The organism is Corynebacterium tapiri (genome assembly GCF_006334925.1).
Taxonomy (GTDB): domain Bacteria; phylum Actinomycetota; class Actinomycetes; order Mycobacteriales; family Mycobacteriaceae; genus Corynebacterium; species Corynebacterium tapiri.
In genome coordinates, this window is record NZ_VDHJ01000011.1 from 1 (window position 1) to 57,101 (window position 57,101).

A 57,101-nucleotide genomic window follows, 5' to 3' on the forward strand; every position below is an offset into this window, starting at 1 on the left:
GCTGGGCCTGCTGAGCAGGTGGGTATCAATCTTGTGGGGGTGCAGTGACTCCAAACAGGTTGACATCCACCGTCGTGCAGAATTTTGCACTCGTAAGGGTGCGCGCGGGCACCCCGCGCCACCCAACAACCAGCGCGGAAAACTTACCCTCGGCGGCGGATAGAGCGCTCGGCGGGGGCGTCGTTACGCGAAGTCTCGCCGTACAGGCCCTCGCGGCGGGAGATGCGGCCGAGTCGCTGGGCGGTAATCGGGCTGGTCATCAGGGCGAAGATGACGAGGAGGGCGAGCATGCCCATGTCGCCACGCTCGGAGATCGAGAACTGTTCGGAGCCGGTAACGCGGATGACGGTTCCTAGGATCACCAGGATCAGGCCGGTGGTCTGGGGTTTGGTGATGGCGTGGACGCGGGACATCGTGTCGCGGAAGCGGACCACGCCGATGGCGGCCGAGAAGACGAAGAACGCGCCGATGGTGAGCAGGATTAGGGAGATGATGTCGGTAGCAAGACTCATTGGGCACCGTCCCTCTTGCGGAATCGTGCGACGGAAATGGAGGAGATGAAGCCGAGCAGGGCGACCACGAGCATGGCGTTGACCACGGTGGTGTCCAGGGTCCAGCAGATGAACACGCCCAGGGCGCATTGGAGCATGGCGACGAACCCGTCGAGGCCCACGATGCGGTCCATGGAGTCGGGGCCGACGACGATGCGCCAGACCACGATGATCATCGCCACGGCGATGAGCAGGGCGGGGATGAGCAGGAGCAGGTTGTAGAGGTCGGGATTCATGAGACCTTCTCAAAGATGTCGATCATGGCGCGCTCGAGGCGGGCTACGGAGGCGATCTCCCGCTCGAGGGCGGCGGGAGTGCCGGCGTCCAGGAAGTGGATGGTGAGCATGCGGTTGGCCACATCGATGTCGGTGATCGCGCCGCCGGGCTGCAGGTTGTAGGCGACGGTGGCGAGGTAAAGCACCAGCTCGTTGGACACACGCATGGGCACGCGGACGATGGCGGTGGTCGGGGGATCGGCTGGTCGCAACGCCAGCCACGCGACCTTCACCGAGGCCACCGCGAGCTCACCCAGCCAGCGGAAGATGAACACCACCAGCCGGCCCCAGCTAATGCTCAGCCCGCCGGTCGGCATGGCGGGCAGCGGCAGTCCCAGGACGATGAGCAGGCCGACGCCGATGCCGGCGAAGAGGTTGGCCCAGGTGATCTCGCCCATGAGCAGGCACCACATGATCACGATCCACAGGATGAAGCCTGGGCGCAGTCGGTTTCGGATGCGCGAGATCATTTCGTGGTACCTCCCGGGGTGTTGAGCTCGCCGCCCTCGTTGTTATCCAACGTGCCGGCGCGCTCGTCGATGGCGTCGGTGCCGTCGTCGAGACGCTCGGGGTCGAGCGTGCGGCCGGGTTCGCGGTAGTGCGTGCCCAGCACGGAGGTGCGGTAGATCTCCGGGTTTTGGGCGCTGGCGGCGGCGCGGTCGGTCACGGCGGCCAGCGGGCCGGCCACCAGGGTGATCGCGCAGGAGACTGCTACCAGGGTCAGGGTGGAGGCGAGCATGCCGAAGGGCATGCGGCCGACGTCGTCACGCTCGGTGAATTCGACCTCGTCGGTGACGTCCGCCAGCGGGGCCGGGCGCGCCATGGCCAGCGAGCCTTCCGGCGCATCCTTGCGGTCGCGCCAGAAGCCCTTGGACCAGACCAGCACCATGACGTAGAGGGTGAGCAGCGAGGTCGCTACGGCGCCGGCAACCAAGACCCAGGAGAGCCAGGTTCCGTGTTGAGCGGCGGCGTCGAGAAGCATGATCTTGCCCAGGAAGCCGGAGAACGGCGGGATGCCGCCGAGGTTGATGGCGGGGATCAGGTAGAGCGCGGCGATCAGCGGTGCGGTGTAGAGCAGGGAGCCGAGGCGGCGTAGCGACGACGTCCCGGCCTGCCGCTCGATAAGACCAACCACGAGGAACAGGGCCGTCTGCACGAGGATGTGGTGCACCGCGTAGAAGATGGCGCCGCCGAGGCCTTCCTCGTTGCCCAGGCCGATGCCGAAGATCATGTAGCCGATGTGGCTGACCAGGGTGAAGGAGAGCAGACGCTTGATGTCCGTCTGCGCCATCGCACCCAGGATGCCGATGACCATCGTGGCCAGCGCGACCCACAAGAAGAGGCCGTCGAAGAAGTCGGTGAGAAACACCGAGGAGCGCATGCGGATGATCGAGTAGACACCCACCTTGGTCAACAGGCCGGCGAAGATGGCGGTGACCAGTGAGGGGGCGGTGGGGTAGGAGTCGGGAAGCCAGGCATCCAGCGGGACCACGGCGGCCTTGATGCCAAAGGCCACCAGGAGGGTGCCAAAGATGGCGGCGCGGGTGCCGTCGGGCACGTCCTCCATGCGGATACCAATCTGCGCCATGTTCACCGTGCCCACCGCGGCGTAGACGCCTGCGATGGCCAGCAAGAAGATCATGGAGGAGACCATGGAGACGACCACGTAGCCAATACCGGCGCGCACACGACCCGGCGAGGCGCCCAGCGTGAGCAGCACATAAGAAGCCACCAGGAAGACCTCGAAGCCGACGTAGAGGTTGAACAGGTCGCCGGCGAGGAAGGAGAGGTTCACGCCCATGGTCAGCAGCAGGTAGGTCGGCTGGAACACGGCCACCGGCTCCTCGTTCTGGCCGTCGCGCACGCCCTGGGCGATGGCGAACCACATCACGCAGAACAACACGATCGAGCTGACGGCCAGCATGAGGGTGGCCAGGCGGTCGGCCACCAGCGTGATGCCCACGGGCGCATCCCAGCCACCCATCTGCAGGGTCTGAATGCCTTCCACGTCGGCCACCAGCACCAACGTGAGGTTGAGCACCAGCAGCAGGCCGAGCGTGAGCAGCGAGACGGCGCGCTGGACGTGCACCCAGTGCGCGGTCAGCAGCGCAATCGCGGCACCGACGGCGGGCAGCAGGATCGGCAGGGGAAGCAGCCAGGGCACCAGCGGCATGACCCAGGCGATGAAGTCGTACACGGCATTAGTCATCGTCGTTGGCCCCCTTCAGCGGTCCCTCGAAGGATTGCGGGCCGAAACTGTCGCCCGAGCGGGTGGGGCGGCCGGTCTCCGGGTCGTCGGAGGCGTCATGATCCGGCGCGGCCGAGGCCAGGCTGGAACGGGCGGCGATGGCGATGGCGGTGTCCTCTGCGTCGGTTTCCACGATGTCGGCGGTGCGGTAGCGGTACTGGCGGTAGATCAGCGCGAGAATGAACGCGGTCAGCGCCATGGAGATCACGATCGCCGTCAGGATCATCGCCTGCGCCAGCGGGTCGGCGATCTCGGGGCCGTAGTGCTCGTTGTCGCGGTTCATGATCGGCGGCGAGCCCGCCGCACCGCCGGACTGGAGGATGAGCAGGTTGGCGCCGTTGCCCAGGAGCAGCAGGCCCATGAGGATGCGGGTGAGCACCTTGTCCAGGATGAGGTACACACCGCACGCCACGAGTGCGCCCGCGGCGAGAAGGAGGACGAGGTTGGCTTCCATGGTCTAGTCGTCCCTTCGTTGGGTGCGGGTGGTCGAGTCGTGCGGGGAGGCGTCGTCCGGCTCGGTGGGATCCAGCGAGACGGTCTGCTTGCCGCGCGGGGTGGAGGGCAGGGGTCCCTGAGCGGGCGCTTCGGGCCCGGCCATGCGCTGCCCGGCGCGCAACGCTTCTCGACGCCTGTGGTGAGCAGCTCGTGCCAGCGAACGTGCCCGGTCGCGGGCGCGCTGCTTGCGCATCTCTTCCTCGTAGTCGAGCTGGCCGCCCATGGAATCCAGGATGTGCTTGATCAGGCCGACGACGATGATGTAGACGCCGGCGTCGAACACCAGCGCGGACGGCAGCGAGAAGTAGCCGATGAGCGGCAGCTCGGTGGAGTAGTAGTAGCTAGTCAGCGGGGGATCGCCCAGCAGCATGGGGCCGATGGCCGCTGCGGCCGAGATGATCAGGCCCACGCCCAGCATCTTGCCGGCGTCCACCGGCAGGGTTTCCTCCAGCTCGGCGCGGCCGCCGGCGAGGTAGCGCAGCGTGATCGCGAGTGCGGCGACCAGGCCACCGGCGAAGCCGCCGCCGGGCGCGTTGTGGCCGGCGAAGAAGAAGTAGAGCGAGAGCACCATCATGGAGGGGAACAGGATGCGGGTAGCAATGTCCACCATGATCGAGCGGTTCAGGGCGCGCTCCGGCTCGATGTCCGCGGCCAGCCAGCGGCGCCCCTCGGAGCGCAGCACCGGGCGGCGCGAGGGCCGGGCGAAGGAGCGGTTGCGGTAGATCAGGGAGGCCACGCCGGTGGCGGCGATGACCAGCACCGAGATTTCGCCAAAGGTATCCATGGCGCGCAGGTCCACCAGCAGCACGTTGACCGCGTTGGCGCCGTGGCCGATGTTCTCGGCCAGCTCGGGCATGTACACGCTCACCGGGGTGGCGGTGCGCGCGTTGATGGCAAACATGGTGACCACGGTGGCGCTTAAGCCCACGGCCACGGCCAGCCAGGCGCGCAGGCGGTTGGAGTCGCCGGAGGCCTTGAGGTTGGCGGTGGTGGGCAGCTTACGCAGGATGAGCATGAACACGGCGACGGAGATCGTCTCCACCAGCGCCTGGGTCAGAGCCAGGTCGGGTGCGCCGTGCAGCGCGAAGAGGGTGGCCATGCCGTAGCCGGTCACGCCGACCATCACCACAGCGGACAGGCGGTTGCCCAGGGTGGTGGCGGTCACCGCGGCCACGATGATGACAAAGGCCACGACCGCCTGCCAGGGGGTGTCCCAGAGGATCATGCGGACGTCGTTACGCTCCCCCAGCAGCAGCGAGATCACCGGCAGCAGAATGAGCACGATGAAGATCACGCCCAGGTTGGTGGTCAGCGAGCCGCGCTGGGTGGAGGCGGTCAGCTTCATGGAGATCACGCGCAGGAAGTGCAGGACGCGGTCGTAGGCGTGGTCGGCCGAGCCGAGCGCGGGGTATTCGAACTGCGCCTTGGCCACCACCGCGCGCTGCCAGTACATGACTGCGCCGGCGGCCAGGATGAAGGCGGTCAGCGCCAGCGGGATGGTGAAGCCGTGCCACAGCGCCAGGTGGGTGGCCTTTTCGCCTTCGGCAAGCGGGGCGACGGCATCCAGGTGCTGGGTCACCGCGTGATCCAGCGGGGCGGGCCACAGGCCCAGCAGCACGGTGGTCAGGGTGAGCACCAGGGGAGCCAGCCACAGGGTAGGCCCGACAGAATGCATCTTCTCCACGGCCTCGGAGGTCTGGCCATCCTTGGTGGCCAGCGCGCCGAAGAGCAGGTAGAGCGTGTAGGCCATCGTGAGTACCGAGCCGATCACCAGGCCCACCAGCAGGAGGTTGCCGGGCATGCCCACCAGCAGTTCCTCGTGCAGCACGGTGGTCAGCGCGGACTCCTTGGCTATGAATCCCAAGAACGGTGGCACGCCCGCCATGGACAGGCCGGAGACGATGGCCAGCCCGGCCAGGAGCGGCTGCTTGCGGCCCAGGCCGGAGAGCTTGCGGATGTCACGGGTGCCGGTGCAGTGGTCGATCACGCCGACGATCATGAACAGCGCGGCCTTGAACAGGGAGTGCGCAAAGGTCAGCGCCAGGCCAGCCTGCAGGGCATCGCGCGAGCCAATGGAGATCACCGAGACGATAAAGCCCAGCTGGGAGACGGTGCCGTAGGCCAGGATGAGCTTGAGGTCCTTTTGCTTCAGCGCCATCCAGCCGCCGAGCAGCATGGTGAACACGCCCAGCGAGATGACCACCAGGTGCCAGCCGGCCACGGTGTTAAAGCTGGGGCTGAGGCGCGCGACCAGGTAGATGCCGGCCTTGACCATCGCTGCGGAGTGCAGGTAGGCCGAGACCGGGGTCGGGGCGGCCATCGCGCCGGGTAGCCAGAAGTGCGCCGGGGCGATCGCGGACTTGGACAGCGCGCCAGCCAGGATGAGCACCACGGCCGGGAAGATGTAGGGGGTATCGCGCCAAGTGTCTATCGCCGCGATGTCGCTAAGCGTCCATGCCCCTGAGGTGGTGCCCAGCAGGATGATGCCCACCAGCATGGCCAGGCCACCCAGGGTGGTCACCATCAGGGCCTGGCCGGCGGAACGTCTGGAGGAAGCGCGCTCGCCGTAGTAGCCGACGAGCATGAAGGAGAGCACCGAGGTGATCTCCCAGAACACGTACATCAGCAGCAGGTTGTTGGAGATGACCAGGCCGTACATGACGCCGGCGAACCCGATGAGCTCGGTGCCAAACTTGGCCAGGCGCATGGGGTTGGAGTCGAAGTAACCCCAGCAGTAGAACAGCACGAGGGCGCCGACTCCCAGGATGATCAGCCCGAACAGTCCGGAGAGGGAGTCGAGGCGGAAGTCCAGGTTGAGGTGGGCCGAGGGCATCCACTCCACGGAGGTACTTAAGGCACCCCCATCGGCGAAGGTGCCCGCAGAAAACTGCAGCAGCAACCACACAAAGCCCGCTGCGGGGACGAGCGCGAGCAGCGCGAAGGCTGCGCGGCCCATCACCCGGATCAGCGGGGCGGCGAGGATGGTTGCGCCACACAGGGCGAAAAGGAGGAAGATCACGGCGCTAAGGCTCACCCCTTGGGAGATCGGCGTCTTTGACATGGCGGCGCGTTATCCCAGGCCAAGCGGGCGCGATCTTCTCACACGCCACGCACAGGCGTGGCTAACATGTGTCCCACTCTAGTCATAAGCCACGGTGGTGTAAAAGTTACTCCGTATTATATGGGGCGCGTGCGCGCCTCGCTCGCTTCTCGACGCCCCGGCTTACCTACTTGCCAAAGCGCAGCAGGAACAGCGCCTCGGCCGCAGCGATGGAGACGATCTCCTCGGGATCCACCGACTCGTTGGGGGAGTGGATGGTGGCCAGCGGCTCCTCGACGCCGTAGAGCGCGATCGCGGCATTCGGGTGAGCGGACTGCAGCACGGCGGTCAGCGGGATGGAGGCACCGCTGCCGATGAAGCCGACCTTCTCGGCGCCCTCCAGACCGTAGGCCTCAGCCAGGCACTGGGTGAGCAACTGGGTGGACTCGCCCTCGGTGTCGGTGGAGAAATGCGGGTTGACGTCAAACACATTGGTTTCCACCTGCGCGTTGAACGGCACGTGTGCCTTGAGGTGGGCAGCCAGCTTGTCCGCGGTGTCCTGCGGATCCAGGCCCACGGGCACACGCAGGTTGATGCGCGCACTGGCGGTAGCAGGCACGGCGTTGAGGGATTCGGCCACCGGGGTGGAGGTAAAGCCGGTCACGGTCACGGCCGGACGTGCCCAGACGAGGTCGGCGATCTTGTCGTCCTCGGTTCCTACGAGCTCCACGCCGTCGAGCACGCTGGCGTCGGTGCGGAAGGTGTCCACGTCGTAAGCCTCGCCAGACCAAACGCCGGTGGTGTCCACGCCGTCGATAACGGTGCGACCGGCGTCGTCGCGAAGCGAATCGAGCGCGCGGATGAGTGCGGCCACGGCGTCCGGGGCGCCGCCACCGAAGCTGCCGGAGTGCACCGGGGTTTTCAGCGTGTTCACGGTGATGTCCACCTGGGCACCGCCGCGCAGGCTGGTGGTCAGGGTGGGCTCGCCGACGGCGGCGTTACCGGTATCGGCGATAAGGATGACGTCGGCGGCAAAGAGTTCGGGGCGCTCGGAGATGAGGTTGTCTAGGCCGGCGCCGCCGCGCTCCTCGGAACCCTCGATGAGCACGGTGAGGTTCACACTCGGGCCACCGGCGGCCTCGACGGCACGCAGGGCGGCCAGGTGCATCACCAGGTTGCCCTTGCAGTCGGCGGCGCCGCGGGCGTACCAGCGGCCCTCGCGCTCGGTGAGGGTGAGCGGGTCGGAGATCCAGGCGTCGCGGTCGCCGACGGGAACGACGTCGTAATGCGAGTAGAGCAGCACGGTCGGGGCGTTCTCGGAGACGTCGCGGGTGCCGATCACCGTCGTCGAGCCGTCCGACGTCGGGTACTGCTCCACCTCGAGGCCGGCGCTTTCCAGGGCGCTGACTACCCAGTCGCGGGCCTGCGCGCAGTCCTGCTCCAGGCCGGGCTCGTTATGCACGGAGTTGAAGGAGCAGACCTCGGAGAGATCCTGGAAGATGCGCTCGCGGTCGCCGGCGACGTGGGAGCGAATGGAATCAGTAGTTGCGTCAGTCATAGACGCCAAGGGTACGCCCCTTCGTTCTTGCACTCACTAGTCTCGACTGCTAAAAATGGCCCTAGCACTTAGACCCCTACAGTGCCAGATGCTTCCGAGGGTGAGGCTGGACAAAGTCACACTCGCCAGCCGTGCCGTCGCGGGCGCCTCGCGGGAGCGGACGTTTGCACCGAGTGTCGTCCTTTAATCACGTCACAGACAAACAAGGAGCTACACAGAACTTATGTCCAAGATCATTGCTTTTGACGAGGAAGCACGCCGCGGCCTCGAAAAGGGTCTGAACACCCTGGCAGATGCCGTTAAGGTCACCCTGGGCCCGAAGGGTCGCAACGTCGTTCTGGAGAAGTCCTGGGGCGCGCCGACCATTACTAACGACGGCGTTTCCATCGCCAAGGAGATCGAGCTCGAGGATCCCTACGAGAAGATCGGCGCCGAGCTGGTCAAGGAAGTAGCCAAGAAGACCGACGACGTCGCCGGTGACGGCACCACCACCGCTACCGTTCTGGCTCAGGCACTGGTGTCCGAGGGCCTGCGCAACGTGGCCGCCGGCTCCAACCCGATGGGCATCAAGCGCGGCATCGAGGCCGCCACCGAGAAGGTGCGCGACTCCCTGCTGTCCGGCGCCAAGGAGGTCGAGACCGAGGAGCAGATCGCGCAGACCGCTGGCATCTCGGCTGCTGACCCGGAGATCGGCAAGCAGATCGCTCGCGCCATGTACGCCGTGGGCAACGGCTCCGTGAACAAGGACTCCGTAATCACCGTCGAGGAGTCCAACACCTTCGGCGTGGACCTCGAGGTCACCGAGGGCATGCGCTTTGACAAGGGCTACATCTCCGGTTACTTCGCCACCGACGTGGAGCGCCAGGAGGCCGTCCTGGAGGACCCGTACGTGCTGCTGGTCTCCTCCAAGATCTCCAACATCAAGGACCTGCTGCCCCTGCTGGAGCAGGTCATGCAGTCCGGCAAGCCGCTGCTGATCATCGCCGAGGACGTCGAGGGCGAGGCCCTGTCCACCCTCGTGGTCAACAAGATTCGCGGCACCTTCAAGTCCGTCGCCGTGAAGGCCCCGGGCTTCGGTGACCGCCGCAAGGCTCAGCTGCAGGACATGGCCATCCTTACCGGCGGCCAGGTCATCTCCGAGGAGGTGGGCCTCAACCTCGAGACCGCCGACCTCTCCCTGCTGGGTTCCGCCCGCAAGGTCGTGGTGACCAAGGACGAGACCACCATCGTGCAGGGTGGCGGCTCCGCCGAGCAGATCGAGGGTCGCGTGAAGCAGATCCGCGCCGAGATCGAGAACTCCGACTCCGAGTACGACCGCGAGAAGCTGCAGGAGCGCTTGGCCAAGCTGGCCGGCGGCGTGGCTGTGCTCAAGGTCGGCGCTGCCACCGAGGTGGAGCTCAAGGAGCGCAAGCACCGCATCGAGGACGCCGTGCGTAACGCCAAGGCTGCCGTTGAGGAGGGCATCGTCCCCGGTGGTGGAGTTGCTCTGCTGCAGGCCGCCAAGGTCCTGGAGGACAACCTGGGCCTGTCCGGCGACGAGGCTACCGGCGTGAAGATCGTCCGCGAGGCTCTGTCCGCTCCGCTGAAGCAGATCGCCTTCAACGCTGGCCTGGAGCCGGGTGTGGTGGCCGACAAGGTGGCTAACCTCCCGGCTGGCGAGGGCCTGAACGCCGCTACCGGCGAGTACGTGGACATGATGTCCAACGGCATCCTGGATCCGGCTAAGGTGACCCGCTCTGCTCTGCAGAACGCCGCCTCCATCGCCGCCCTCTTCCTCACCACCGAGGCTGTGGTGGCCGACAAGCCGCAGCCGGCTGGCGCTGCTCCGTCCCCGGAGGACATGGCCGGTATGGGCATGTAAATAGGTGGCTGGGGCATCGCTTATCGACGCCCCTCCGCTCACCGTTTAGCTCCCCGCACACCGCGTAGGTGGCGGGGAGTTTTTGTTTTTGAAACTAAAACGACATTGGCGTGGGGTATAGAGGGGTAAGTAGTTAAGGCTCATAAGGCGCATCTAGAAGAGCATGCGGACAGGTGTCCAAATATGTGTACTACCTGTGAGGATAGGTCTGTCCTATGCTCTGGCCTGCGCGAATATATGCGTTATGTAAGCGTTATTCACGTAGAGTTCACAGATAAAGCCCGATTTATAGCTTGACGTAGGTGGACACAATCGTGTTTAGTATCCAACTGAGACGCCACCCGGTGTCGCATCTACACGTTGTCCGGCATCTTGCTGGCTAATATGCAAGGAGATCTCATGGATCTGAAGCTCATCTCTGACCTGCTCGGTGACTTCGACAAGTTCGCTAACGCATTCGCAGACCTGCTGAAGGCTCCGGCTGCTGTTGCTGGCCTGATCGAGAACACCGCTGAGCTGTCCTACAACGGCTCCGTCGCCGCTGACAGCTTCTCCTCCTTCCTGTCCTCCTAAAAGCACCCAGCTTTCAGGTTAAGCCTCTCTAACATCTAAGGAATTAACATGCTGCTTTCTTCCCTCTCCTCCGCTGTTGAGCCGACCGACCCGTCCCTGCCGCTGAGCCTCTCCTCCGTTGCTGCTCTGGCTTCCTCCGAGGACTCCATCTTCGGCCGCATCGCTGAGAACTTCGGCAACCTGGGCGACTTCGTTGGCGCCATCGGCGACCTGGCTGGCCTGGCTGCCAAGCTCTAAGCTTTCTGCGCTCTAGCGCAAAGCTGAAATCAAAGACCTCCGCCCTTTGGGCGGAGGTCTTTTGTGCATCTGTCTGGGGTTTTACTTGCAAGTGACTTTGCAGGTAATCGCCGTGCTAGCGAGCCGAATTCCTGACTGATGACTACACTTGAACGCATGGCTGACACGACGCACGACGAGCTACCCCTGATCGACTTGGCGGCCACCGAGGGGTACGTGGTTGACGACTCCGACGAGGACGATCCCGTCCTCCTGCGTCCCGATGGCACCCCGGTAGATACCTGGCGCGAGAACTACCCGTATGAGGAGCGCATGACGCGCGAGGAGTACGACGTGCTCAAGCGTAAGCTCCAAATCGAGCTGCTGAAGTTCCAGAACTGGACCAAGGAAACCGGCCAGCGCCACATCATCCTCTTCGAGGGTCGCGACGCCGCCGGCAAGGGCGGCACGATTAAGCGTTTTAACGAGCATCTCAACCCCCGTGGTGCACGCACCGTCGCTTTGGCCAAGCCCAGCCCGCGCGAGTCCACCTCGTGGTACTTCCAGCGCTACATTAAGCACTTCCCGTCGGCAGGCGAGATCGTCTTCTTCGACCGCTCTTGGTACAACCGTTCAGGTGTGGAGCGCGTCATGGGCTTCTGCACCGAGACCCAGCACGCCGAGTTCCTGCGTGAGGTCCCCATGCTGGAGAACATGCTCTTAGGCTCCGGCATCTCGCTGACCAAGTTCTGGTTCTCCGTCACGCGTCGCGAGCAGCGCACCCGCTTTGCCATCCGCCAAGTCGATCCCGTGCGTCAGTGGAAGCTCTCGCCAATGGACCTGGCCTCCCTGGATAAGTGGGACGACTACACCTGGGCCAAGGAGGAGCAGTTCCGCTACACGGATACGGAAGAGTCCCCCTGGATCACTATCAAGTCGAATGACAAGAAGCGCGCCCGCATCAACGCCATGCGCTACATCCTGAGCAAGTTCGAGTACACCAACAAGGACCACGAGGTCGTTGGTGAGCCCGACCCGCTGCTGGTCAAGCGAGGCCGCGACCAGATCGGAGACTAGATTCCGGCCCTGGTCGACCCGAAGTAATCAGCCTGGCTTCCGGTCGACCAGGGACGGTCGCCGCCAACACGCGACCTGGGCTTTTAGCTACCAAAACTCCAGCTCTGGTCGACCCGAAGTAATCTGCGTGGCTTCCGGTCGACCACGCATGCTTCCGGTCGACACCTAGAGCACGTTCGTTGCCCGCGACCTGGGCTTTTGATTCACCAAAACCCGCTTAGTGTCGACCGGAAGCGCACTTGCCTCGGAAGAGAAACCAATATGTCAAGGCAGAAAGCCCGCGCGGGCCTTCAACTCAATGCTGGGCAAGGGAAGCGTCGATAAGCGAGAATCCCCTAGATCCTCCGCGGCTCGATGGGGTTGCCTTGCCAGGAGGAGCCGGCGGGGACCTGGTCGCCACGCATGACCAAGGAGCCGGGGCCGACCACCGCGCCTTCGCCCACGTGGGAGGCGGGCAGCATCACCGAGTGTGCGCCGAGGGTGGCGCCGGGGGCGAGGGTGACGGTGTCCAGGCTCATCACGCGATCCTGGAACAGGTGAGTCTGCACCACCGTGCCCGGGCCGACCGTGGCTCCGCGGCCGATGTGGCACAGGTCGGTTTCAGGAAGCCAGTACGTCTCCACCCACGCGCCGCGGCCGATCTTGGCACCCAGCAGGCGCAGCGCGATGTTGTGCTCACCGGTGCCCACCGCGTGGACAAAGAACCACGGCGCGGCCACGGCCTCGATGAAGGCATCCTGCAGCTCGTTGAGCCACACAAAGCTGCTAAAGAGCGCGTGGTCTCCCGGGCGATGCGCGCCCACGCACACCCACTTGGCCACCACGGCGATGGCCACGGCGAGCGCGCCGCCGAGCATCCAGATCACCCCGCCGAGCGCGAACATCGCGCCCAAGCCGAGGCGAGCGTGCACGTAGTGGGCCGCACCCAGGCACAGTGCCAGGATCATGGCGCTGGCCATGGGGGCTAGTAGGCGCAGCGTCTCGATGCATCCGCGCATGATCTTCACCGAGCGGGTCGGGGAGTAGGTGCGGGTCTCGCCATCCTCGGCGCTGTTGGCCACCCGGCGCATGCGCTCCGGCGGAGAACCCCACCAGTTGGAGCCGGCCTTGGCCTTCTTGGGCGTGGAGGACTGCACCGCCACCAGGGAGTTCTTGGGCAGCTTGCGGCCCGGGTGGGTGATCGAGGAGTTGCCCAGGAAGGAGCGTTTACCGATCACCGTCTCACCGGTAAAGGTCCAACCACCGCCGAGCTCGTAGCCGCCGACCATGGTGTCGTCGGCCAGGAAGGCGCCGTCGCGGACCTCGGTGAGCGCGGGCACCATGACGGCGGTGGAGATTTCCACGTCCTGGCCCACGCGGGCACCCAGAGCACGCATCCACTTCGGGGTGAGCTGGCCGGCATACAGCGGGAAGAGGACGGTGCGAGCCTCGTCCATGAGCCGCTCGGTGGTCCACAGCTTCCAGCCTTGGGCCGAGCGCACCGGGGCCACGCCAGGGCGCAGGCCGCGACCGCACAGGCGCACACCGATGAGTGTCATGAGCGCGTAGGCGGCCATGAACACCAGCGCGCCGATGGGGGCGAAGAGTACCGCTCCCACATATGGGTTGCCGCCGGTGGCCGCGACCAGGCCGAGCGTGGCAGCGATGCCCAGGCCGGCGGCAATCACCGGCTGAGCAGACAGCGCCACCGAGGTCGCGCCGAACACCCAGACCCAGCGGCTGCGACGCGGCGGGTGATAACCCGGGAAGCGATGCTTGGAGCGGCCCACCTTCACCGCCGGCGAGCCCGCCCAGCGCGAGCCCGCCTTGACCCGGCTGCCCGGCATGAGCGTCGAGCCTGCTTCGAGGTGAGCGCCGGCCGCCACCGAGGTGCCCGGCAGCAGGGTGGAGCGGGTGCCCACGCGGGCGTTCGCACCGATGCTGATGCGCCCCACGCGCAGGATGTCCCCGTCCAGCCAGTAACCGGACAAGTCCACCTCGGGCTCGACGGAGCAGTGCTTGCCCAAAGAGAGCATGCCGGTCACCGGGGGCAGCGAGTGCAGATCCACACCTCGCTTGACCTTCACGCCTAGGAAGCGGGCGTAGTAGTTCACCCAGGTCGAGCCGGCAATATCGCGCGAGCCCGAGGCGTCCGCCCAGCGCTCGGCGGCCCACACCCGCAGGTGGGCCGCGCTGCCGCGCCGATAAGTACCGGGGCGGATGCCGGCGGTGAGCATGCGCGCACCGATCGCGCCGATGGGCAGACGACCGAGCGGGGTGGCAAAGACGACCACCAACAGGATCGCCAGCCACCACGGTGTGTGCACCGCCCAGGGCATGCCCAGCGAGTGGGCCGCGGTGGAGATCAGCGCGAACCAGGCTAGCGGGGTGGCGGCGTACAGAGTCATCACTGCGAGGTTGATCAGCGTCTGGGCCACGCGGGCGCGTCGCTTGACCGGACGCACCCGGCGCACCTTCTTCGGGCGCTGGTGCTGCAGGCTGACCCCGTTGTTGGCGGCCACTTCCTGGATGTGTTCGGCCAGCGCGCCCAGGCGCGGGTGGTCGTAGAGGTCGCGCACGGCGATGGTGGGCACGCGCTCGCGGATCTTGGCGATCAGCGAGGACGCCGCCAGCGAGGACCCACCCAGCTCAAAGAAGTCATCATCCGGGCCGCTCACACTCGTAGCCAGGATGTCCACCCACAGCTGCGCCAGCCACGCCTCGGTGGCGGTCATCGCGCCCTCGTCCACACGCGTATCCGGCAGCGGCCACGGCAGGGCCTTCTTGTCCACCTTGCCTGAGGTGCGCACCGGCAGCTCGTCCATCACGCACACGCGCGGCACCAGGGCAGCCGGCATGGACTCGACCAGGCGGTGCGCGGCCTGTTCGTGGTCGAACCCGCGCTCCGGGTGCTCCAGCGACACGTACGCCACCAGCACCTTCTGGTCCGCGCCGGTGGTCTGGACGGCGACGGCGGAGTTGTACACGTTCTCAAGCTTGGCGACGGCCGCCTCCACCTCGCCCAACTCAATACGGCGCCCGCCGATCTTGACTTGATCGTCCACGCGCCCCACAAAGGCCAGGCCCTCGACCAGCAGGCGAACGTGATCACCCGTGCGGTAGGCCCGCTCCCACCCCAACTTCGGGGCCGGGGCGTACTTCTCCGCGTCCTTTTCCGGGTCCAGGTAGGAGGCCAGGCCGACTCCGCCGATGACCAGCTCGCCGACCTCGCCCATCGCAACCTGGTTGCCTTCGGTGTCCACGACGGCGAGATCCCAGCCGTCGAGAGGCAATCCAATGCCCACATCCAGGCCGGGGTAGAGGCGCTGTGCGCTGGCCACCACGGTGGCCTCGGTGGGACCGTAGGTGTTCCACATCTCGCGATCCGGCGTGGCCAGGCGCTCGACCAGCTCCTGGGAGCAGGCCTCGCCACCGACGATGAGCAAGCGCACGTTATCCAGGGCCTCGGCGGGCCACAGGCCGGCCAGGGTGGGCACGGTGGAGACCACGGTGATGTCGCGACGAATCAGCCACGGGCCCAGGTCCATGCCCGAGCGCACCAGCTTGCGCGGGGCCGGAACCAAGCAGGCTCCATGCGCCCAGGCCAGCCACATCTCCTCGCAGCTGGCGTCGAAGGCCACCGAGAGGCCAGCCAGCACGCGATCCTCCGGGCCGAGCGGGTTGTCCTGGCAGAACAGGCGCGACTCGGCATCCACAAAGGCGGCCGCGGAACGATGCGAAACCGCCACGCCCTTGGGCTTGCCCGTCGAGCCGGAGGTGAAGATGATCCACGCCGTGTCATCCGGTTGCGGGCGCAGCGTATCCGCCCGGTGGCGCTTGCCCAGCGGGGAGAGCATGCGCAGGCCCTCGTCGGTAAACAGGGCATCGATGCCAGCCTCGGTGAACACGAGCTCGGCGCGCTCATCCGGGTCGTCCGCATCTACGGGCACGTACGCGCAGCCGGCGGCGATGGTGGCCAGGATGGCCAGGTACAGGTCGCGCCTGCCCGAGGTCATACGCACACCAATACGGTCGCCGCGCCGCACGCCCTGCGCGTGCATCTCGCCCACCATCGCGTCGATGGTGAGCATGAGCTCGGAGTAGGTGGTTACCTCGCCGTCGTCGATAGCCGCGGCCTCCGGGTGGGCCTCCGCCGTGTCGGCAAGAATGTCATACAGCGTGCGTACCGGGGCGGCCTCGTCCCCGCGCAAGTACTGAGCTGGGATGGAAGCCACTTAGTCCTCCACGGCCTTGGCCAGCTTGCGCACGTGTTTGAGCTGCTTGGTGTTGTCCTCGCCCAGGGCCTCCAGCTCGGCGGCGTTGACCAGCTCAAGCAGCTCGGCGTGCGCCTTGCGCCCCTTCTTCGACGCGGTCACGATCTGCCGACGCCGGTCCTTCGGATCTCGCTCGCGCTTGGCCCATCCACGTTGCTCCAGGGCGTCGATAAGCCTCACGATGTCCGACGCATCAATGCCGAGCGCCTCCGAGAGCGACGCCTGGCTGGCCGCGTCCGCCTCCACGAGGCACGACAGCGTCCAGTACGCGCGCACGCCGAGGTCCTTGGTGCTCAGCGCGGCCTCGACCGCGTCGCGAGTCCGGCGACGCAGGCGCTCGAGCTGGAACAGGGGAGAGTTAAGCAGGGAATCCGGGATCATGGGTGGTTATGGTAGCGCCACAACCGTTGTTTCCGGGAATCATGGGGGAGTTCCCACTATTCGGTGGGCAAGTTGAGCGCGACCCACGCGTCGGTGCCGCCCTCCACGTTGATGACCTCCGCGTCCGTGGCCTGCTCCAAAAACTCGCCCGCGCGTGCCGAACGCCCACCAGACTTACAAATCACATACACCGGCAGAGTCGTATCGATCTCGCCTACGCGCCCCGTGAACTCACTCAACGGGATGTTGGTGGCCTGCGCGGCGTGCACCGCGGCAAACTCATCAGGCTCACGCACGTCAATGAGCCGGACGTTCTGGGGGACTTCCTGCGGCTGAATGTTCTGCATGCCCGCGAGTCTAACCACGTGGGGAACCGCTGGGTGGTTTGCGAGGTCTAAGTGGGTATGGAGATTCCAGTACGAGTTCCCGACTGCGCGGCCCACATGATCACTGCTCCCGACGCTCGGGATGACATTGTGTGGCTGACCAAGACTATTGGTCTTCCGCGGGCGGTATACGAACGGCTTTCTCCGTGGCAATGGGAACATGCCATGGCTTGGGCTGTTGCAAGATCGGCAAAATCCTCCGTGGTGACCGGGACGGCTGCACTATGCCTATACGGAATTGGTTACTTCGGCCGATCTACCTGCGTGGACCTTCACTTGCCTGGAACCATGAGGGCAAAATCCGCGAATCGCAGCTCGCACTACGCTCGCTATCACTCTGCTTACTTGGGGGACGACGAGTATCAGGAAGTTAACGGCATGCGGGTTGTCTGGCCTTGGCGCGCTGCACGCGACGTGGCTTTGTATAGCTCGGATCTCGCCGGGATTGTGGCCATGGACATGGTGCGTTTGGCCTGCGGGAACGTAAGCTCGCGAATCCTCGGTGCGCGCCGCTATCCCGGCAAAGCGCGTATACGGGCGTTGCTTGAGCGGTCGGTTGGGGTATCAGAGAGCGTGATCGAATCGTGGGGGCGTGTGCTTCTCGAGGATTCCGACATCACCTGTGAGATTAAGTGTCAAGTGCGCATCCGCTGCTCCGACGGTGCGCTCTATCGCGTGGACATGCTTATCGACGGCTGGCTCATCCTCGAATTCGACGGCATGCTCAAATATTCCACCCAGGATGATCCCAAGCGGGAGGCCCGACGCCAGCACTCCCTGACCAACACCGGTTACGGAATCCTGCGCATAGAGTACCGCCACCTGCGGGAAGGCATTTTTGTGGACATGGTCCGCCAGGCCCTCTCGCGCGGTCCGGGTTTCAGGCCGGGTTCTTGGTCGATTCGCTAGGGTCTGGTCGACCGGAAGATCGGGTGGTTGCTTCGCGTCGACCAGGGGTGGTTGCGGGCAAACCAAAACCCCAGGTCGCGCGCTGCGAAACCTGGGGTCTGGTCGACCGGAAGATCGGGTGGTTGCTTCGCGTCGACCAGGGGTGGTTGCGGGCAAACCAAAACCCCAGGTCGCGCGCTGCGAAACCTAGCCCTGGTAGCGGGCGATGGCCTCGTCGTGGATCTTGACGGCCTCGTCGCGGCCGCCCCAACCGGATCCGGAGACCTCCTTACCCGGCTCCAGGTCCTTGTAGTGCACGAAGAAGTGCTCGATCTCGTCGCGGGTGAACTCGGAGATGTCGTTAATGTCCTGGAGGTGGTCGAAGCGGGGGTCGTCAAGCACGCAGAGGAGCTTGTCGTCGCCGCCGGCCTCGTCGGTCATCTTGAACACGCCGACGATGCGGGCGCTGACGATCACACCCGGGAAAACGGGCTCGGGCATGATGATCAGGGCATCGAGCGGGTCGCCGTCCTCGCCGAGAGTGTGCTCGATGAAGCCGTAGTCGGCGGGGTAGGCCATGGGAGTAAACAGGTAGCGGTCGAGGTGAACGCGGCCGGTCTCGTGATCGACCTCGTACTTGTTGCGCGAGCCCTTGGGGATTTCGACGGTGACGTCTACCTTCATGGTGACCTCTCTGTAATCGGGGAGTATCTTCGCGCTCAACCCTACCGCCTACCAGCAGGAGCCCACACGTGGATGTACTTGGCATCAAGCAGGCCAACTCCCGGGCGCTCCTCATCGGCCTCGCCCTCACAGTCGCGCTCCTCACAGCCATGGTGCTGGGCGTGATGATCGGCTCGGTCGAGCTGACCCCAACCCAGGTGTGGCAGGCGCTCACGGGCAGTGCTGATCCCATGACGCGCGCAATCGTGTGGGAGATCCGCCTGCCGCGTGTGATCCTCGGCGCGCTGGCGGGTGCGGGCCTGGCGTTGGCGGGCCTGCTCATGCAGGTGCTGGTGCGCAACGTGCTTGCCGACCCCTATGTGCTCGGCATCAACTCCGGCGCCAGCGTCGGTGCGGCCGGTGCCATGCTCTTCGGCCTGGGTGCCCAGCTTGGCGACTACGCCCTCCAAGCCAGCGCCTTCGCCGGCGCTCTTGCTGCCAGCGCCCTCATCTTCGCCCTGGCCGGCCGGGGCATGAGCCACCTGCGCCTGCTCATGGCGGGCGTGGCAGTCGGTTACGCGCTCTCGGCGGCCACCAGCTTCCTCGTGTTCGCCTCCGACTCGGCCGAGGGCGCGCGCTCGGTGATGTTTTGGCTGCTCGGCTCGCTCGGCCTGGCACGTTTTGGTGGGCCTTTGCTGGTGGTGGCGGTGGTCGTCGTCACGGCGCTGGCGGCCACCATGAAATACGGTCCGCTTCTCGACGCCCTTTCCCTCGGAGATGACACCACCCACGCATTGGGTCTTAACCCGGAAAAGCTGCGCAAGCTGGCACTGGTGGGTGTGTGCTTGTTGGTCGGAGCCCTGGTCGCGATGGTCGGATCCATTGGGTTTGTCGGACTGATTGTGCCGCATGTGGCAAGAAGGTGTGCGGGGGCGGTGCATCGTCGCAACGCAATAATCACCGCGCTATTGGGGGCGGTGCTGCTGGTGGTGGCGGACCTGGCTGCGCGCACGCTGATGTCGCCGCAGGAGCTGCCCATTGGCATCATCACCGCGCTGGTGGGGGCGCCGTTCTTGTTGATACTCGTTCGCAAACTCTAGAGTCAGCAAGTATGCGATCCCTAACTTCCCTTGCCGTGATACTTGCTTCAGCGGCAGCCCTGACCAGCTGTGCGAATACGCAGGAGGAGGCGAAGATCACCAACTGCGGGCACCCCGTCAACCTGCAGAAAGCGCCAGAGCGGGTCACGCTGCTGGCCCCGCACTCAGTAAACACGCTGGCTGCGCTCGGTGTGCTGGATAAGGTCACGGCCAAGGCGGGCAAGTATCCCGAGCAGCTGTACTCGCCGGAGACGAACGCGCAGCTGGCCAAGGTGCCCACGCTGACCGATGAGCTGGACCCCTCCGGTCACTTGAACATCGGTCGCGAGGAGGTCGTGGCCACCAACCCGGACCTGGTGATCGGCTACACCGACCAGGTCACTCCGCAGACGATGGGCAACACCCCGGTGGTCACCGAGCCGGTGTTCTGCGAGGGGGCTCACGACCCTGCCAGCTGGGACAGCGTGACCCAGGAGGTCGAGCTGTACGGCCAGATCTTCGACCGGGAGGACAAGGCGCGCGAGGTCAACGAGCAGATCAAGCAGCAGGTCGCGCAGATTAAGAAGGTGGATCGCCCGCTCAAGGTGGCGGTGCTGTACCCGTCGGTCGGCGGCGGGGTGACCTATGCCTACGGGTCGGCATCGATGGCCACCCCGGTGGTGGAGACGGCCGGCCTGGACAACGTGTTCGGGGACGTTAATGAGCGGGTGTTTGAGGTGTCGGCGGAGCAGATCGTCGCCAAGCAACCCGACGTCATCGTCGCGCTGTACCAGAGCGGCGACCCGGTGGAGTCCGTGCGTGCGTTGCCGGGAGCGGAGACCATCCCCGCAGTGCAGAATGACAAGATCATGGCGCTGCCCATGAACTACGCCGAGCCGCCCGGGCCGCTGGCCGTCGAGGGCGCGCGCCGGGTGGCTGAGTTCGCGCGATGATCCGCGGGCGGGATCTGGGCCTCGAGCGCGGCGGCCACACAGTCCTCGAGGGCGTGGACATCCACGCTGCCGACGGGGAGATCGTGGGCGTGGTGGGCCCCAATGGCTCCGGCAAGTCCAGCCTGCTCGCCCTGCTGTACGGGGCGCTCAAACCCTCGCGCGGCAGCGTGGAAATCGGCGGTGAACCGCTTACCGACCTATCTGCCGCCGAGCGGGCGCGCCGGGTGGCCGTGGTGGCACAGAACACCGACATGCACCTGCCGCTGAGCGTGGCCGAGGTGGTCAACCTGGGGCGCCTGGCCCACCGCACCAGCGCACGGGTCAACGAGCAGGCGGTCACGCAGGCCCTGGAGGCCGTCAACCTGCTCGATCGCGCCCGCGACTCCGTGCTGGACCTCAGCGGTGGCGAGCGCCAGCGCGTGGCCATCGCGCGCGGGCTTGCACAACAGGCGCGCTCGATGCTGCTGGACGAGCCCACCAACCACCTCGATGTGCGCCATCAGCACGAGGTCATGAGCACGATCCGCCGGCTGCCCTGCGCGGTGGTGGTGCTGCACGACCTCAACCTGGCCGCGCGCTACTGCGATCGCATCGTGGCGCTGGACGGCGGACGCGTGGTGGCCCAAGGAACGCCGCACGAGGTGCTCGTGCCGCAGGTGATCGAGCCGGTCTACCGGGTGCGCGTGGACGTGCGTGAGTTTGCCGACGCGCCCGATCTGGCCTTCAGCCTGCCGGACACCCCTGCGCGCCGGGCAACGGACTAGGGTTAGGCGCGATGAGCGCAAAGAACATAGCGATTGCCGCAGCCGCCGGGTTGCTCACCATTGGTGTGGGCGCCACGGCGGCGGTCGGCGTGCTGTCCCACCAGCAATACGCCCACCTGGATCACGGACAGCCGCTGTCGGTGACCGCTCCGCCGCGCGAGATCACCCCGGCCGGGATCGACGTGCAGCCGGTGGACAATAACGCGCTCAACGCCCAGCTCAGCGGCCTGGCTGCGGATCCGGCGCTGGGGACCATGCACGGCATTGTCACCGACTCCACCAGTGGCGAGGTGATATGGAGCCAGAACCCGGATGGTGCGCTCACCCCGGCCAGCTCCACGAAGGTGCTCACCGCGGCGGCTGCGGTGCTCTCTTTGCGTGAAGACTCCGTGCTCACCACCGAAGTCGTGCGCGGCCAGGCCCCCGGTTCGGTGGTCATTCGCGCGGCTGGCGATGTGTGGCTCACACCAGAAAAGATCGACGAGCTGGCCCGCGAGATCAAGGCCACGGGGATGAACGTAGACACCGTGGCGGTGGACACCTCGCTGTGGACCGGGCCGACCATCCTGGAGGGCTGGGATCCGACCAACGTGGATGGCGGCTACGTGGCGCCCCTGGAGCCGGCCATGATCTATGGCGGGCGCATCGGGGCCTCGGAAGGCGATGCCCCGCGCAGCCACACCCCGGCCGTGGACGTGGCCGGTGCGTTGGCGCAGCGCTTGGGTGCCCCGACCGTGGGAATGGGGCCGGCCCCGACGGGTGCAGACCCGATCGCCAGCGTCGATTCGCCCCCGCTGTCCGAGCGACTCAAGGAGATGCTGCTGCACTCCGACAACGTCATGGCCGAGGCCATCGGCCGCGAGGTCGCGCTTGGGCGCGGCACTGGTAACTCCGCGGATGCGGCCACCCGCGCGACCCTGGAGATTCTCACCGAGGCCGGCTTTGACACCTCCGAGACCACACTCAAGGACAACTCGGGCCTGAGCGTGGACAACAAGATCCGCCCGCAGCTGCTCAGCGACATCCTGACCGCCGGCGCGACCGGTGAGCGCCTGCGCCCCCTGCTGGCCGACCTCCCGGTGGCTTCGGGCGACGGCACGCTGGAGAATCGTTACCTGGACATGCCCGGCCGCGGCTGGGTGCGCGCCAAGACCGGCACCCTGACCGGCGTGAATGCCCTGGCCGGTTCGGTCACCGCGAAGTCCGGGCGCGTGTACACCTTCGCCTTCATCTCCAACGACGCCGACATCACCGCCGGGCGCCGCGCCCTGGATCGCATGGCTTCGGCCCTGCGGGAGGCCTAGGTGCTGGATTACCCCCGGGTAAGCCCGCACTTTCTCGCTTGTCGACGCTCCGTTAGACCACTTCGCCCCGCCCACCCCGACGTGGTGGTGGGCCTCTCCGGAGGAGCAGACTCCCTGGCCCTAGTGGCTGCGTGCGTGGCCGAAAAGTTTGCCGTGCACGCGGTGGTGGTTGACCACCAGTTGCAGGAGGGCTCCGCTGCGGTGGCCGAACGCGCAGCCGAGCAGGCCCGCGATCTGGGGGCGAGTGCTCAGGTCATCGCCGTCGACGTGGTTGATGATGGTGTGGGCATGGAGGCGGCGGCCCGGGAGGCTCGATACGCGGCGCTGCGGGAGGTAGCCGGCCAGCGCCCCGTCCTGGTAGCCCACACCGCAAATGACCAGGCCGAGACCTTGTTACTTGGACTCCTGCGCGGGCGAGCCGTGGGGATGAGCGCGGCCAGCGGGCAGATCCTGCGACCCTTCCTACAAATCCGCCGCGCCGACACCGAGGGGGCCTGCCGGGAGTTAGGGCTGGCCTGGTGGAGCGATCCGCACAACAACAATCCGGCGTTTGCCCGGGTGGCGGTGCGCACTCGCGTCATCCCGGAGCTCGAGCGCATCCTGGGCGGAGACGCCGTGGCCCCGCTGGCCCTGGCGGCGGAGAGGGCAGCGGCCGACGAGGCGCTACTAGCCGGGTGGGCAGATGGGCCCACCGACGACGCCCGCGAGCTGGCGAGCCTGCCCGAGCCGGTGCGCCGACGCCAGATCGTGGCCTGGTTGCAAGCCCATACGCTGCGGGTGAGCGATGGGGTGGTCCGGGGCATCGACAAGCTAGTGAGTGCGCGCGGAACAGGCGGAGTCGCCGCCGGTAAAGTAGGCGGAACACGGTTGGAGGTCCGCGTGATAGATGGCAGACTGACCGTTGTCCGTCAGGAGCAAGAAAGGCGCGTTTAGGCACATGCACGACACCAAGGATTTCCAGGTCCCGCCGCACCGCTACGGTGACGACGTCGAGTCCATCCTCATCAGCGAGGAGCAGCTGCAGGCTCGCATCCAGGAGCTGGCAGACAAGGTCTCCGAGCACTACCGAGACTCCGAGCAGGACCTCCTTTTGATCTGCGTGCTCAAGGGCGCAGTACTCTTCCTCACCGACTTCGCTCGCGCACTGAGCATTCCCAGCGAGATGGAGTTCATGGCTGTTAGTTCCTACGGCAACTCCACCTCCTCTTCGGGCGTGGTGCGCATTTTGAAGGACCTGGACCGCGACATCGCTGGCCGCGACGTGCTCATCGTCGAGGACATCATCGACTCCGGCCTGACCCTGAGCTGGCTGATGAAGAACCTGCGCGGCCGCAACCCCAAGTCGCTCAACGTGGTCACCCTCCTGCGCAAGCCCGAGGTGCAGACCGCGCAGGTCGACCTGTTCGACGTCGGCTTCGACATCCCCAACGAGTTCGTCATCGGCTACGGCCTGGACTACGCCGAGCGCTACCGCGACCTGCCGTACGTAGGCACCCTGCACCCGCGCGTGTACGGCGGCAAGTAAGAAACCCCACACAGAATGAACAACAAGAAGATTCTCAACCTCGGGCTGGCCGCCGCGGTCGCCCTGGTGCTCATCTTTATCACCACCACGCTGCTTGACCCCACGCGCTCGTTCATGCGCGTGGACACCTCGGTGGCGATCCAGCAACTCAGCGACTCCAACGTCAAGGAGGCGCAGATCGACGATCGCGAGCAGCGCCTGCGCCTGGAGCTCAAGGAGCCCATCACGGTTGAGGAACGCGAAGGCGTCACCGAGATCATCACCCAGTATCCGGCGCGCACGGCACCGCAGATTTTCGACGCCGTGCAAAAAGCGGATGCGGAGAAGTACACCACGAATGTCACGCAGGATTCCTTCCTGCTGAACATGCTGGGCTTCCTGCTGCCCTCCCTGCTGATCTTCGGCCTTCTCTTCTTCTTTATCACCCGCATGCAGTCCGGCGGGGGCGGCATGTTCGGCATCGGCGGCAACAAGGCCAAGCAGCTGACCAAGGACATGCCCACCAACACCTTCGAGGATGTGGCGGGTGCCGACGAAGCCGTCGACGAGCTGCAGGAAGTCGTGGACTTTCTGCAGGACGGCTCGCGCTACGAAAAGCTGGGCGCCAAGATCCCCAAGGGCGTGCTGCTCTACGGCCCTCCCGGTACCGGTAAGACGCTGATTGCGCGCGCGGTGGCCGGTGAGGCCGGCGTGCCGTTCTACACCATCTCCGGTTCGGACTTCGTGGAGATGTTTGTGGGCGTGGGCGCCTCGCGTGTGCGTGACCTGTTCAAGCAGGCCCGCGAGAACTCGCCCTGCATCATTTTCGTCGACGAGATCGACGCGGTCGGTCGCCAGCGTGGCTCCGGCATGGGCGGTGGCCACGACGAGCGCGAGCAGACCCTGAACCAGCTGCTGGTGGAGATGGACGGCTTCGGCGATCGCGAGGGCATCATCCTCATCGCGGCCACGAACCGCCCCGACATCCTCGACCCGGCGTTGCTGCGCCCGGGCCGCTTCGACCGCCAGATCCCGGTGACCAACCCGGATCTGGCCGGCCGCCAGCAGATCCTCAAGGTGCACGCCAAGGGCAAGCCGATGGGCCCGGATGCGGACCTCGACGCCCTGGCCAAGCGCACCGCCGGCATGTCCGGCGCCGACCTGGCCAACGTAATCAACGAGGCCGCGCTGCTGACCGCCCGCATCGGCGGCAACATCATCACCGCCGACGCACTGGAGGAGGCCACCGACCGCGTGATTGGCGGACCGCGTCGTTCCTCCAAGATCATCAGCGAGCAGGAGAAGAAGGTCACCGCCTACCACGAGGGCGGCCACACCCTGGCCGCGTGGGCTCTCAAGGACATTGAGCGCGTGTACAAGGTGACCATCCTCGCGCGCGGGCGCACCGGCGGTCACGCCATGACCGCCCAGGAAGACGACAAGGGGATGTACACCATCTCCGAGCTCTACGCTCGCCTGGTCTTTGCCATGGGCGGCCGCGCTGCCGAGGAGGTCGTCTTCGGTGCTCCCACCACGGGTGCCTCGGCCGACATTGAGCAGGCCACCAAGATCGCCCGCTCCATGGTCACCGAGTACGGCATGGCCCCGGCCCTGGGCCCCATCAAGTACGGCACCGAGCAGGGCGATCCCTTCTCGGGTGCCGGCGGAGGCGGGCAGCTCGACTACTCGCCCGAGGTGGCCGAGCAGATCGACATCGCCGTCGCTCACCTCATCCGCTCTGCGCACCGCCGCGCCTACGACATCCTCACCGCCCAGCGCGATCACCTTGACCGGCTGGCTGAGAAGCTGCTGGAGAAGGAGACGCTGCGTCGGCCTGACCTGGAGGCCCTGTTCAGCGACATCGAGCCCGAGCCGGTGGGCAACATCTTCCCGGGCACCCCGGAGGAGTTCCCGCGCCAGCTGGGCCGCGAGCCGGTGAAGACTCCGACCGAGCTGGCCATCGAGCGTGGCGAGGAACCACCCAAGCGCTTCAGCCTGCTCGAGGCCTCCAAGAAGGCTCGCGCCGAGCGCATGAAGGAGCTCGAAGAGTCCCGCAAGCAGGAGGCCGCCAAGTCCACCTCGCCGTGGTCGCACTCCGGCGGCTCCACCCGCGCCTCGGCCCCGCAGAACGAGGGCGGCAAGCACGCCAAGCCGGAGGCGCCGAGCCCGCGCTACGAGGGCACCCCGCCGCCGAAGGACTGGCACATTCCGGGTTGGCCACAGGCCTCGCAGCCTTCCCAGCCCTCCCAGCCTGCGCCCAAGCCGCAGGAGTCGCCCCGCGAAGACTCTGCTCCCAATGAGCATCCGGGCATGAAGAACTACTCGGATGAGGAGCCCATCGGTTTCCGCCTGCCGGAGAACGAGCGCCCCGATAACCAGGAGCGCGCCGAAGACAACGAAGCCGCGAAAAATTCTGAGACCAGCGAGATGCCGCGGGTGCTGGATCCGACCCAGGACTTTGGCAACGGCTCGGGTGAGGGCAAGAATGAGCGCTAACTTCGACGCAGCCCGCGCCGAGGCTGCCGTGCGCGAGCTCCTGCTGGCCGTGGGAGAGGACCCGGACCGCGAAGGCCTGCGCGAAACACCTGCCCGGGTGGCGCGCGCCTTCCGCGAGAACTTCGCCGGCCTGGGGGTGGATCCGGCCGAGGTGCTGGAGCGCACGTTCAGCGAGGATCACCAGGAACTCGTCCTGGTCAAGGACATCCCCATCTACTCGATGTGCGAACACCACCTCCTGCCGTTTTTCGGCGTGGCCCACATCGGCTACATCCCCAACAAGCAGGGCAAGGTCACGGGGTTGTCCAAGCTCGCGCGCCTGGCCGACCTTTATGCCAAGCGCCCGCAGGTGCAGGAGCGCCTGACCTCCCAGATCGCGGACGCGCTGGTCGATCGCCTCCAGGCCCAGTCCGTCATCGTCGTCATCGAGTGCGAGCACCTGTGCATGGGCATGCGGGGCATCCGCAAGCCGGGTGCGATGACCACCACGTCCGCCGTGCGCGGCGGATTCAAGCAGTCCGCGGCCTCGCGCGCTGAGGTCTTGAGCCTGATCAGGGGATAACCATGGTGCTGTCACTGGAAACGTCCGGGCGCTGCCAGATCATGGGCATCGTCAACGTCACCGAGGATTCCTTCTCCGACGGCGGCAAGTGGTTGGCCACCGACGCCGCCATCGCACACGCCCATGAGCTTGTCGACGCCGGTGCGGACATCATCGACGTCGGCGGCGAATCCACCCGCCCGGGTGCCACCCGCGTTGCCGCCGAAGACGAGATCGCCCGCGTGGTCCCGGTTGTGAAGGCCCTGGCCTCCGAGGGCATCGCGGTGAGCGTGGACACGATGCGCGCTGCCACGGCCCGCGCGGTGGCGGATGCTGGGGCGCAGATGCTTAACGACGTCTCCGGCGGCCTGGCAGATCCAGACATGTTCCAGGCTATGGCCGACACCGGCCTGGCGGTCTGCCTGATGCACTGGCGCACCGTCAATGGCCAGGACTTCGCCGAGGCTTCCGGTTCGGCCGACCACGGCGGCGATGTGGTGGCGGATGTGCGCCGCGTGCTGGCTGATTGCGCCTCGAAGGCTGTCGACGCTGGCGTGGACCCCTCACGCATCGTCTTCGACCCGGGCCTGGGCTTTGCCAAGACCCCGGAAGAGAACTGGCAGCTGCTTCATGCCCTGCCCGAGCTCGTGGCCGAGGGCACTCCCATCCTGGTCGGGGCCTCCCGCAAGCGGTTCTTGGCCGGAATTCGCCGCGAGCGGGGCCTGAACCCGACCCCGCAGGATGCCGACCCGGCCACCGCCGCAGTGACCGCCCTCTCCGCAGCAGCCGGGGCGTGGGCCGTGCGCGTCCACGAGGTGGCCACCAACCGGGATGCCGTCGACGTGGCTGCTGCATGGAACGGAGGTAAGCGTGGCTGATCGCATCGAACTCAAGGGCCTGCGGGCCTACGGCTACCACGGGGTGCTCGCGCACGAGCGGGAGTTTGGCCAGCGCTTCAGCGTGGACATCACCTGCTGGCTGGACACCTCCCAGGCCGCGGCCAACGATGATCTGACCCAGACCGTCAACTACGCCGAGCTCGCCGAGATGGCACACGGTGTGGTCACCGGTCAGCCGCGCGACCTCATCGAGACGGTGGCGGCCGAGATCGCCGAAACCGCCCTGGCCACGTACGAGCAGTTGCACGCCGTCGAGGTCACCGTGCACAAACCACATGCACCCATCGCGCTGACCTTCGATGATGTCGCCGTGGTTGCCCGTCGCTCCCGGAAAGGAATGCGCTCATGAGGGCTGTCTTATCGATCGGTTCCAACATGGCAGATAGCCATGCTCTGCTGCGCAGCGTGGTCGACGAGTTCGCAGACGAGCTCGTCGCTGCCAGCGACCTGTACCGCACGCCCGCCTGGGGCCTGGAGGATCAACCGGACTTTCTCAACGCCGTGCTGATCGTCGAGGTGGACTCCACACCCGAGGAGCTCTTGGCTCGCGGCCAGAAGCTGGAGCAGCGCGCGGATCGCGTGCGCACAGTGCGCTGGGGACCGCGCACACTGGACGTGGACATCGTCGCGCTTGGCGACGCCCCCGCCTACGCCCACACCGAGAACACCCCGCTGCTGGCCGTGCCGCACCCGCACGCCCACGAGCGGGCATTTGTGCTGGTTCCGTGGCTGCACATCGAGCCCGACGCGCAGCTAAACGGCACGCCTATCGCCGACCTGGTCGATGAACTCGACGCGCTCGAGGTAGCCAGCGTGGCTACCCTGGGCCGCATCTAGGCAGACGCTGAAGGAGGCCTGCGACATGACCACCACGCGCATTCCCGCACTGCTGGCCACGTGGGCCTTCATCACCGCCGCCGTGGCCATGATCGCCTGGAGGTTGTACGGCTACCTTCCTCCCGTCCAGGTTTCCGGGGCCGTGACACTGTGGTTGCTGGCGGTGGTGGTTGTGGTGCTCGTTGTGGTGGTCAGGGCGTCGATAAGCGAGGAACATCGCATCGGGCTGGACCGAACCCAACTCAATCCCATGACCATCGCGCGCATGATGGTGGTGGGCAAGGCCGCCGCGTGGACCGGCGCGATCATGGCTGGCGGATACTCGGGGCTCGCGCTGTACCTGGTGCCCAAGTTGCAAAAGCTGGCCGCCGCGGGTGACGAGCTGCCGATTGTGATCGCCGGACTGATTGGTGCGGTGGTGCTGGGCGTGGCGGGCGTTGTGCTCGAGCGGCACTGCCAAACGCCGCCGCCGACGGACGCCTCTCCGGCCACTTAAGCACCACTTGGTTAAAGTAGTGGGCATGACTCACCAACACGACGGTCACCATGCGCAGAAGTCAACCGACGGTGGGCAGATCGCGCTCATCGTCCTCGTCGTGCTCGCGGCTGTGGCCAGCGTGATCATGCTGCTCACCGATAGCGCCTGGGCACTCAAGCTCGCCCTGGTTGCGGCCCTGTGGGCGGCCTGCATCGGCTTTATCCTGGTCTTCCGCTACCGTTCGCAGGCCACCGAGGCGCTGCAGCGCGAGCAAGAGTCGTACAAGCTTGCCGACGAACGCGAGGCCCGGCACAACGAAGAGTTGCGTGCCGCCCGCGAGGGGCTGCCCGTGGTGGAGTCGACCGACGAGCGCACCGCGGAGATGCTGGGTGAACTGCGGGAGGAGATCACCAAGCTGCGCGCTCAGATCGAAGAGCTTTCCGGACGCAGCTTCGGTTACGAGCAGGCCGCGATTCGCGCCGAGTCGCGCCGCATCCTGGAGCTGAACAACACGGAGGCCTCCGCGACCAAGCCGTCGTTTGCGGCGGAACCGGAAGCGGAGCCGGAGCCACGCGTTGAGCCGCGTGTTGAGCCCAAGCCGGAGCCGGCGCCCGCGCGCGCCACCGTCACCGAAGTCGAGCCCGAGCCGGTCAAGACTGGGTCCCACCGCCGCCCGCAGGGTGCCCCGAGTGCCGATGCGGTTGCCGGCAAGCTGGGGCGCCAGCCGCAGCGGCCCACCAGCCCCAACCCGTTGAGCGCCCTGATCACGGAAAACAAGCGCCGCGAGCAGAACGAACAGGAGGCGGCCCCGAAGCAGACCAGCTCGTACCGCACGAGCCTGCGCCCGCAGTCCGAGGCCAAGCCGGCGGCAGAACCCGTCGCGGAGCCGCCTGCCGAGCCTGCGCCCAAGCCCGCCTGGCAGGATCGCATTTTCGATTGGGAGACTGACGACACCGCAACTTTCGGCGTGGTCAAGGACCCCGAGCCGCAGCCAGCTGCAGAGGACGAGGCAGCCCGGCATGGCCGTCGTCGCCGCGACGAGAACACCACGGGTGTCTCGGTCGCCGAGCTGCTTGCCAACATGCGCAAGGGCGACAAGTGACCCCACCGCGCTTGCGGGTGGCCACCTACTTTCGCCCGCCTTTTCCCGGTGCCAATGACGACCTGGCGCTGGGCCTTGATGCGGCCGGGCATGAGGTGCGTAAGCTCGGATCGCTCGACGAGGCCGCCAGCGCCGACTGCATTCTGGTGACGGTTCCGGGCCAGGAGCTTGCGGGGGTCGTCGAGAAGCTAGCTGGGCATGTGCGCCCCGGGCAGATCGTCGTGCACACCTCGCTCGACCACGGGGCCGAGGCACTCGATGCTGTGGAGCTCAAGGGTGCGCACGTGGCCGCGATGGCGCAGGTTAATTCGGCATTGTGGGCCGTGGATTTTCTCGACCCGGCAGGCGAGGCGATCGTCAACGCCTTCGCCATGGAGTGCCACGCCAGCACGATTCGCGTGCAGGGAAGCCTGCGCGGTCCAGTGCTCAACGAGGTGCTGCTGCTCAACCAGATCCCCGAGCACCTGGTCGGCGAGCTGGAGCCGGAAGCCCTGCGTCAGCTGCGCCTGCTCATCGCTTTCCAGGAGGATGCGTTCGAGGGTTAACCTATGTGGCATGACGATGACCAGTGGTGAGGCCGTAACCGTTGCAGACCTCGAGCGCATTCGCATGGTGGGAAGCGCTCTGCGCAAGACCGGCCGCCCGGTCATTCTGGTGCCTCTTGGCTCGGACGTCCATGCTGGTCACATCGCTCTGATCCGCGCCGCGCGCAGCGTGCCGCGCGCTTGCGTCGTGGTGGCCTATTCCGGCGATGCGGACGATCCCATTTTTGCTCGCGAGAAGGTCGACGTGGTCTGGCACGTTCAGGATTCCGACCTCTGGCCGAGCGGTCGCCGCGTGCGCCTTGCTGCGCAGACCGCCTTCGAGGACGTCGACGACGAGCTCACCCGCATCATCGCGCTCATCGGCGCTTTGGGGCCGAGCGAGGTCGTGGTGGGGGAGAAGGACTGGGAGCTGGCGTGGGCGGTGCAGCGCGCTGTGCGGGATCTGCACCTGCCCACTGCGGTCAAGAGCGTGCCGACGGTACGCATGCCCAACGGGTTGGCTATCTCCCTACGCAATACCCAGGTGGCCGAGGACTGCCGCGAGCAAGCATCTGCCCTCTCCGCCGCCCTGGTTGCCGGAGCCCACGTGGCCGAGCAGGGCCGCGAGGCTGTGGTGCGGGTTGCTCGCGACGTGCTCGCGGCGGCAGGCATTGAGCCCGAGTACCTCGAGCTGACAGCTCGCGACATGGGCCCGGCACCGGAAACCGGGGACGGGCGGTTGCTCGTGGCCGCCGAGATCGGTGGGGTCCGGCTTATCGACAACGTAGGCGTCCCCATTGGAATCGGCTTCCGCAACCTGGACGGCGAGGCTTAAGGGGTTTCGGGTGCTGATTGCTTCCGGTCGTCAGTAAGCCAGCAAAAAGCCCCGGCCAGCACTCCGCGAGGGAGCGCGCCGGGGCCTTGAGCCAGAAAGCTAGAAAGCCAGAGAGGCCTTTAGGCTAGGAGCCGATCTTGCCGCCGTCAGCCTTCCAGACCACGGCCACGCCCGGACGCGGAGGCTTGTTGCCACCATCGGGCCAGTGGGAGGTCGGGTTCTCGACGGTGGCGTCGTCGTCCTCACCCGGGTGCTGGACGCACACCAGCACGCGCTTGTCGTCGACGATCGGGCCGCACGTCTCGGCGTCGTTAGGCACAGTCAAGAAGCACTTGGTCAGGCCGCGCTGCTCGCCCTCAACCGCGACGGCGTAGAGGCCATCGTGGCTGTCCAGGGCGTTGCCGTCGGTGGAGATCCACAGGTTGCCGTGGGAGTCGAAGGCCACGTTGTCGGGGCAGGAGATCGGGGAAACCTTGGACTTATCAAAGCCACCGAAGTAGCTGTAGGCCTCGTCGGGGTCGCCGCAGACCAGGAGGAGGTTCCAGGTGAACTCGGTGCCGGCGAAGTCGTCGTCGATCTCCATGACCAGGCCGTTCTTGTTCTCCCGCATCGGGGCGTACTCCTTGACGTCCTCCTTGGACTTCTTGGCGTTCTCGCCGGTAGCACCGCGGTAGGAGTTGTTGGTCAGGGCGACGTAGACCTTCTCGTTGACCGGGTTGACCTCGAAGTCCTCCGGGCGGTCCATCTTGGTGGCGCCCACCTTGTCAGCAGCGAGGCGGGTGAACAGGAATACCTCTGCGCCGTCCATGCCCTCAACGTGGGACTCGGCGGTGCCGTCCTCCTTGGCGGTTGCCAGCGGGATCCAGGAACCCTTGCCGTCAAACTTGCCGTCCTCCGGAACCTCGCCGGAGCCGTCGATCTCCTCTGCCGGGGAGTTGCCCTCCAGCTTGCCCACGTAGAGGGTGCCGGAGTCGAGGATGGTCATGTTGTGGGCGACGTCGCCCTCCTTGACCTTCTTGTCGGAGACGAACTTGTAGATGTACTCGAAGCGGGCGTCGTCACCGGAGTAGGCGACTACGGTGCCGTCCTGGGTGACGTGGACGTTTCCGGCCTCGTGCTTGAAGCGGCCTAGGGCGGAGTGCTTGACCGGGGTGGAGTTCGGGTCGAAGGGGTTGACCTCGACGATGTAGCCGAAGCGGTTGAACTCGTTGGGCTCCTTGGCCATGTCGAAGCGGTCCTCGAAGAGCTCCCAGCCACGGGTGGTCTGGCCCTCTTCTTCGACGCCCATGCGCTCGGCGTATTCCTTGTTGCGCCCCTCGAGCTTGCCGGCGTTGGTCCAGTAGGAGTCGTAGTTTTCCTCACCGGAGAGGTAGGTACCCCACGGGGTGACGCCACCGGCGCAGTTGGACAGGGTGCCGTGGACGATGGTGCCGGTCGGGTCGTAGCTGGTCTTCAGCAGCTCGTGGCCGGCGGCCGGACCAGTGATCTTAAAGGGCGTGTTGCCGGTGATGCGGCGGTTGAGCGGGCCGAATGCGCGGGTGAGCTTGCCGGTCTTCGGGTCCTTGGTCACCTCGAGGATGGTGTGGCCGTGGTTGGCCAAGCCGATCTTGACCTGCTCCTCGGTGGGGTTGTCCGCATCGTAGTTCGGGAACATGTGCGGCTCGGTGGTGTACTCGTGGTTGCACACGTACACCATGCGGTCCGGGTTGTCCGGGTGCTCGAAGAGGCCGGCGAAGTCGTTGTTGAAACCGAACTGCTTCTCGGCGGCCTCGGCGGTCTGGTTGTTGATGTCGAACTCAGGCGCGCCCTCGATAACCGGGTCGCCCCAGGCGATGAGCACGGACTGCTCGTAGCCCTCCGGGATAACGACCTTGTCCTCGGTGTTGGGCTCGACGACCGGGAACTTCATGCCCTCCGGCGCCTCAACGGGAGCGGCAGAGGAGGACTTGGCGGAGGAGCCAGCGGAGGAGGAGCTGGAGCCGGCGTTGCTGGAGGCCTCCTCGGCGCTGGAGCACGCAGCCAGGGCAGCCGAACCACCAACGGTAACCACGGTCAGGCCGCCGGCCTTCAGGGCGGAGCGGCGCGACATCAAGTCTCCGAAGTAGGTGTTGTCGGACTTGTTGTCGCACTCGCCGAGGCAGGCGTTGCCGCACTTGTAGGTGCAGGTCATGCTGGTTCGGCTAGAAAAGAACTTGTTCGTCAGAAGGTTCAGGCCCTTGATCGGCATTGGCGCTCTCCATACAGATGTTTTACGTGCGCGGACGTTGCGACGATAAGGAGCCAAAGTGTCTGCCATTCATGCGCAGAGTTACGGGTACGTGAACTTTGAGCGCACTCACAGCTAACTGCCATTTTTGCAACACTTTCGTGCCTTAATTCACTGTCCGGACATGCAGGGGCGCCCGCCCGTCGGTAGGGTTTATACTGAAAAACCCGTAAGAAAAGACCGTCGATAAGCGAGGGAACAACAATGCACCTGGACTACCTACCCAGCACCGACACCCACCTGAGCCCGGAGCATGAGGAGCTCGTGCGCGCGACCCTGCCGGCGGTGGGGGAGAACATCCACACCATCGCGCACACCTTCTACGGCAAGATGTTCAGCGCGCATCCGGAGCTGCTGCGCGACACGTTCAACCGCGGCAACCAGAAGTCGGGCGAGCAGCAAAAAGCGCTGGCGGCGTCCGTGGCCACCTTTGCCACCATGCTTGTGGATGAGAACGCACCGGATCCGGTGCACATGCTCGATCGGATCGCGCACAAGCACGTCTCGCTGGGCATCGTCGAGGAGCAGTACCCGATCGTTCACGACAACCTCCTCGCCGCCGTGGCCGAGGTACTGGGCGACGCCGTGACCGAGGACGTCGCCGCCGCTTGGTCGGCCGTCTACTGGCTCATGGCCGACGTGCTGATCAAGCACGAGCGCGAGCTCTACCGCTCCAACGACCTGGCAGATGGCGACGTCTTCCGCACCGTCACCGTGGCCGCCAAGGAGCAGCTCACCGACAACGTTCTGCGCCTGCGCCTCGAGGGCGATCTGGTGGCGCCGCTGCCGGGGCAGTACACGTCGGTGGGGGTGAAGCTTGACGACGGTGCTCGCCAGCTGCGTCAGTACTCCATCATCAAGGGTGATGACCGCGCCTACGAGATCGCCGTGCAGCGCGATGGCGAGGTCTCGGCATGGCTGTTCGACAAGATCGCCCAGGGAGATTCCATCGAGGCCACCATCGCAGCTGGTGACCTGGTGCTCGAGGAGGGCGACGAGGACGTGGTTCTCATCTCCAGCGGCATCGGTTCGACCCCGATGGTGGGCATGCTCAACCACCTGCGCGAGCAGGAGTCCACGCGCCGGGTTGTGGTGTGCCACGTTGACGAGTCGGAGCAGACTTTTGCCCAGCGCGCCGAGGTTCGCCAGCTGGTCGATGGCCTGGCGGGCGCCGAGCTGCACGAGTACTTCCGCGCCCAGGAGCAGCGCCTGGACGTGACCAAGCTCGACCTGGCTGGCGCCCATGTTTACCTCTGCGGTGGCACCAACTTCCTGCAGGGGCTGCGCGCTCAGCTCGAGGCGCTGCCGGAAGGAAAGCGCCCGGCGGAGGTCTCCTACGAGATGTTCTCCCCGAACGACTGGCTGCTCGGCTAAGCCCCTAAAGTTTTCGGGGTGCGCATCCTCGTTATCGACAACGTCGATTCCTTCACCTGGAACCTGGTGTCCTACGTGGAGGACCTCACCGGCACCCGGCCCACGGTGATCAGCAACGCCGAGCCCGGGTGGGATGCACGGCGCATGAGCGAGTTCGACGCGATCATCGTTTCGCCCGGACCCGGTAGCCCGCGCGTGCCGGCCGATGTGGGCCTGAGTGCCCTGGCGTTTACCGAGGTCCAGGTGCCCACCCTGGGTGTTTGTCTAGGCCATCAGCTGCTGGGGCATGTTTTTGGCGCGCAGGTAGTGCGCGCGCCCGAGCCTGTGCACGGTCAGGTGCACACCATCACGCACACTGGCGCGGAGTTGTTTCGCGGCCTGCCAGAGAGTTTGCCGGTGGTGCGCTATCACTCGCTGATCGCCTCGCAGGTCCCGCCGGAGCTCGAGGTCACCGCGACTACCGAGGACGGCCTGGTCATGGCCATGCAGCACACCCGCCTGCCCTACTGGGGTGTGCAGTTCCATCCGGAGTCGATCGGCGGGTTCGACGGGCATCAGCTGATCGCTAACTTTCTGCGCCTGGCCCGTCGGTGGCGCCTCCACGTGCACACCGTGGACCTGCAGGTCGATGCCGCCAGCGTCTACGAGGCCCTGTTCGCGAAGTCCGAGCACGCTTTCTGGCTCGACTCTTCCGCGCCCGAGCTACCCAACGGACGCTACTCCTACCTGGGCGATGCCAGCGGCCCGCTCGCGCGCGTGCGCTCGGGAAGCGAGCCGGGGTTCTTCGACTGGCTAGAGCGCGACCTTTCTGCGTTCGACGTGGATGCCGACGTGGACTTCGACTTCACCCTCGGCTGGGTCGGCGCTCTGGGCTACGGGCTCAAGCAGGAGTGCGGCTCCGCTGGTGTTGATAGCGCCGAGCCGAACTATGCGCTCATCTTCGCCGACCGCGCCGTGGTCATCGACCACCTGGAGCACCGCGTCCACCTCATCGCGCTGCTGGGTTCGGAGCACGACGCGCAGCAGGTGCGGTGGTGCGCGGAGACGGCTGAGCGGTTGTCTGGTCTGTCTGCGTCTGCGGCGGGCAGTATCGGCGAGCTGAGCGACCTGCGCCTCGAGCACTCCAAAGCCGACTACCTCGGCCTCATCGCCCACTGCCTCGAAGAGATCCGCGCCGGCAACAGCTATGAGGTCTGCCTGACCAACCGCCTCTACGCCACCGGCCGCCTCCACGTGGATAACGCTTATCGACGGCTGCGAGACAACAATCCGACCCCCTTCGGCGCACTCCTCAAATCCGGCGACCTGGCTCTGCTCTCGAGCTCGCCGGAGCGCTTTATCCGGATCGACCGCTTCGGGCGGGCCGAGTCCAAGCCGATCAAAGGAACCCGCCCGCGCTCTGCCGACCCCTCGGTGGATGCCGCCTTGAAGGCCGATCTGGCCTCGCACCCCAAGGACCGGGCCGAGAACCTCATGATCGTCGACCTGGTGCGCAACGACCTGACTGCCTTCGCGCAGGCTGGCAGCGTGCGCGTCGACAAGCTCTGGGACGTGGAAAGCTACGCCACCGTCCACCAGCTCGTGAGCACTGTCAGCTGCCAGCTGGCTGCGGGAGTCAGCCCGGTGCGCCTGGTACGCGCGGCCTTTCCCGGCGGGTCGATGACCGGGGCGCCGAAGATTCGCACCATGGAGATCATCGACCGCCTCGAGGGGGTCGGCCGGGGACTGTACTCCGGGGCGATCGGTTACTTTTCGCTTAATGGCGCGGTGGACCTGAGCATGACCATCCGCACGATCGTCGCCCAGCCCGACGGGATCACCTACGGGGTGGGAGGGGCCATCCTGGCGCTTTCTGACCCCGAGGACGAATGGGCCGAGATACAAACCAAGAGCGCGCCATTGCTGCGCTTGCTCGGGCAGGAGTTTCCCTCGTGAGCACTTTCGTGTGGGACGGGGAGCGGCTGCAGCCTGGGGTTACTGGCGAGGGCCACTTGGAGGCTGCCGACTCGTACCTCGTGGCCGACGGTCTGGTTGTAGGCCGGAGCCTTCACGAGGAGCGCTTTGTTTTCGGGGCCGGAGATGAGGCGCGGCCGTTCTTGCAAGCCGTGCGCGAAGTGATTCCGGCGCGCGGGCGATGGTTTCCGCGTGTGGAATCGCGTGCCGGGAGGTTGTGCGTGCAGGTGCGCCCGGCACCACGGCTGCGCACCCACTCGGTGCTGTGGTGTCCGGATGCGGTTGACCCGCGCGTTCAGCCGACGGTGAAGGGGCCGGACCTGGACGTGCTGGCTGGTTGGCGCAGTGCTTCTGCCCGCGCGGGTGCCGACGACGCCTTGCTGGTCGGCCCCGACGGGCACGTACACGAGGCGGCCAACTCTGCCCTGGTGTGGTGGGAGGATGGCCGCTTGATGGTTCCCGACGCGCCGGGGCACCAGCTGGACTCGGTGACTTTGGCCTGCACCCAGGACGTTTTAGGGGCGGTGGGCCGACGGCCAATCCGCGCGGAGGAGCTGATGGCCTTTCCTGTGTGGGTAGGTAGCTCGCTGCACGGGTGGACAGCAGTAAGCCGGTGGATCCTGGCTGGGGGCCAGCAGGTGGAGGGGCACGAATCACCGGTCTCTCCGGAAACCGTAAACGTCGCGTTATGGGAGCGGGCCGAGTAGGGGTTTGCGGTCGACCGGAACGGCCACCCCTCGCTTCCGGTCGACCATGATACGTTTTGTGGGAACCGCGACCTGGGGTTTTATCCCGACAACACCCGCTTACGGTCGACCGGAAGGCCCCATCCTCGCTTCCGGTCGACCGCAATCCGCGCTGAACTGTCAAACCCACCGTCTGGTGACCACACCAGCGCCCAAGTGGATTAGGGTTAGGGAGCGTGACTGACGCAAAGAACCATGATCTTCCCGAGCAGACCCGTATTCGACGCGAAAAGCGCCAGAAGTTTCTGGACAACGGCCTGTCCCCGTACCCGGTCGAGGTCGATCGCACTACCTCCATCGAGGATCTGCGCGCTGCTTACGTCGTAACCGAAGAGCCTGGCAACGAGCCCGGTGTCACCTACCTGGCCCCGGGTGAGGAGACCCAGGACGAGGTCGCAATCGCCGGGCGCATCATGTTCCAGCGCAACACGGGCAAGCTGTGCTTCGCCACCCTCCAGGAGGGCAATGGCACGCAGGTGCAGGCCATGCTTTCTTTGGCCGAGGTCGGCGAGGAGGCCTTGGCTGCTTGGAAGTCCGACGTGGATTTGGGCGATATTGTTTCGGTGCGCGGGCGCGTTATTGCGTCGCGACGCGGCGAGCTCTCCGTGCAGGCCAAGTCCTGGACGATGAACTCCAAGGCCCTGAAGCCGCTGCCGGTGGCTTTCGCGGACATGAGCGAGGATCAGCGGGTGCGTCACCGCTACACGGACCTCATCATGCGCGAGGATGCCCGCAAGAACGCCATGATTCGCATCAAGGTCATGCGCGCGCTGCGTAACTTCCTGGAGTCGCAGGGCTTCTACGAGATCGAAACCCCGATGCTGCAGACCCTGCACGGTGGCGCAGCGGCTCGTCCGTTTGTGACTCACTCCAACGCCCTGGACATTGACCTTTACCTGCGCATCGCCCCCGAGCTGTACCTCAAGCGCGCAGTGGTTGGCGGCATCGAGCGTGTCTTCGAGGTCAACCGCAACTTCCGCAACGAGGGTGTGGACTCCACCCACTCGCCGGAGTTCTCCATGCTGGAGACTTACCAGGCGTGGGGCACCTACGAGGACGGTGCGCGCCTGATCCGCGAGCTCGTGCAGTCCGTGGCCACGGAGGTCTTCGGCTCCACCACGGTCACGCTTGCCGACGGCACCGAGTACGACCTCGGCGGCGAGTGGAAGTCGATCGAGATGTACCCGTCGCTCAACGAGGCTCTGCAGCGCAAGTTCCCCGGCCAGCCGGAGGTGACCGTCGACAGCACCGTCGAGGAGCTCAAGGCGATCGCCGAGGTCATCGGGTTGGAGGTGCCGGCCAAGGGCGGTTGGGGCCACGGCAAGCTCGTCGAGGAGATCTGGGAGCTGCTGTGCGAGGACCAGCTCTACGGCCCGATCTTTGTCAAGAACTTCCCGGTGGAGACCTCGCCGCTGACCCGCGATCACCGCACCGAGCGCGGCGTGACCGAGAAGTGGGATCTTTACGTGCGTGGCTTCGAGCTGGCCACCGGTTACTCGGAGCTGGTGGACCCGGTGATCCAGCGCGAGCGCTTCGAGGACCAGGCTCGCCTGGCCGCCGGCGGTGACGACGAGGCCATGGTGCTCGATGAGGACTTCCTCGCCGCCATGGAGCAGGGCATGCCGCCGACGTCTGGTAACGGTATGGGCATCGACCGCTTGCTCATGGCCCTGACCGGCCTGGGCATTCGCGAGACCGTGCTCTTCCCGATGGTCAAGCCCGAAAACAAGTAGTGCCCCCTTTCTCCCGGGACCCGGGCTGGGAGAAACGTCGATAAGCCCTCTACTCTGTGAAGTCTTCGACCGACAACAGTAGAGGGTGTTTTTCATGGCTGAGCACACGCAGCACACCATTCCAAGGCGCAGCATCGTGGCGATCATGGCGGTGCTGGTGCTCGCAGCCACCGTGATGGTTCTCAACGAGACAACCCTCGCGGTGGCGCTGCCGGCGATCATGGCCGATTTTGGGGTCAGCGCCGATGTAGTGCAGTGGCTGCTCACCGGCTTCATGCTCACGATGGCCGTGGTCATCCCCACGACCGGCTACCTGATTCAGCGCCTGAGTACTCGCGCGATCTTCTTCGCGGCGATGACGCTCTTTACGCTCGGATCGATCTTGGGTGCCACTGCGCCGGTTTTCGGGATGCTTTTGTTGGCCCGTGTGGTGCAGGCAGCCGGCACGGCGATCATGATTCCGCTGCTTATGACGACCACCTTGACCATCATTCCCGTCGAAAAGCGCGGCACCGTGATGGGGTTGATCTCGGTGGTCATCTCCGTCGCGCCGGCGCTGGGCCCCACGCTGTCGGGGATGGTTCTGGAGCATTACACCTGGCACCACCTCTTCTGGCTCATGGTGCCCATCGCCCTGCTCACCCTCGTCTTTTCCTTCTTCGCGCTCATCAACGTGGGCGAGACCCGCAGCATCCCGCTTGATGTGGTGTCGGTGCTGTTGTCAGTGGTGGCGTTCGGCGCGCTCGTCTATGGCTTGTCCACGATTGGATCGCTTCTCGACGCCTCATCTCACCTGCCAGCCATCGCCCTCGTGGTGGGTGTGCTGACCTTGGCGGTCTTTGTTACCCGGCAGCTCTCGCTGGCGCGGCGCGAGAGGGCTCTGCTGGACCTGTCCGCGTTTACCGTGAAGACCTTTAGCTGGTCGGTGGTAGCCGTTGTGGCTGGAATGGCCGTCATGCTGGGAACCGTGAGCATTCTGCCGATTTACCTGCAGGGAGCATTGGGGGCCTCTGCGCTGGCCACCGGCCTGGTGTTGCTTCCGGGTGGTCTGATCATGGGAGCGATCTCCCCACTGATCGGGCGCATTTATGACTCGGTTGGGCCGCGTCCGCTGACCATTCCCGGATCGGTGCTCATGCTGATCACCCAGTTCTGGATGGCTTTTACCTTCACCGAGCACACGCCGCTGTGGCAGGTCGTGCTGGTGGTCATCGTGTTCAACGTGGGCATGGCCATGGTGATGACCCCGCTAATGACCGTTTCCCTATCTGCGTTGCCCATGAAGTTGTACTCGCATGGCTCGGCGATCATGAGCACGCTCCAGCAGCTCGGCGGTGCGGCTGGCACGGCGCTGTTCGTGGCCGCCCTGACAGTGGGCCAGCGTTCTGTGGTTGAGCGGGGCCCGGCTGCTGCCACCGCGGAAGGCGTTACCGGTGCGTATTTCCTGGGTGGGCTGTTGGCGCTGGTGATCGTGGTGGCCTGCGTATTTGTGGCTGGGCAGCGGGCGCAGGTGCACGAGGTGAAAGAGGAGCCCGCGGGTATTTAGCCTTTTTGCACGTTGAAGTCAGCTTTTTGGCAGAACCGAACAGTTAATGTTTACGTGTGAAAAAGTCGACATTATTCTCTCGTGCTGCGCGTTACACCCTGGCAGCCAGCACCGCTTTGCTTATGGCCGGTTCCGCAGCAGGAACAGCTAACGCTCAGGAAAGTAGCGGATCGTCCTCCGCTCTCAAGCCTCTTGACTTCCCAGCAATCGCGGGATCGCCGGTGAACGACACCACCTGCCAAGTGAAAGAGGGGCAGAGCCCCGTCCTCTTCCTGCACGGAACCGGTGCGGATGCAAACCACTTCAAGGACGCCTACCAGGTTCTCGCCGCCGAAGGATACTGCACCTTTACCGTGAATTACGGCGGAGCCCCGGGCCGTATCGCGTATGGATGGGCAGATCTGGATGCCTCCGCGCAGCAGGTCGCTGAAGCAGTCGACCACGTCAAGGACGTCACGGGTGCGCCGAAGGTCACCTTGGTCGGGCACTCCCAAGGTGGAACCTTGACCAAGAAGTACATTCAGCAACTAGGGGGAGCAGGCAACGTCGATCGCGTTGTCAGCCTGGGAGCGACGTATCGAGGCACCGACGTTAACGGCGGGATTCTGCGCGAGGTGTTCGATACCTGGCCCGCCTTCTGGGACACCCTCGTATCGCCCGCATCGTTTCAGCAGGTGCGTAGCCAGGGCGTCGTCAAGCCCCAGATTTCCGAGCTCATGGAGCACCCCGATGCTGCGCCGGGAATCGTGTACACCGCTGTTTACACTCCGAAAGACACGACCGCGACCTCGACCTTTGCCACTGACTCGCCGTACGGCAAGAACGACACGAGCGTCGTCCACGGTGGCGAGCCGGGATACGTGGTCAACGTCAACGCCGATGAGGCCTGCGGATATGCGCCGATCGGGCGTGCACACGACTCCCTGCCGTGGAATCCGGTCACCGTGCAGTTGATCAAGTGGGGTGTGCAGCGCGACATTTCCGAGACGACGCCGCAATGTGGTGCCGCAGGGGGAGCTTCCTCGGGGTCGAGCTCTTCCTCTGTTCGCTAGCGGCGTACATGCCTGTGGCCTGGGAAAACGCCTGATAATTGGCACTGGTGTCCACAGAGTGCAAATAGAATGCGCACCCGCGGCGTTAGAGTAGGTGAACGTCTAAAAATGATCGCGCTGTGCGCATTAAGGGAGATTAGTTAGTCATGTTCGAGAGGTTTACGGACCGAGCTCGTCGTGTCATCGTCCTGGCCCAGGAGGAAGCACGGCTGCTGAATCACAATTACATCGGCACCGAGCACATCCTGCTTGGTCTTATCCACGAGGGCGAAGGTGTTGCCGCCAAGGCGCTGGAGTCCATGGGCATCAACCTGGATGATGTGCGTCGCGAGGTCGAGGAGATCATCGGCCGCGGTAACCAGCCGCACTCCGGGCACATCCCGTTTACCCCGCGCGCCAAGAAGGTGCTGGAGCTCGCCCTGCGCGAGGGCCTACAGATGGGCCACAAGTACATCGGTACCGAGTTCCTGCTGCTTGGCCTCATCCGCGAGGGTGAGGGCGTGGCCGCTCAGGTGCTGATCAAGCTGGGCGCTGACCTGCCGCGCGTGCGCCAGCAGGTTATCCAGCTGCTTTCTGGTTACGAGGGTGGCCAGGGTTCCAACCCTGAGCAGGATTCCTCGGACGGCCGCGGCCCCGTGGGCGCGGGTGCTGGTGCTGGCCGGGGCAACGGCCCCGCTGGCGGTGGCGGAGACCGCTCCAACTCGCTCGTGCTGGACCAGTTCGGCCGTAACCTCACGCAGGCTGCCAAGGACGGCAAGCTGGATCCGGTCGTCGGCCGTGAGAAGGAGGTTGAGCGCATCATGCAGGTGCTCAGCCGCCGTACCAAGAACAACCCGGTGCTCATCGGCGAGCCCGGCGTGGGTAAGACTGCCGTGGTCGAGGGCCTGGCCCTGGACATCGTTAACGGCAAGGTTCCGGAGACACTCAAGGACAAGCAGCTGTACTCGCTGGACCTGGGGTCCCTGGTGGCGGGTTCGCGCTACCGTGGTGACTTCGAGGAGCGCCTGAAGAAGGTGCTCAAGGAGATCAACCAGCGTGGCGACATCATCCTGTTCATCGATGAGATCCACACCCTGGTCGGTGCCGGCGCCGCTGAGGGCGCCATCGACGCGGCCAGCCTGCTCAAGCCCAAGTTGGCCCGCGGCGAGCTGCAGACTATCGGTGCGACCACCCTGGATGAGTACCGCAAGCACATCGAGAAGGACGCCGCCCTCGAGCGTCGCTTCCAGCCGGTGCAGGTGGATGAGCCCAGCGTGGAAAACACCGTGCTCATCCTCAAGGGCCTGCGCGACCGCTACGAGGCGCACCACCGCGTCTCCTACACGGACAGCGCCCTGACCGCGGCGGCCAACCTCTCGGATCGCTACATCAACGATCGCTTCCTGCCGGACAAGGCCGTCGACCTGCTCGACGAGGCCGGCGCCCGCATGCGCATCAAGCGCATGACCGCCCCGGATTCCATCCGCGAGGTCGATGAGCGCATCGCTGACGTGCGCCGCGAGAAGGAAGCCGCCATCGACGCCCAGGACTTTGAAAAGGCCGCTGGCCTACGCGATCAGGAGCGCAAGCTGGGCGAGGAGCGCGCCGAGAAGGAGCAGCAGTGGCGCGCCGGCGAGCTCGAGGACATCGCCGAGGTCGGCGAGGAGCAGATCGCTGAGGTGCTGGCGCACTGGACCGGCATCCCGGTGTTCAAGCTCACCGAGAAGGAGTCCTCGCGCCTGCTGCACATGGAGGACGAGCTGCACAAGCGCATCATCGGCCAGGACGACGCCGTCAAGGCCGTCTCCCGCGCTATTCGACGCACGCGTGCCGGCCTCAAGGACCCCAAGCGCCCGTCCGGTTCCTTCATCTTCGCCGGTCCGTCCGGTGTGGGTAAGACGGAGCTGTCCAAGGCGCTGGCTGAGTTCCTGTTCGGCGAGGAAGACGCCCTGATCCAGATCGACATGGGTGAGTTCCACGACCGCTTCACCGCCTCGCGCCTGTTCGGTGCCCCTCCGGGATACGTCGGCTACGAGGAGGGCGGCCAGCTCACCGAGAAGGTGCGTCGCAAGCCGTTCTCTGTGGTGCTTTTCGACGAGATCGAGAAGGCTCATAAGGAGATCTACAACACCTTGCTCCAGGTCCTCGAGGAAGGCCGCCTGACCGATGGCCAGGGTCGCATCGTCGACTTTAAGAACACGGTGCTGATCTTCACGTCCAACCTGGGTACGCAGGACATTTCCAAGGCCGTGGGCATGGGCTTCACCAGCTCCAACGAGACCGACGCGGATGCTCGCTACGAGCGCATGAAGTCCAAGGTCAACGACGAGCTGAAGAAGCACTTCCGCCCCGAGTTCCTGAACCGTATCGACGAGGTTGTGGTCTTCTCCCAGCTCAGCCAGGCCGAGATCGTGGAGATGGTCGAGCTGCTCATCTCGCGTACCGACAAAGCCCTGGCCGATCAGGACATGGGCATCGAGCTCTCCGAGAAGGCCAAGAACCTTCTGGCCAAGCGCGGTTTCGACCCGGTCTTGGGTGCTCGCCCGCTGCGTCGCACCATCCAGCGTGAGATCGAGGACGCGATGAGCGAGAAGATCCTCTACGGCGAGCTCGGTGCCGGCGAGATCATCTCGGTGGACGTTGAAGGCTGGGACGGCGAGTCCAAGGACACCGACAAGGCCACCTTCACCTTCACCCCGCGCCCGAAGCCGCTGCCGGAGGGAACCTTCGAGGAGGACGAGCCTGCAGAGGAGTCCGTCCGCGAGGTAGATGCTCCCGATGTGATCACGCCCGACGTCGAGCCGACCACCCCGGCACCGGAGCTTGACGACGAGCGTCGCGACGACCCGCCCGCATCTGCAGGTGGCGCCGAGCCACAGCCGAGCTAATAGGTAAAAACAAAACGGCCTCCCTGCGGGGAGGCCGTTTCCGTGCGCGACGAAACTAGCAGGAGTGCTGCATCGGGACGTCGTTAAAGCGATCGTTCAGGAAGGCAAAGGAGGCCGGGGCGTCGGTGAACATTCCCACCGCGTGGTCGACTGCGTAGGGTTGGCTGCTGGTCAGCGAATCGAGCCCGTTGTTGTAGTAGAAGACTTTGCCGCCGAGGGAGCAATAGTCCTTGGCGAGTTGTTCCACCTGGAAGTTGGGGATGATGTCGTCAGCCTTGGAGCTGGAGATCATGACGGGAGCCACCGGAGCGTGCTGGCCCAGGTTCTCGCGGGAGAGGTAGGAATGTAGCAGCTCGCTATTGGCGGCTTCCTCCGCCATGGACTTGCCACTATTGGTTAGGGTGCGCGAGTCCATCAGACCCCACTTCTTGGCAGCATCGCTGATACAGCTGTTGGCGGAGTCTTCGATGAAGCGCTTGCCCTTCTCGTTGAAGATCCTGTCAATCTCGGCGTTCAACTCGGGGTAGCGGGCTGGGTATCCCACCAAGGAGATTCCCAGGACGCCGATGATGGAGGAACCGTCGACAGCCTTAATCACCTCCGGGAGGTTGGCTGGCGGTGCACCGGAGTACACGCCCTTGACGTTTAGATCAGGGGCATAAGAGGCGGCCCGCTCGGCCGCTGCTGCCACCGAGCCTCCGCCTTGGGAGTAACCCCAGAATCCCACCGGTGAATCGGGGGCAGAGCCAGATGCTTGAAGCCCGGCACGAGCAGCGTCGAGAACAGCGTTGCCTTCCTCGGTGTGCAGCACGTAGGTGTGTGGACCCGGGGTCCCCAGGCCGATGTAGTCGGTGACCACTACCCGCATGCCGGCGGATGCTGCGGCATATGCGAAGGGAATCTCGTAGTTGGCGTTGAGATTGCCCGAACCTGCGTCGAGCGAGAGTGCTTGGTATGCCGAGCGCGAAGGAGCACACGCATCGGCGCCACCGCGGGTGCCCGGGGCCATCACAACGGTGGGGCGGGGGCCGGATCCCCTCCAGGGGGCGGTGGGCTCAAGCAGGAGGCCAGATACCGGCACGATATCCCCGTGCACAGTTGAGGAGGTGTACAAGATCTTCGTGGCGCTCGCCAGGAGCGGGCCGATGTGCTCAGTGGGCTGAGTCCGGATGATCTGACCAGCGGTAGCGGGCAGCTCGGCAGGCGGATCGTAGAAGGGGTCGGAAGCATCGAAGCTGGAAGGCGAAGGAATGCCGGAGTCCTTGATGGCGGATGAGCCGGCGTCGATAAGCGAGGAACCTGCCTGGAGCTCCGGGGAGTTGTGCGGATTGAAGCTCGAAGCGTGAGCTAGGGGAGTACTAAGGCAAAGGAGGGCCGAGAAAGCAGCCGTGGCGATTTTCTTCATAGTTTTGAAAGACTAACATCTATGGGGTGCCACTATACTGGGCAACCATGGGTATTTATTTCAGGAAGCGCAAGAAGGTGGGCAAGAACAGCTGGCTCAACCTCTCCGGGTCCGGGGCGTCGGCCTCCACCAAGGTGGGGCCTGTGACCTTCAACTCCCGCGGTGGAATGTGGGTCAACCTGCCCGGCGGGCTGAACTTCCGGGGGCGTTGGCGCTAGCTCGGGAGGCTGAAACGGCCGTCGGCAAGCTGGTCGGCGAGGCCGTCCTCCACCAGCGAAAACAGGGCACGGGAACGCTGCGCGGCATCCGGCCACACCTCGTCGATTACCGACTTCTCCACGGGAGAATCGCTGGCGCGCAGCACGGCCATAATCTTTCCGCGCACCTGCCGATCGGTACCGGCAAACTTTTGCACCCGCTTCTTGGCTGCTGACGCCTCTTCATCGCTGGGCGCGGGACAGCCAGCCTGCTGCCAGGCGCAGTGGGCACGAATTGGGCATGCCTCGCAGCGCGGAGTGCGCGCCACGCACACGAGCGCCCCCAACTCCATAAGAGCCGCGGAAAAGCGCGGTCCCGAACCGTCCTCCGGAAGCAACGCCTCTACCTCAACCAGGTCCGAGCGCTTAGCCGTGCCCTGCAGAAACTTCCCGTGCACCGCGCGGTAGAGAACCCGGCGCACGTTAGTATCCACCACCGGCACGTTGCGATGGAAGGCAAAACACGCCACAGCTCGTGCCGTGTATTCCCCGATCCCCGGCAGCGCCAGAAGCTCATCTACGGCACTGGGTACCTCACCCGCATGCCTATCGACGATCGCCTTCGCGCACTCGTGCAAGCGCAGCGCTCGCCGCGGATACCCCAAGGTCCCCCAGGCCCGCAGAATCTCGCTCGGGCTCTCCTGTGCGAAGGCTGCGGGATCAGGCCAGCGTTGCATCCACTCCTGCCAGATCGGCTCCACCCGGGCCACCGGGGTCTGCTGGCTCATGACCTCCGAGAGGAGGATGCCCCAGGCACTGGTGTGCTCGTTGCGCCAGGCCAATGGGCGTTCGGCGGCATCGAACCAGGTCAATAGCGGAGAAGCAAATGAGGCGGTAGGCACAATCGCGCTAGTGTAGTCCCCATGACGCAGACCCTGCCCACTCCCGCCCAAGCCTGGAACCGCCTACTCGAAGGAAACCAGCGCTTCGCCGCTGGTGAGTCCGGACAAGCGCGTACCGATCAGGCCCGCCGTCTCCACCTACGAGAAAAGCAGAACCCTATCGCGGTCGTACTGGCGTGCTCTGACTCCCGAGTGCCCGTTGAGCTGGTGTTTGATGCCGGGCTTGGCGACGTCTTTGTCGTCCGAACCGCCGGAGAAATCCTGGACGAGGCCGTCATGGGGTCGGTGTCTTTTGGCGTCAACAGCTTGAATGTGCCGCTGGTGATCGTGCTGGGCCACCAGGGTTGCGGTGCTGTGGGCGCTACCGTTTCTGCGCTCGACGGCGGGACCATACCCAACGATCACCAGCGTGCGTTGGTGGAGAAGGTGGCGACCTCCGTGTTGGCAGCCCGCCAGGAGGGTAAGACATCGACGTTTGAATACGAGCGTCGTCACGCGGCCGAGACTGCCAGCCAACTGATCCAGCGCATGCCCAAGCTGGCCAGCAAGGTGGCAGAGGGCAGTGTGGCCGTTGTTGCCGCGCGCTACATTTTGGAAAGCGGCGAGGTGGAGTTTGTTGCCTCCCACGGCCCGCGCCTGGACACGCCCGAAAAATAGGACCTGGCGAGGCAGCGAGCACGTAAAATTGCCGGCGTGACCTATCGCAACTCCACACCACAGCGCCTGCCCGAGAAGTACTACCAGCGTCGGCGGATCGCCGCCGTCGTAGCCCTGCTCGCGGTCATCGCCCTCTTGGTGTGGGGGTTGTCTGCCTTCGCGCGCTCCGGGTCGGGGGATCAGCAGGCCGCGGAGTCGAGCGCGCCTGCTCCTACCTCGGTGGGAGGCCCTGTTCCGGGCTCCTCCGAATCGGAAAAGCCGAGCGAGGAGAAAGCCACAGAGTCGTCGAAGGAATCAACGACCGAGTCTACGGAGCCAAAGGCCGAGGACAAGAAGAAGTCGTGCTCCCTGAGCGACCTGGAGATCAGCGCGCACACTGACCAGGCCACCTACGCTCCGGATACCCAGCCGACGTTCTACATGACGGTGAAGAACCCGACCTCCAGCGATTGCGAAATCGACCTGGACAAGGACGTCCTGCGCTTCGAGGTCTACAACCTGGCCACCAACAAGCGCGTGTGGTCCGACGTGGACTGCTACGACCCGGTACAGACGGGCAAGGAGACCTTCGAGGCTGGTAAGGAGCGTTACTTCGAGGCCGCATGGTCGCGCACCGCGAGCGCGCCGGGTGCTTGCTCTAACCGGCCCGCAGTAGAGCCGGGCGGGTACTTCCTCCACGCCGTGGTGGGTGACAACCCGTCGCAGCCACAAACGTTCAATCTGCGCTAACGCGACGTTTACATCAGGGGAACCGAGGCGACACGAAAAGGAAGTACATTTCGCGGCGTTAACATCCTGAAAACTCAATTGAAGGACTCCGCCACGTCATGTCTTCTCGTCGTCTTTTGCGTGCCTTGCTAGCGGTTGCCAGTGCTGGAGCTACCTCGATGGTGGTTCCGGTAGCGTCCGCCGAAAATGCTGAGCTTGCCTCCCGATTTACCCTGGGGGTACTGCCTGACACACAGTTCTATTCGCGGTATGCCACCCCGGAAACGGGTGACCTATTCCAGAAGCGCTACGGTTCGCGCCCTTACGAGACGCAGACTGCATGGCTCGTCGAAAATTCTGACGATCTCAACATGCCCTTCGTGACCCACCTGGGAGACGTAGTAGACCAGCCGAATATTCCGGGGGAGTGGGCGGTAGCTGACGAAGCGATGAAGGTGCTGGAGGAGGCAGGCCTCAACTACTCCATCCTGCCCGGTAATCACGACCTCTACTCCGATACCCCTGAGTCGGAATATTCCACTACGTTCCCGGTGTCTCGGGCCCAGCAGAACGAGACATTTCAGGAGCGCTTCGAGAAGCTTGATGCGGAATCCGAGTACCACATCTTCGAGGCCGAAGGACAAAAGTTCCTGGTCCTAGCGCTGGGCTGGCGGGCCCCGCAGGAGGCGCTCGACTGGGCGCAGAGCGTGATCGACAAGCACCCGGACCTGCCGGTCATTCTCACCAGCCATGAGATTCTCAACATCGACGGCGATGGGGAGGTCTTCCTGTCAGAGGACTATGGCCAGCACCTGTGGGACGACTTTATCTCGCACAACGACCAGATCTTCCTGACCATCGGTGGACATCACCATGGTGCGGGACACCTGGTGATGCAGAACGATTATGGCCACGACGTCATCAACGTCTTGCAGGATTACCAAATGGCCTATCAAGGCGGAAACGGTCTTCTGGGGCTTATCCAGTTCGATCTCACCAATGGCAAAGTGGATATGACCGCCCTGTCACCGTGGGTTTCGCGCAAGCCTCAGGAGACGCTGAACCAGTTCGACCATGTTCTCCTGGAAGGCGCCGACTCCTGGTCGGTGGACATGGACTTTGCGCACCGTTTCGCTGATTTCGCGCCGCACTTCGCGGCGGGTGAGGCAGACGATCCTGACTACGCCGCTCGCGCTCGGGAAATTGTGACCAAGGGGTATCAGGAACCGCAGATCGATCCCGGTCAACTTCCTCAGAATGATCAAGATTATCCCGTGGTCGAGGGGACGGTTGCGCACTGGCGTCCGGGGCAGGTCACCGCAGATGGAAAGAAGCTTGGCGACGGCGAAGCCGTGCCAGAAGGTGCAGTCATCCCGGATGTATCCGGGAACGGAAACGACATGAAGCGTGCCCCGTTGTCTACCCGCGGCTCAGTCGGCGCCCAACTCGAAGATGTCACCGCCTCCAGCGATAAGCACGAGCTGTCCTCGGATACCGGCTCCCTTGTGTGGGCCAACAAAAACGAGAACGACAAGGGGCTGAGCTGGTTCGAAACTGCAGCAGACGCTGCTGCAAACTCGGAAACGTTCGAAGATGGCTACACCTTTGAAACCTTCGTCAAGATTTCCGACGATTTTGACGGCGACAATCACTGGATGGGGGCTATTGCTCGCGAAGGGGAGCGCGGCGACGTGGTTGAGGGAATCGATGAGGGGCAAGAACCCCCGGCGGTCCTGGCGGTTTCAAGCCTGCGCGAGCTGCAATGGTCTGCTGTGGCAACGAGCGGGGATACCGCGGGTACCTCGAACTGGTCGCACGAGGTTCCCAAGGATGAGTGGCTGCACGTGGCCATTGTGAACAACCCGGAGACGAACACAGTCGAAATGTTTGTCAATGGTGCACCGATTCTGCGAGATGTGATCGATTCACGTGGCTTGGCCAGCGCAGATGCTCCGTGGTTGATGGGTGCTGCGATGTGGGATGGCGATCCTACAAATCCGTGGAACGGCGCGATCGGAGAAACTCGCATTACGCACGGGGCATTGCCAAAGGAAAAATGGCTGAGTGCCCGCGTGCATGAGGATGCTCAGCCGCAGCCAGGCGTATCGAGTCATCTGTCATCGCAGTCATCTTCGTCGTTGCTCTCCTCGGGCAGTAGTGGCAGCAGCAACTAACGCAGCGCGGCAATCGCCTCCGAGAGGGTGCCCACCTGCGTCACGCGCATACCTTCGAGGGTGATTTTTTCGCCGGCAGGCACAATTGCGCGTTCGTATCCGAGCCGGCGGGCCTTCTGAAGGCGACGGGCGAGGTTAGGTACCCGGCGCAGCTCACCAGCCAGCCCCACCTCGCCGATGACCACGGTTTTGGGTGGAAGCGGGCTCTCGTGCAGGCTCGAATACGTCGCCAGCGCCACCGCCAGATCTGTGGCGGGTTCGGCGATGCGCATGCCGCCGACCGTCGCAACGTAAGCATCTTTCTCATTGGTGCGCTGGCCAGCACGGGCCTGCAGGACAGCCAGCACCATGGGAACTCGGTTCGCATCGAGTCCGGTGACCACGCGCCGGGGATTCTTCGCCACCGGGTCGACAGTGAGCGCCTGCACCTCAGCCAGGATCGGACGAACTCCGTCCATGGCCACGGTTACGGCAGAGCCGTCAGGGGTGCGCCCGCGGTGGGAAAGAAATAGCCCGGAGGGATCGGCGACCTCGCGGATGCCCTCGGCAGTCTGCTCGAGGCACCCCACCTCGTCGGTGGCACCGAATCGGTTCTTGATTCCCCGCAACATGCGCAGGCTGGACTGCTTGTCGCCCTCGAAGTTGAGCACGACGTCCACCAGGTGCTCCAGCACACGGGGGCCGGCCACGTTGCCGTCCTTGGTCACGTGGCCCACCAGCAAGACCGGTATGCCTGAGGTCTTGGCCAAGGTAGTCAGCGCGGCTGTCACTGCGCGAGACTGGGCCACACCACCGGCAACCCCCTCGACGCCACTGGCGTGCATGGTCTGCACAGAGTCAACGATGAGCAGAGAGGGTTTGAGCTGCTCCACGTGGCCGAAAACCACGTCCAGGTTGGACTCGGCGGCCAGGTAGAGCGTGTCCTGGAGTGCGTCGGTACGCTGCGCCCGAGCTCGCACCTGTCCAGCGGATTCTTCCGCGGTGACATACAGGGCGGTGCGGGGCTTTCCGGCGGCATCGGTCTGTTGAGCCCAACGGGAGGCCACCTCAAGCAAGAGGGTGGACTTGCCCACGCCTGGCTCGCCGGCCATCAGGGTTACTGATCCAGGGACTACGCCCGAGCCCAGAACCCTGTCGAGCTCGCCAATGCCGGAGGGCAGCGAGGTGGTTGTGGAGGCGTCGATACGCGTGATGGGCTGGGCAGGGGCGGTTGGCGTGAGCCCTTGCGGCACGGCTCCCGAAACAGCGGCTTGGGCTGCGGTGCCGGTACGTGGGGTGACGGTGGAGGACTCCAGAGTTCCCCAGCTCCCGCAGTCCGGGCAGCGACCGAGCCATTTGGGGGAGGAATAGCCGCACTCGCTGCAGGTGTGGATGCTGCGTGCCTTCTTTGCCATGGGTGATGATTCTATAAGATCTCTGGGCGCACCCGAAGACTTGGGGCGAACTAATGTTCGAACACCGGGCAAAAGGAAAGCCGCCCAGGAAAGCCCGAGCGGCGCCTAGGGAATCCTAGTGGTGGTGAGCGGTCTCGCCCTGGCCACCGGTGTAATCGCGCGGCACCTGGCCTGCCGGCAGGGTCGGGGCGGACACAGTGGCATCCACGACGATCGGCTCGCCCAGCTCAGCGAACTTGAATTCCACCGGGACGTTTCCGCCGTAGGCGAAGTTGCCGTTCTTCACGCTGGTGGCGGTGTAGTGAGTGCAATCAGCACCCTTGTCGGTCGGGTTTTCCTTGAGGTTCTCGTCAGTGTCACCGATGAGGGCGCAGCCTTCCTCGATCGGCTTAACGTCGCCCAGGTTGACCTTGTTGCCATCAACGGAAACGTCCTGGAGGGTGTAGGCCTTGCCAGAGGGATCCTGGTTGGTAGCCACGAAGTCGACTGCGGCCTCACCCGTCTTGGTGTCCACCAGAACGGTGACGTCGGTGACGCTCACGCCCTGGGCGCGGTCTCCACCATGGGCACCATCCACTGCGGAGACCTTCTGGGCGGTCTGGGAGATCTGGCCGGCAGAGCAGGCTGCCAGGGCTACCGCGGACAGTGCAGCGGCGACGGCAAATCCGCCGCGGCGCAGAGCCGACTTCTGGGACTTCACAGCTATGTCCTCCATGATTTCTAGGGAACTTCGAACTTTGACTTTAGTCCGCGCCAGCCTGCCGTACACAGTTGACCTACCCAGGTCACAATTGGGCGGGGGTAAGAACGGGGGACAACTTTCGATGAGTATGCCCTGGGGGTGCCAGGGGAACGGTGAGAAACCCGCCACGCGGCGGTGGTATCATCAGGCCCTTAAGGAGTGCAGTCGGGCCCTACTAGAGGAGTGGCTTTTTCAGTGGCGATGGATTTCAAGGTCGACGATGTAGTTGTCTACCCGCACCACGGTGCGGCGAGGATTACAGACATCGAGACTCGAGAGATGAACGGCGAGACCCTTGAGTTCCTCGTGCTCACCATCCTGCATTCGGACCTGCAGGTTCGCGTGCCCGTCAAGAACACCGAGCTGGTCGGCGTGCGTGACGTCGTAGGTGAGGAAGGCCTGCAGAAGGTCTTCTCCGTCCTGCGTGAGACCGATGTGGAGGAGGCCGGAAACTGGTCTCGCCGCTACAAGGCCAACCAGGAGCGCCTGGCCTCGGGAGACATCAACAAGGTGGCCGAGGTTGTGCGCGACCTGTGGCGTCGCGATCAGGATCGTGGCCTGTCGGCTGGTGAGAAGCGCATGCTGGGCAAGGCGCGCGCCATCCTCGTCGGTGAGCTGGCGCTGGCTGAGCCGGTCGACGAGAAGAAGGTCAAGGAATACGGCGAGCGCATCGACGAGACCATCGAGCGCCACCGCGCTGCTGGCCTGGTCAGCGAACCGGCTGCGTCCGAGCTCAACGACGACATCGACCTCGACGATCTCAGCTTTGACGACGAGGACTAATCGCGGTCATGGGTGGCGTCCTTCCCGTGGTCGCCGTGGTGGCTGCGGCGGGCCGCGGCACTCGGCTGGGCCTCGACATCCCCAAAGCTTTTGTTGAGCTGGCAGGCTCCACGCTGGTGGAGCGCTCTGTCGCGGCGTTGCGCGAATCCGGGATGGTCGACGAGACCATCGTCGTGGTCAGCGCTGACATGCAAGAACAGGCTCGCGCGCTCTTCCCTGACACCCAGGCTGTGCGCCTGGTGCAAGGCCGGGGAGAGCGAGCGGATTCCGTCATGGCAGGGCTGGAAGCCATCGACCACGACGAAGCAATCGTGTTAGTGCATGACGCTGCCCGCGCCCTGACCCCACCCGACCTGGTGCGTCGGGTGGTTCGGGAGGTTGCTGAGGGCGCTGCGGGAGCGATCCCCGTTGTCCCGGTTGCCGACACCATCAAGCAGGTTGACGGCACGCGCGTGGTGGCCACTCCAGATAGGTCCACGCTGCGGGCAGTTCAGACTCCGCAGGGCTTCCAGCTGGCAGCATTGCGCGAAGCCAACCTCAAATACTTCGGCCATCCCACGCCCGGTTTTGTGGCCACTGACGATGCCTCTCTGATGGAGTTGGCGGGGCATACTGTCCACTGCGTCGAGGGGGATGCGCGAGCGTTCAAGGTGACCACGCCGTGGGATCTCGCCCTGGCAGAGACGATCGTTCACAAGGAGCTTTCATGATCATCCCGCGCGTGGGAACGGCTTTCGACGCACATCAGATCGAGGCCGGAAAACCCTGCTGGATAGCGGGGCTACTCTTTGAAGGCGTAGACGGGTGTGAGGGGCACTCCGACGGTGACGTGGTCTCGCACGCGATTGTCGACGCCCTCCTTGCCGCCGCAAACCTCGGCGACCTGGGATCGTTCGTCGGCGTGGCGCGCTCCGAGTACGACGGGGTTTCCGGAGCTCAGCTGCTACGCGAATGCCGCGAGCTGCTGGAATCCAAGGGTTTTACCATCGGGAACGCGACGGGCCAGCTCATCGGGCAGACTCCCAAGATGGGGCCGCGCCGGGAGGAGGCAGAGCGGGTGCTCAGCGACATCCTGGGCGCACCCGTGTCCATCTCCGCGACCACCACAGACAAGCAGGGCTTTACCGGCTCCGGTCAGGGGCGCGCGGCGATCGCCTCCGCACTGGTTATTCCCCCTGCTGACGCGGGTTAGCCTCGAGGAAGCGGGCGGTAATAAAGCCCGGGTCAGTGATCGCCGTGCCGGCGATGATGGCGCTGGCACCGGTGCGGAAGCCGGCGCGCACATGCTCCGGGGTGTGGAAGCGCCCCTCGGCGATGAGGAAGGCCTCCGGCCCGATGAGTTCTCGGGCCTGGGCAAGGCACTCCAGATCGGGCCCTTCGGTCTTGGCGCGGTGCTCGGTGTAACCCGCCAGCGTGGTAGACATCAGGTCCGCCCCGTCGCGGTGCGCGGCGGCAACCTCCTCCGGAGTTGCGCAGTCTGCCATGATGAGCGCGCCCTCCTCGTGGGCTGCGGCCACCAGGTCGGCGAAGCTGGACCCATCGGGGCGGGGACGGAAGGTGGCGTCAGCGCACACCACAGCGGCACCGGCCTGCGCCACGGCTCGTACGGAAGCGACCGACGGGGTGATGTACACGCCGGTGGAGCCTTCCTTGGTCAGGCCGAACACCGGGACGTCGACAGCAGCGGCGATCGAGCGGATGTCATCGAGTCCGCCGTATCCTCCGCAGCGCACCGCTGGGGTGCCACCGTCGACCACGGCGCGGGCCACATGGGTGAGCGTGTGGGTATCGCGCATCGCGTGTCCGTCGGGGGCCTGTACAGACACGATGACGGAGCCTTGAATGCGGTTGAACAGTTGGTCGCGGGTGAGCATGTCAGTCAACTTTCTGTCTAGTGAGCGTGGTCGCGGGCAAGCGCCGCGGCGGCGATCAGCGGGGCGTGGTTGAGGTTAGTGCTGAGCTTGACCGGCAGGTCAGCCTGCGGCGCCAGGGCCGCTGAACGCACCCCGGCCTCGATGGGCTCAGTGACGGCCGGGCCGATGCCGGTGACCCCTCCGCCCAGGACAATCGCGGTCAGGTCAAAGCCACTGGCGAGCGCACCCAAGCAGCGCCCGAGACCGGTGAGGTTGCCGGTGATGATGCGCTGGGCCAGGTCGTCGCCACGCGAGTAGAGCTCCATGACGCCGCGGAGATCTATTGCGTCCGGGTCCGGGGCGGTCCACGGGATGAGTCCCGCCTCGGGGTGGTGGGAAAGTACCTGGTAGTAGCGGGCGAGGGAGTTGCCGCTGGCGATGTTCTCGCAACGATCGGCAAGCCCGCGGAAGTCGGCACAGACCAACTCCGAGATCTCGCCCGCGCTGCCGGTGGGCCCGTCGATGAGGGCAGAGTCCTCGATGAGCGCGCCACCGACGCCGGTGCCCAGGGAAACGTAGAGGACGCGGCCGGTCGGGAATTCTGTGCCGGCCCCCAGCTTGTGTTCGCCGTATGCCCAGGCCCGCACATCGTTGGCGATGGCCACCGGTGCGGAGATCTCCTCGGCGGCCAGCGCGCGCAAGTCCGTGCCTGCCCAACCGGGCATGGTGTCTCCGGCGTGGACCACAGTGCCTTCTGCGGAAATGATGCCCGGGGCGCCGATGCCCACGCGGGCGATGGTGGCGCTGCCGGCCGCCTGGGTGGCCTGGCGCAGGGCGGAACGAACCTGGTCAGCGGCGGTGGAATCGGCGGGCTGGGTGGGAATGCGTCCAGTATGGAGGACGTCCCGGGGCGAGTCATCGGGGACCAGGCCATAGGCGATTTTGGTGGCGCCGATGTCGAGCACGAG

52 protein-coding genes (1 of these 52 running past the window's edge) are annotated in these 57,101 nt (G+C 65.3%); 34 read left to right on the forward strand and 18 right to left on the reverse strand.

The genetic code is table 11. The annotated features are described in order from the left end of the window. Nucleotides 1-143: 143 nt before the first annotated feature. From mnhG to FHE74_RS08295, 7 genes are all read right to left on the reverse strand, one after another. Entirely contained in the window at nucleotides 144-512 is a 369-nt protein-coding gene (mnhG, locus tag FHE74_RS08265) for a monovalent cation/H(+) antiporter subunit G (protein ID WP_139466040.1), read from the reverse strand. After that, the gene (locus FHE74_RS08270) at nucleotides 509-787 is read right to left on the reverse strand and encodes a monovalent cation/H+ antiporter complex subunit F (RefSeq protein ID WP_139466041.1); all 279 of its coding nucleotides are present in this window, start codon (nucleotides 785-787) and stop codon (nucleotides 509-511) included. The genes mnhG and FHE74_RS08270 overlap by 4 nt, the downstream gene beginning before the upstream one ends. Beyond that, nucleotides 784-1,296 carry a Na+/H+ antiporter subunit E gene (locus FHE74_RS08275; RefSeq protein WP_139466042.1) on the reverse strand — a complete coding sequence of 171 codons (513 nt, stop codon included), beginning with the start codon at nucleotides 1,294-1,296 and terminating at the stop codon, nucleotides 784-786. Before FHE74_RS08275 ends, FHE74_RS08270 begins: the two co-directional genes overlap by 4 nt. Beyond that, entirely contained in the window at nucleotides 1,293-3,035 is a 1,743-nt protein-coding gene (locus tag FHE74_RS08280) for a Na+/H+ antiporter subunit D (protein WP_139466043.1), read from the reverse strand. The genes FHE74_RS08275 and FHE74_RS08280 overlap by 4 nt, the downstream gene beginning before the upstream one ends. Next, the gene (locus FHE74_RS08285) at nucleotides 3,028-3,528 is read right to left on the reverse strand and encodes a Na(+)/H(+) antiporter subunit C (RefSeq protein WP_139466044.1); all 501 of its coding nucleotides are present in this window, start codon (nucleotides 3,526-3,528) and stop codon (nucleotides 3,028-3,030) included. Before FHE74_RS08285 ends, FHE74_RS08280 begins: the two co-directional genes overlap by 8 nt. Before the next feature lie 3 nt (nucleotides 3,529-3,531). Then, a complete protein-coding gene (locus tag FHE74_RS08290; RefSeq protein ID WP_139466139.1) occupies nucleotides 3,532-6,588 on the reverse strand; it encodes a Na+/H+ antiporter subunit A in 3,057 nt (1,018 codons plus the stop codon). Nucleotides 6,589-6,796: 208 nt separating this feature from the next. After that, on the reverse strand, nucleotides 6,797-8,167 hold the full coding sequence (locus FHE74_RS08295) for a dipeptidase (RefSeq protein ID WP_139466045.1): 1,371 nt from the start codon (nucleotides 8,165-8,167) through the stop codon (nucleotides 6,797-6,799). A 223-nt stretch (nucleotides 8,168-8,390) separates the two neighbouring features. Between FHE74_RS08295 and groL the strand changes: the two genes are divergently transcribed. From groL to ppk2, 4 genes are all read left to right on the forward strand, one after another. Next, nucleotides 8,391-10,028, forward strand: coding sequence for a chaperonin GroEL (gene groL / locus FHE74_RS08300; RefSeq protein ID WP_139466046.1), 1,638 nt, complete (start codon nucleotides 8,391-8,393; stop codon nucleotides 10,026-10,028). 399 nt (nucleotides 10,029-10,427) lie between these two features. Beyond that, nucleotides 10,428-10,601 carry a hypothetical protein gene (locus FHE74_RS10680; RefSeq protein WP_180339724.1) on the forward strand — a complete coding sequence of 58 codons (174 nt, stop codon included), beginning with the start codon at nucleotides 10,428-10,430 and terminating at the stop codon, nucleotides 10,599-10,601. Between the two features lie 48 nt (nucleotides 10,602-10,649). Further along, the gene (locus FHE74_RS08305; protein ID WP_139466047.1) at nucleotides 10,650-10,838 is read left to right on the forward strand and encodes a hypothetical protein; all 189 of its coding nucleotides are present in this window, start codon (nucleotides 10,650-10,652) and stop codon (nucleotides 10,836-10,838) included. 156 nt (nucleotides 10,839-10,994) lie between these two features. After that, nucleotides 10,995-11,894: a polyphosphate kinase 2 gene (gene ppk2 / locus FHE74_RS08310; RefSeq protein ID WP_139466048.1), complete on the forward strand. Its 900-nt coding sequence runs from the start codon at nucleotides 10,995-10,997 to the stop codon at nucleotides 11,892-11,894. Between the two features lie 335 nt (nucleotides 11,895-12,229). On the opposite strand, the gene FHE74_RS08315 is transcribed toward ppk2, so the two are convergent. The 3 genes from FHE74_RS08315 to FHE74_RS08325 are packed head-to-tail and all read right to left on the reverse strand — an operon-like array spanning nucleotide 12,230 to nucleotide 16,875. Continuing rightward, a complete protein-coding gene (locus FHE74_RS08315) occupies nucleotides 12,230-16,108 on the reverse strand; it encodes a Pls/PosA family non-ribosomal peptide synthetase (protein ID WP_139466049.1) in 3,879 nt (1,292 codons plus the stop codon). Further along, nucleotides 16,109-16,528 carry a MarR family winged helix-turn-helix transcriptional regulator gene (locus FHE74_RS08320; RefSeq protein WP_139466050.1) on the reverse strand — a complete coding sequence of 140 codons (420 nt, stop codon included), beginning with the start codon at nucleotides 16,526-16,528 and terminating at the stop codon, nucleotides 16,109-16,111. A gap of 56 nt (nucleotides 16,529-16,584) precedes the next feature. Then, entirely contained in the window at nucleotides 16,585-16,875 is a 291-nt protein-coding gene (locus tag FHE74_RS08325; protein WP_139466051.1) for a rhodanese-like domain-containing protein, read from the reverse strand. Between the two features lie 57 nt (nucleotides 16,876-16,932). Here FHE74_RS08325 and FHE74_RS08330 point away from each other — a divergent pair, with 57 nt between their 5' ends. Next, entirely contained in the window at nucleotides 16,933-17,823 is an 891-nt protein-coding gene (locus FHE74_RS08330; RefSeq protein ID WP_139466052.1) for a hypothetical protein, read from the forward strand. A gap of 186 nt (nucleotides 17,824-18,009) precedes the next feature. Here FHE74_RS08330 and FHE74_RS08335 read toward each other — a convergent pair whose 3' ends face one another. Further along, on the reverse strand, nucleotides 18,010-18,486 hold the full coding sequence (locus tag FHE74_RS08335; RefSeq protein WP_139466053.1) for an inorganic diphosphatase: 477 nt from the start codon (nucleotides 18,484-18,486) through the stop codon (nucleotides 18,010-18,012). A 68-nt stretch (nucleotides 18,487-18,554) separates the two neighbouring features. Between FHE74_RS08335 and FHE74_RS08340 the strand changes: the two genes are divergently transcribed. From FHE74_RS08340 to FHE74_RS08410, 15 genes are read left to right on the forward strand one after another with little or no spacing between them, the layout of a single operon-like run. Next, nucleotides 18,555-19,565, forward strand: coding sequence for a FecCD family ABC transporter permease (locus FHE74_RS08340; protein ID WP_246049241.1), 1,011 nt, complete (start codon nucleotides 18,555-18,557; stop codon nucleotides 19,563-19,565). 11 nt (nucleotides 19,566-19,576) lie between these two features. Then, a complete protein-coding gene (locus FHE74_RS08345) occupies nucleotides 19,577-20,497 on the forward strand; it encodes an ABC transporter substrate-binding protein (RefSeq protein WP_139466054.1) in 921 nt (306 codons plus the stop codon). Nucleotides 20,498-20,550: 53 nt separating this feature from the next. Continuing rightward, entirely contained in the window at nucleotides 20,551-21,261 is a 711-nt protein-coding gene (locus tag FHE74_RS08350; RefSeq protein WP_246049242.1) for an ABC transporter ATP-binding protein, read from the forward strand. Nucleotides 21,262-21,272: 11 nt separating this feature from the next. Next, complete coding sequence (dacB, locus tag FHE74_RS08355; protein WP_139466056.1) at nucleotides 21,273-22,565, forward strand: D-alanyl-D-alanine carboxypeptidase/D-alanyl-D-alanine endopeptidase; 1,293 nt, start codon at nucleotides 21,273-21,275, stop codon at nucleotides 22,563-22,565. Further along, entirely contained in the window at nucleotides 22,566-23,498 is a 933-nt protein-coding gene (gene tilS / locus FHE74_RS08360) for a tRNA lysidine(34) synthetase TilS (protein ID WP_342773745.1), read from the forward strand. 4 nt (nucleotides 23,499-23,502) lie between these two features. Continuing rightward, nucleotides 23,503-24,090 (forward strand): hypoxanthine phosphoribosyltransferase, encoded by a 588-nt coding sequence (hpt, locus tag FHE74_RS08365; protein WP_139466057.1) that lies wholly within the window; start codon nucleotides 23,503-23,505, stop codon nucleotides 24,088-24,090. A 15-nt stretch (nucleotides 24,091-24,105) separates the two neighbouring features. Beyond that, nucleotides 24,106-26,565 carry an ATP-dependent zinc metalloprotease FtsH gene (ftsH, locus tag FHE74_RS08370; protein WP_139466058.1) on the forward strand — a complete coding sequence of 820 codons (2,460 nt, stop codon included), beginning with the start codon at nucleotides 24,106-24,108 and terminating at the stop codon, nucleotides 26,563-26,565. Further along, a complete protein-coding gene (gene folE, locus FHE74_RS08375; RefSeq protein ID WP_139466059.1) occupies nucleotides 26,555-27,127 on the forward strand; it encodes a GTP cyclohydrolase I FolE in 573 nt (190 codons plus the stop codon). The genes ftsH and folE overlap by 11 nt, the downstream gene beginning before the upstream one ends. A 2-nt stretch (nucleotides 27,128-27,129) precedes the next feature. Next, the gene (folP, locus tag FHE74_RS08380; protein ID WP_139466060.1) at nucleotides 27,130-27,984 is read left to right on the forward strand and encodes a dihydropteroate synthase; all 855 of its coding nucleotides are present in this window, start codon (nucleotides 27,130-27,132) and stop codon (nucleotides 27,982-27,984) included. Continuing rightward, a complete protein-coding gene (gene folB / locus FHE74_RS08385) occupies nucleotides 27,977-28,354 on the forward strand; it encodes a dihydroneopterin aldolase (RefSeq protein WP_139466061.1) in 378 nt (125 codons plus the stop codon). Before folP ends, folB begins: the two co-directional genes overlap by 8 nt. Next, complete coding sequence (gene folK, locus FHE74_RS08390) at nucleotides 28,351-28,842, forward strand: 2-amino-4-hydroxy-6-hydroxymethyldihydropteridine diphosphokinase (protein ID WP_139466062.1); 492 nt, start codon at nucleotides 28,351-28,353, stop codon at nucleotides 28,840-28,842. Before folB ends, folK begins: the two co-directional genes overlap by 4 nt. 25 nt (nucleotides 28,843-28,867) lie before the next feature. After that, nucleotides 28,868-29,338 carry a DUF3180 domain-containing protein gene (locus FHE74_RS08395; protein ID WP_139466063.1) on the forward strand — a complete coding sequence of 157 codons (471 nt, stop codon included), beginning with the start codon at nucleotides 28,868-28,870 and terminating at the stop codon, nucleotides 29,336-29,338. 25 nt (nucleotides 29,339-29,363) lie between these two features. Next, complete coding sequence (locus FHE74_RS08400) at nucleotides 29,364-30,422, forward strand: DUF6779 domain-containing protein (RefSeq protein WP_139466064.1); 1,059 nt, start codon at nucleotides 29,364-29,366, stop codon at nucleotides 30,420-30,422. Continuing rightward, nucleotides 30,419-30,967 carry a Rossmann-fold NAD(P)-binding domain-containing protein gene (locus tag FHE74_RS08405; protein WP_139466065.1) on the forward strand — a complete coding sequence of 183 codons (549 nt, stop codon included), beginning with the start codon at nucleotides 30,419-30,421 and terminating at the stop codon, nucleotides 30,965-30,967. The genes FHE74_RS08400 and FHE74_RS08405 overlap by 4 nt, the downstream gene beginning before the upstream one ends. A 10-nt stretch (nucleotides 30,968-30,977) precedes the next feature. After that, a complete protein-coding gene (locus tag FHE74_RS08410; RefSeq protein WP_139466066.1) occupies nucleotides 30,978-31,781 on the forward strand; it encodes a pantoate--beta-alanine ligase in 804 nt (267 codons plus the stop codon). Between the two features lie 124 nt (nucleotides 31,782-31,905). On the opposite strand, the gene FHE74_RS08415 is transcribed toward FHE74_RS08410, so the two are convergent. Further along, the gene (locus FHE74_RS08415) at nucleotides 31,906-34,008 is read right to left on the reverse strand and encodes a PhoX family protein (RefSeq protein ID WP_139466067.1); all 2,103 of its coding nucleotides are present in this window, start codon (nucleotides 34,006-34,008) and stop codon (nucleotides 31,906-31,908) included. A gap of 243 nt (nucleotides 34,009-34,251) precedes the next feature. Between FHE74_RS08415 and FHE74_RS08420 the strand changes: the two genes are divergently transcribed. From FHE74_RS08420 to FHE74_RS08450, 7 genes are all read left to right on the forward strand, one after another. Continuing rightward, the gene (locus tag FHE74_RS08420; RefSeq protein ID WP_139466068.1) at nucleotides 34,252-35,421 is read left to right on the forward strand and encodes a globin domain-containing protein; all 1,170 of its coding nucleotides are present in this window, start codon (nucleotides 34,252-34,254) and stop codon (nucleotides 35,419-35,421) included. 18 nt (nucleotides 35,422-35,439) lie between these two features. Next, a complete protein-coding gene (gene pabB, locus FHE74_RS08425; RefSeq protein WP_139466069.1) occupies nucleotides 35,440-37,356 on the forward strand; it encodes an aminodeoxychorismate synthase component I in 1,917 nt (638 codons plus the stop codon). After that, the gene (locus FHE74_RS08430; protein ID WP_180339725.1) at nucleotides 37,353-38,081 is read left to right on the forward strand and encodes an aminotransferase class IV; all 729 of its coding nucleotides are present in this window, start codon (nucleotides 37,353-37,355) and stop codon (nucleotides 38,079-38,081) included. The genes pabB and FHE74_RS08430 overlap by 4 nt, the downstream gene beginning before the upstream one ends. A gap of 215 nt (nucleotides 38,082-38,296) precedes the next feature. Then, nucleotides 38,297-39,853, forward strand: coding sequence for a lysine--tRNA ligase (gene lysS, locus FHE74_RS08435; protein WP_139466071.1), 1,557 nt, complete (start codon nucleotides 38,297-38,299; stop codon nucleotides 39,851-39,853). Between the two features lie 94 nt (nucleotides 39,854-39,947). Further along, nucleotides 39,948-41,399 carry a DHA2 family efflux MFS transporter permease subunit gene (locus tag FHE74_RS08440; RefSeq protein ID WP_139466072.1) on the forward strand — a complete coding sequence of 484 codons (1,452 nt, stop codon included), beginning with the start codon at nucleotides 39,948-39,950 and terminating at the stop codon, nucleotides 41,397-41,399. A gap of 56 nt (nucleotides 41,400-41,455) precedes the next feature. After that, complete coding sequence (locus FHE74_RS08445) at nucleotides 41,456-42,451, forward strand: esterase/lipase family protein (protein WP_139466073.1); 996 nt, start codon at nucleotides 41,456-41,458, stop codon at nucleotides 42,449-42,451. Nucleotides 42,452-42,597: 146 nt separating this feature from the next. Next, entirely contained in the window at nucleotides 42,598-45,318 is a 2,721-nt protein-coding gene (locus FHE74_RS08450) for an ATP-dependent Clp protease ATP-binding subunit (RefSeq protein ID WP_139466074.1), read from the forward strand. Nucleotides 45,319-45,373: 55 nt separating this feature from the next. Here the strand turns inward: FHE74_RS08450 and FHE74_RS08455 are convergent, their stop codons facing one another. Then, nucleotides 45,374-46,723: a lipase family protein gene (locus FHE74_RS08455; protein WP_139466075.1), complete on the reverse strand. Its 1,350-nt coding sequence runs from the start codon at nucleotides 46,721-46,723 to the stop codon at nucleotides 45,374-45,376. Between the two features lie 47 nt (nucleotides 46,724-46,770). On the opposite strand from FHE74_RS08455, the gene FHE74_RS08460 reads away from it, so the two are divergent. Then, entirely contained in the window at nucleotides 46,771-46,941 is a 171-nt protein-coding gene (locus tag FHE74_RS08460; RefSeq protein WP_139466076.1) for a DUF4236 domain-containing protein, read from the forward strand. Here the strand turns inward: FHE74_RS08460 and FHE74_RS08465 are convergent. Further along, entirely contained in the window at nucleotides 46,938-47,822 is an 885-nt protein-coding gene (locus FHE74_RS08465; protein WP_139466077.1) for an HhH-GPD family protein, read from the reverse strand. The two genes, FHE74_RS08460 and FHE74_RS08465, sit on opposite strands and share 4 nt — an antisense overlap. A 21-nt stretch (nucleotides 47,823-47,843) precedes the next feature. On the opposite strand from FHE74_RS08465, the gene FHE74_RS08470 reads away from it, so the two are divergent. From FHE74_RS08470 to FHE74_RS08480, 3 genes are all read left to right on the forward strand, one after another. Further along, nucleotides 47,844-48,479 carry a carbonic anhydrase gene (locus FHE74_RS08470; RefSeq protein ID WP_139466078.1) on the forward strand — a complete coding sequence of 212 codons (636 nt, stop codon included), beginning with the start codon at nucleotides 47,844-47,846 and terminating at the stop codon, nucleotides 48,477-48,479. Nucleotides 48,480-48,515: 36 nt separating this feature from the next. After that, nucleotides 48,516-49,208, forward strand: a complete 693-nt coding sequence (locus FHE74_RS08475; RefSeq protein ID WP_139466079.1) for a twin transmembrane helix small protein — start codon at nucleotides 48,516-48,518, stop codon at nucleotides 49,206-49,208. 98 nt (nucleotides 49,209-49,306) lie between these two features. Beyond that, entirely contained in the window at nucleotides 49,307-51,361 is a 2,055-nt protein-coding gene (locus FHE74_RS08480; protein WP_139466080.1) for a LamG-like jellyroll fold domain-containing protein, read from the forward strand. Here FHE74_RS08480 and radA read toward each other — a convergent pair. After that, nucleotides 51,358-52,755: a DNA repair protein RadA gene (gene radA, locus FHE74_RS08485; protein ID WP_139466081.1), complete on the reverse strand. Its 1,398-nt coding sequence runs from the start codon at nucleotides 52,753-52,755 to the stop codon at nucleotides 51,358-51,360. The genes FHE74_RS08480 and radA overlap by 4 nt on opposite strands. A gap of 115 nt (nucleotides 52,756-52,870) precedes the next feature. Then, entirely contained in the window at nucleotides 52,871-53,470 is a 600-nt protein-coding gene (locus tag FHE74_RS08490) for a hypothetical protein (RefSeq protein ID WP_139466082.1), read from the reverse strand. A 228-nt stretch (nucleotides 53,471-53,698) separates the two neighbouring features. Here FHE74_RS08490 and FHE74_RS08495 point away from each other — a divergent pair, with 228 nt between their 5' ends. Genes FHE74_RS08495 through ispF form a run of 3 tightly spaced genes read left to right on the forward strand, consistent with a single transcriptional unit; the run spans nucleotide 53,699 to nucleotide 55,472 of the window. Next, nucleotides 53,699-54,280: a CarD family transcriptional regulator gene (locus FHE74_RS08495; RefSeq protein WP_139466142.1), complete on the forward strand. Its 582-nt coding sequence runs from the start codon at nucleotides 53,699-53,701 to the stop codon at nucleotides 54,278-54,280. Between the two features lie 8 nt (nucleotides 54,281-54,288). Further along, complete coding sequence (ispD, locus tag FHE74_RS08500; protein WP_139466083.1) at nucleotides 54,289-54,990, forward strand: 2-C-methyl-D-erythritol 4-phosphate cytidylyltransferase; 702 nt, start codon at nucleotides 54,289-54,291, stop codon at nucleotides 54,988-54,990. Then, a complete protein-coding gene (gene ispF, locus FHE74_RS08505; protein WP_139466084.1) occupies nucleotides 54,987-55,472 on the forward strand; it encodes a 2-C-methyl-D-erythritol 2,4-cyclodiphosphate synthase in 486 nt (161 codons plus the stop codon). The genes ispD and ispF overlap by 4 nt, the downstream gene beginning before the upstream one ends. On the opposite strand, the gene FHE74_RS08510 is transcribed toward ispF, so the two are convergent. Both FHE74_RS08510 and FHE74_RS08515 read right to left on the reverse strand, forming a co-directional pair. Beyond that, complete coding sequence (locus FHE74_RS08510) at nucleotides 55,447-56,154, reverse strand: N-acetylmannosamine-6-phosphate 2-epimerase (protein WP_139466085.1); 708 nt, start codon at nucleotides 56,152-56,154, stop codon at nucleotides 55,447-55,449. The two genes, ispF and FHE74_RS08510, sit on opposite strands and share 26 nt — an antisense overlap. Before the next feature lie 17 nt (nucleotides 56,155-56,171). Continuing rightward, nucleotides 56,172-57,101: the 3' portion of an ROK family protein gene (locus tag FHE74_RS08515; protein ID WP_139466086.1), read on the reverse strand. Its footprint extends 15 nt past the window's final position; the window shows 930 of its 945 coding nt (coding positions 16-945); its start codon lies beyond the right edge, outside the window; its stop codon occupies nucleotides 56,172-56,174.

Coding starts and splice junctions, on each gene's coding strand:
- mnhG (WP_139466040.1), bottom strand. CDS start 512: ATGAGTCTTGCTACCGACATCATCTCCCTAATCCTGCTCACCATCGGC.
- FHE74_RS08270 (WP_139466041.1), bottom strand. CDS start 787: ATGAATCCCGACCTCTACAACCTGCTCCTGCTCATCCCCGCCCTGCTC.
- FHE74_RS08275 (WP_139466042.1), bottom strand. CDS start 1,296: ATGATCTCGCGCATCCGAAACCGACTGCGCCCAGGCTTCATCCTGTGG.
- FHE74_RS08280 (WP_139466043.1), bottom strand. CDS start 3,035: ATGACTAATGCCGTGTACGACTTCATCGCCTGGGTCATGCCGCTGGTG.
- FHE74_RS08285 (WP_139466044.1), bottom strand. CDS start 3,528: ATGGAAGCCAACCTCGTCCTCCTTCTCGCCGCGGGCGCACTCGTGGCG.
- FHE74_RS08295 (WP_139466045.1), bottom strand. CDS start 8,167: ATGACTGACGCAACTACTGATTCCATTCGCTCCCACGTCGCCGGCGAC.
- groL (WP_139466046.1), top strand. CDS start 8,391: ATGTCCAAGATCATTGCTTTTGACGAGGAAGCACGCCGCGGCCTCGAA.
- FHE74_RS10680 (WP_180339724.1), top strand. CDS start 10,428: ATGGATCTGAAGCTCATCTCTGACCTGCTCGGTGACTTCGACAAGTTC.
- FHE74_RS08305 (WP_139466047.1), top strand. CDS start 10,650: ATGCTGCTTTCTTCCCTCTCCTCCGCTGTTGAGCCGACCGACCCGTCC.
- ppk2 (WP_139466048.1), top strand. CDS start 10,995: ATGGCTGACACGACGCACGACGAGCTACCCCTGATCGACTTGGCGGCC.
- FHE74_RS08320 (WP_139466050.1), bottom strand. CDS start 16,528: ATGATCCCGGATTCCCTGCTTAACTCTCCCCTGTTCCAGCTCGAGCGC.
- FHE74_RS08325 (WP_139466051.1), bottom strand. CDS start 16,875: ATGCAGAACATTCAGCCGCAGGAAGTCCCCCAGAACGTCCGGCTCATT.
- FHE74_RS08330 (WP_139466052.1), top strand. CDS start 16,933: ATGGAGATTCCAGTACGAGTTCCCGACTGCGCGGCCCACATGATCACT.
- FHE74_RS08335 (WP_139466053.1), bottom strand. CDS start 18,486: ATGAAGGTAGACGTCACCGTCGAAATCCCCAAGGGCTCGCGCAACAAG.
- FHE74_RS08345 (WP_139466054.1), top strand. CDS start 19,577: ATGCGATCCCTAACTTCCCTTGCCGTGATACTTGCTTCAGCGGCAGCC.
- dacB (WP_139466056.1), top strand. CDS start 21,273: ATGAGCGCAAAGAACATAGCGATTGCCGCAGCCGCCGGGTTGCTCACC.
- hpt (WP_139466057.1), top strand. CDS start 23,503: ATGCACGACACCAAGGATTTCCAGGTCCCGCCGCACCGCTACGGTGAC.
- ftsH (WP_139466058.1), top strand. CDS start 24,106: ATGAACAACAAGAAGATTCTCAACCTCGGGCTGGCCGCCGCGGTCGCC.
- folE (WP_139466059.1), top strand. CDS start 26,555: ATGAGCGCTAACTTCGACGCAGCCCGCGCCGAGGCTGCCGTGCGCGAG.
- folP (WP_139466060.1), top strand. CDS start 27,130: ATGGTGCTGTCACTGGAAACGTCCGGGCGCTGCCAGATCATGGGCATC.
- folK (WP_139466062.1), top strand. CDS start 28,351: ATGAGGGCTGTCTTATCGATCGGTTCCAACATGGCAGATAGCCATGCT.
- FHE74_RS08395 (WP_139466063.1), top strand. CDS start 28,868: ATGACCACCACGCGCATTCCCGCACTGCTGGCCACGTGGGCCTTCATC.
- FHE74_RS08400 (WP_139466064.1), top strand. CDS start 29,364: ATGACTCACCAACACGACGGTCACCATGCGCAGAAGTCAACCGACGGT.
- FHE74_RS08410 (WP_139466066.1), top strand. CDS start 30,978: ATGACGATGACCAGTGGTGAGGCCGTAACCGTTGCAGACCTCGAGCGC.
- FHE74_RS08415 (WP_139466067.1), bottom strand. CDS start 34,008: ATGCCGATCAAGGGCCTGAACCTTCTGACGAACAAGTTCTTTTCTAGC.
- FHE74_RS08420 (WP_139466068.1), top strand. CDS start 34,252: ATGCACCTGGACTACCTACCCAGCACCGACACCCACCTGAGCCCGGAG.
- FHE74_RS08440 (WP_139466072.1), top strand. CDS start 39,948: ATGGCTGAGCACACGCAGCACACCATTCCAAGGCGCAGCATCGTGGCG.
- FHE74_RS08450 (WP_139466074.1), top strand. CDS start 42,598: ATGTTCGAGAGGTTTACGGACCGAGCTCGTCGTGTCATCGTCCTGGCC.
- FHE74_RS08455 (WP_139466075.1), bottom strand. CDS start 46,723: ATGAAGAAAATCGCCACGGCTGCTTTCTCGGCCCTCCTTTGCCTTAGT.
- FHE74_RS08460 (WP_139466076.1), top strand. CDS start 46,771: ATGGGTATTTATTTCAGGAAGCGCAAGAAGGTGGGCAAGAACAGCTGG.
- FHE74_RS08470 (WP_139466078.1), top strand. CDS start 47,844: ATGACGCAGACCCTGCCCACTCCCGCCCAAGCCTGGAACCGCCTACTC.
- FHE74_RS08480 (WP_139466080.1), top strand. CDS start 49,307: ATGTCTTCTCGTCGTCTTTTGCGTGCCTTGCTAGCGGTTGCCAGTGCT.
- radA (WP_139466081.1), bottom strand. CDS start 52,755: ATGGCAAAGAAGGCACGCAGCATCCACACCTGCAGCGAGTGCGGCTAT.
- FHE74_RS08490 (WP_139466082.1), bottom strand. CDS start 53,470: ATGGAGGACATAGCTGTGAAGTCCCAGAAGTCGGCTCTGCGCCGCGGC.
- FHE74_RS08495 (WP_139466142.1), top strand. CDS start 53,699: ATGGATTTCAAGGTCGACGATGTAGTTGTCTACCCGCACCACGGTGCG.
- ispD (WP_139466083.1), top strand. CDS start 54,289: ATGGGTGGCGTCCTTCCCGTGGTCGCCGTGGTGGCTGCGGCGGGCCGC.
- ispF (WP_139466084.1), top strand. CDS start 54,987: ATGATCATCCCGCGCGTGGGAACGGCTTTCGACGCACATCAGATCGAG.
- FHE74_RS08510 (WP_139466085.1), bottom strand. CDS start 56,154: ATGCTCACCCGCGACCAACTGTTCAACCGCATTCAAGGCTCCGTCATC.